The sequence below is a fragment of the Mesorhizobium sp. M0136 genome (genome assembly GCF_040322515.1).
Taxonomy (GTDB): Bacteria; Pseudomonadota; Alphaproteobacteria; order Rhizobiales; family Rhizobiaceae; genus Mesorhizobium.
In genome coordinates this window covers 55,001-108,297 of the sequence record NZ_JAMYTP010000021.1, presented here as the reverse complement: position 1 = coordinate 108,297, position 53,297 = coordinate 55,001, and the positions used below count along the sequence as shown (strand labels likewise).

Annotated in this window: 54 protein-coding genes, 2 tRNA genes and 1 pseudogene (1 of these 57 cut by a window edge); 30 read left to right on the top strand and 27 right to left on the bottom strand. The window is 62.8% G+C overall.

Annotation, left to right across the window (positions count from 1 at the left end):
* Window positions 1-261: 261 nt before the first annotated feature.
* Window positions 262-972: a glutathione S-transferase family protein gene (locus NKJ35_RS23670; protein WP_352649750.1), complete on the bottom strand. Its 711-nt coding sequence runs from the start codon at window positions 970-972 to the stop codon at window positions 262-264.
* 77 nt (window positions 973-1,049) lie between these two features.
* On the opposite strand from NKJ35_RS23670, the gene NKJ35_RS23665 reads away from it, so the two are divergent.
* From NKJ35_RS23665 to NKJ35_RS23655, 3 genes are all read left to right on the top strand, one after another.
* Window positions 1,050-1,559: a DinB family protein gene (locus NKJ35_RS23665; RefSeq protein ID WP_352649749.1), complete on the top strand. Its 510-nt coding sequence runs from the start codon at window positions 1,050-1,052 to the stop codon at window positions 1,557-1,559.
* Between the two features lie 14 nt (window positions 1,560-1,573).
* Window positions 1,574-1,873, top strand: coding sequence for a hypothetical protein (locus tag NKJ35_RS23660; protein ID WP_352452962.1), 300 nt, complete (start codon window positions 1,574-1,576; stop codon window positions 1,871-1,873).
* Window positions 1,874-2,003: 130 nt separating this feature from the next.
* Window positions 2,004-2,792, top strand: coding sequence for a GGDEF domain-containing protein (locus tag NKJ35_RS23655; protein ID WP_352649748.1), 789 nt, complete (start codon window positions 2,004-2,006; stop codon window positions 2,790-2,792).
* A 12-nt stretch (window positions 2,793-2,804) separates the two neighbouring features.
* Here the strand turns inward: NKJ35_RS23655 and NKJ35_RS23650 are convergent, their stop codons facing one another.
* From NKJ35_RS23650 to NKJ35_RS23640, 3 genes are all read right to left on the bottom strand, one after another.
* Complete coding sequence (locus tag NKJ35_RS23650) at window positions 2,805-3,107, bottom strand: DUF982 domain-containing protein (protein WP_023677662.1); 303 nt, start codon at window positions 3,105-3,107, stop codon at window positions 2,805-2,807.
* Window positions 3,108-3,271: 164 nt separating this feature from the next.
* Window positions 3,272-5,353 (bottom strand): ATP-dependent helicase, encoded by a 2,082-nt coding sequence (locus tag NKJ35_RS23645; RefSeq protein ID WP_352649747.1) that lies wholly within the window; start codon window positions 5,351-5,353, stop codon window positions 3,272-3,274.
* Window positions 5,354-5,444: 91 nt separating this feature from the next.
* Complete coding sequence (locus NKJ35_RS23640) at window positions 5,445-5,618, bottom strand: hypothetical protein (RefSeq protein ID WP_254820276.1); 174 nt, start codon at window positions 5,616-5,618, stop codon at window positions 5,445-5,447.
* A gap of 132 nt (window positions 5,619-5,750) precedes the next feature.
* Between NKJ35_RS23640 and NKJ35_RS23635 the strand changes: the two genes are divergently transcribed.
* From NKJ35_RS23635 to NKJ35_RS23605, 7 genes are all read left to right on the top strand, one after another.
* Window positions 5,751-5,930, top strand: a complete 180-nt coding sequence (locus NKJ35_RS23635; protein WP_254820275.1) for a hypothetical protein — start codon at window positions 5,751-5,753, stop codon at window positions 5,928-5,930.
* Window positions 5,931-6,384: 454 nt separating this feature from the next.
* A complete protein-coding gene (locus tag NKJ35_RS23630) occupies window positions 6,385-8,262 on the top strand; it encodes an ABC-F family ATP-binding cassette domain-containing protein (protein WP_352649746.1) in 1,878 nt (625 codons plus the stop codon).
* A gap of 4 nt (window positions 8,263-8,266) precedes the next feature.
* On the top strand, window positions 8,267-8,464 hold the full coding sequence (locus NKJ35_RS23625) for a hypothetical protein (RefSeq protein ID WP_254820273.1): 198 nt from the start codon (window positions 8,267-8,269) through the stop codon (window positions 8,462-8,464).
* A gap of 42 nt (window positions 8,465-8,506) precedes the next feature.
* Window positions 8,507-10,615, top strand: a complete 2,109-nt coding sequence (locus tag NKJ35_RS23620) for a molybdopterin-containing oxidoreductase family protein (RefSeq protein ID WP_352649745.1) — start codon at window positions 8,507-8,509, stop codon at window positions 10,613-10,615.
* A gap of 56 nt (window positions 10,616-10,671) precedes the next feature.
* Window positions 10,672-11,370 carry a DUF2270 domain-containing protein gene (locus NKJ35_RS23615; protein ID WP_352479270.1) on the top strand — a complete coding sequence of 233 codons (699 nt, stop codon included), beginning with the start codon at window positions 10,672-10,674 and terminating at the stop codon, window positions 11,368-11,370.
* A 171-nt stretch (window positions 11,371-11,541) separates the two neighbouring features.
* Window positions 11,542-13,764, top strand: coding sequence for a cation:proton antiporter domain-containing protein (locus NKJ35_RS23610; RefSeq protein WP_502904670.1), 2,223 nt, complete (start codon window positions 11,542-11,544; stop codon window positions 13,762-13,764).
* 288 nt (window positions 13,765-14,052) lie between these two features.
* Entirely contained in the window at window positions 14,053-14,286 is a 234-nt protein-coding gene (locus tag NKJ35_RS23605; protein WP_254820269.1) for a DUF680 domain-containing protein, read from the top strand.
* A gap of 109 nt (window positions 14,287-14,395) precedes the next feature.
* On the opposite strand, the gene NKJ35_RS23600 is transcribed toward NKJ35_RS23605, so the two are convergent.
* The 4 genes from NKJ35_RS23600 to purM are packed head-to-tail and all read right to left on the bottom strand — an operon-like array spanning window position 14,396 to window position 17,068.
* Complete coding sequence (locus NKJ35_RS23600) at window positions 14,396-14,911, bottom strand: SixA phosphatase family protein (protein WP_352649743.1); 516 nt, start codon at window positions 14,909-14,911, stop codon at window positions 14,396-14,398.
* Window positions 14,912-14,920: 9 nt separating this feature from the next.
* Complete coding sequence (locus NKJ35_RS23595) at window positions 14,921-15,250, bottom strand: hypothetical protein (RefSeq protein ID WP_352649742.1); 330 nt, start codon at window positions 15,248-15,250, stop codon at window positions 14,921-14,923.
* A 49-nt stretch (window positions 15,251-15,299) separates the two neighbouring features.
* A complete protein-coding gene (gene purN / locus NKJ35_RS23590; protein ID WP_254820266.1) occupies window positions 15,300-16,007 on the bottom strand; it encodes a phosphoribosylglycinamide formyltransferase in 708 nt (235 codons plus the stop codon).
* Complete coding sequence (purM, locus tag NKJ35_RS23585) at window positions 16,004-17,068, bottom strand: phosphoribosylformylglycinamidine cyclo-ligase (RefSeq protein ID WP_352649741.1); 1,065 nt, start codon at window positions 17,066-17,068, stop codon at window positions 16,004-16,006. The genes purN and purM overlap by 4 nt, the downstream gene beginning before the upstream one ends.
* 65 nt (window positions 17,069-17,133) lie before the next feature.
* Here purM and NKJ35_RS23580 point away from each other — a divergent pair, with 65 nt between their 5' ends.
* Entirely contained in the window at window positions 17,134-17,370 is a 237-nt protein-coding gene (locus NKJ35_RS23580; protein ID WP_352649740.1) for a hypothetical protein, read from the top strand.
* A 634-nt stretch (window positions 17,371-18,004) separates the two neighbouring features.
* Here the strand turns inward: NKJ35_RS23580 and NKJ35_RS23575 are convergent.
* Complete coding sequence (locus tag NKJ35_RS23575; protein WP_352649739.1) at window positions 18,005-18,664, bottom strand: glutathione S-transferase family protein; 660 nt, start codon at window positions 18,662-18,664, stop codon at window positions 18,005-18,007.
* Between the two features lie 237 nt (window positions 18,665-18,901).
* Here NKJ35_RS23575 and NKJ35_RS23570 point away from each other — a divergent pair, with 237 nt between their 5' ends.
* The 3 genes from NKJ35_RS23570 to hdaA are packed head-to-tail and all read left to right on the top strand — an operon-like array spanning window position 18,902 to window position 21,349.
* The gene (locus NKJ35_RS23570; RefSeq protein ID WP_352649755.1) at window positions 18,902-19,459 is read left to right on the top strand and encodes a CDP-alcohol phosphatidyltransferase family protein; all 558 of its coding nucleotides are present in this window, start codon (window positions 18,902-18,904) and stop codon (window positions 19,457-19,459) included.
* Complete coding sequence (locus tag NKJ35_RS23565; RefSeq protein WP_352649738.1) at window positions 19,431-20,642, top strand: AI-2E family transporter; 1,212 nt, start codon at window positions 19,431-19,433, stop codon at window positions 20,640-20,642. Before NKJ35_RS23570 ends, NKJ35_RS23565 begins: the two co-directional genes overlap by 29 nt.
* Window positions 20,643-20,647: 5 nt before the next feature.
* Window positions 20,648-21,349 carry a DnaA regulatory inactivator HdaA gene (hdaA, locus tag NKJ35_RS23560; protein ID WP_254820322.1) on the top strand — a complete coding sequence of 234 codons (702 nt, stop codon included), beginning with the start codon at window positions 20,648-20,650 and terminating at the stop codon, window positions 21,347-21,349.
* 198 nt (window positions 21,350-21,547) lie between these two features.
* Here hdaA and NKJ35_RS23555 read toward each other — a convergent pair whose 3' ends face one another.
* Entirely contained in the window at window positions 21,548-22,549 is a 1,002-nt protein-coding gene (locus tag NKJ35_RS23555; RefSeq protein ID WP_352649737.1) for a GlxA family transcriptional regulator, read from the bottom strand.
* A gap of 129 nt (window positions 22,550-22,678) precedes the next feature.
* On the opposite strand from NKJ35_RS23555, the gene NKJ35_RS23550 reads away from it, so the two are divergent.
* Window positions 22,679-23,506 carry an alpha/beta fold hydrolase gene (locus tag NKJ35_RS23550; RefSeq protein WP_352649736.1) on the top strand — a complete coding sequence of 276 codons (828 nt, stop codon included), beginning with the start codon at window positions 22,679-22,681 and terminating at the stop codon, window positions 23,504-23,506.
* Window positions 23,507-23,598: 92 nt separating this feature from the next.
* On the opposite strand, the gene NKJ35_RS23545 is transcribed toward NKJ35_RS23550, so the two are convergent.
* A tRNA-Pro gene (locus tag NKJ35_RS23545) sits at window positions 23,599-23,675 on the bottom strand.
* Between the two features lie 160 nt (window positions 23,676-23,835).
* Here NKJ35_RS23545 and NKJ35_RS23540 point away from each other — a divergent pair.
* From NKJ35_RS23540 to NKJ35_RS23530, 3 genes are all read left to right on the top strand, one after another.
* Window positions 23,836-24,141, top strand: coding sequence for an ETC complex I subunit (locus NKJ35_RS23540; protein ID WP_352649735.1), 306 nt, complete (start codon window positions 23,836-23,838; stop codon window positions 24,139-24,141).
* Between the two features lie 50 nt (window positions 24,142-24,191).
* A tRNA-Arg gene (locus NKJ35_RS23535) sits at window positions 24,192-24,268 on the top strand.
* 59 nt (window positions 24,269-24,327) lie between these two features.
* The gene (locus NKJ35_RS23530; protein ID WP_352649734.1) at window positions 24,328-25,548 is read left to right on the top strand and encodes an anion transporter; all 1,221 of its coding nucleotides are present in this window, start codon (window positions 24,328-24,330) and stop codon (window positions 25,546-25,548) included.
* A gap of 106 nt (window positions 25,549-25,654) precedes the next feature.
* Here the strand turns inward: NKJ35_RS23530 and NKJ35_RS23525 are convergent, their stop codons facing one another.
* The 4 genes from NKJ35_RS23525 to NKJ35_RS23510 form a co-directional block, all read right to left on the bottom strand.
* Window positions 25,655-25,966 carry a cupredoxin domain-containing protein gene (locus NKJ35_RS23525; protein ID WP_352649754.1) on the bottom strand — a complete coding sequence of 104 codons (312 nt, stop codon included), beginning with the start codon at window positions 25,964-25,966 and terminating at the stop codon, window positions 25,655-25,657.
* A 14-nt stretch (window positions 25,967-25,980) separates the two neighbouring features.
* Window positions 25,981-26,505 (bottom strand): DUF4142 domain-containing protein, encoded by a 525-nt coding sequence (locus NKJ35_RS23520; RefSeq protein ID WP_352649733.1) that lies wholly within the window; start codon window positions 26,503-26,505, stop codon window positions 25,981-25,983.
* A 104-nt stretch (window positions 26,506-26,609) separates the two neighbouring features.
* Complete coding sequence (locus tag NKJ35_RS23515) at window positions 26,610-27,281, bottom strand: RNA polymerase sigma factor (RefSeq protein WP_352649732.1); 672 nt, start codon at window positions 27,279-27,281, stop codon at window positions 26,610-26,612.
* Between the two features lie 245 nt (window positions 27,282-27,526).
* Window positions 27,527-28,696 carry a cystathionine beta-lyase gene (locus NKJ35_RS23510; RefSeq protein WP_352649731.1) on the bottom strand — a complete coding sequence of 390 codons (1,170 nt, stop codon included), beginning with the start codon at window positions 28,694-28,696 and terminating at the stop codon, window positions 27,527-27,529.
* Between the two features lie 427 nt (window positions 28,697-29,123).
* On the opposite strand from NKJ35_RS23510, the gene NKJ35_RS23505 reads away from it, so the two are divergent.
* The 5 genes from NKJ35_RS23505 to NKJ35_RS23485 all read left to right on the top strand — a co-directional run bounded on the left by NKJ35_RS23505 (window position 29,124) and on the right by NKJ35_RS23485 (window position 35,559).
* Window positions 29,124-30,152, top strand: coding sequence for an amino acid ABC transporter substrate-binding protein (locus tag NKJ35_RS23505; protein ID WP_352649730.1), 1,029 nt, complete (start codon window positions 29,124-29,126; stop codon window positions 30,150-30,152).
* 63 nt (window positions 30,153-30,215) lie between these two features.
* Window positions 30,216-31,403 (top strand): amino acid ABC transporter permease, encoded by a 1,188-nt coding sequence (locus NKJ35_RS23500; protein WP_352649729.1) that lies wholly within the window; start codon window positions 30,216-30,218, stop codon window positions 31,401-31,403.
* Window positions 31,404-31,407: 4 nt separating this feature from the next.
* A complete protein-coding gene (locus NKJ35_RS23495) occupies window positions 31,408-32,565 on the top strand; it encodes an amino acid ABC transporter permease (protein ID WP_352649728.1) in 1,158 nt (385 codons plus the stop codon).
* A 69-nt stretch (window positions 32,566-32,634) separates the two neighbouring features.
* Window positions 32,635-33,384, top strand: coding sequence for an amino acid ABC transporter ATP-binding protein (locus tag NKJ35_RS23490; RefSeq protein ID WP_031212005.1), 750 nt, complete (start codon window positions 32,635-32,637; stop codon window positions 33,382-33,384).
* 258 nt (window positions 33,385-33,642) lie between these two features.
* Window positions 33,643-35,559, top strand: coding sequence for a multicopper oxidase domain-containing protein (locus NKJ35_RS23485; RefSeq protein WP_352649727.1), 1,917 nt, complete (start codon window positions 33,643-33,645; stop codon window positions 35,557-35,559).
* A 94-nt stretch (window positions 35,560-35,653) separates the two neighbouring features.
* Here the strand turns inward: NKJ35_RS23485 and NKJ35_RS23480 are convergent.
* Window positions 35,654-36,607 (bottom strand): annotated as a pseudogene (locus tag NKJ35_RS23480) (cation diffusion facilitator family transporter); the annotation flags it as partial.
* 5 nt (window positions 36,608-36,612) lie between these two features.
* Window positions 36,613-36,876: a metal-sensing transcriptional repressor gene (locus NKJ35_RS23475; RefSeq protein ID WP_023719742.1), complete on the bottom strand. Its 264-nt coding sequence runs from the start codon at window positions 36,874-36,876 to the stop codon at window positions 36,613-36,615.
* A gap of 104 nt (window positions 36,877-36,980) precedes the next feature.
* Here NKJ35_RS23475 and NKJ35_RS23470 point away from each other — a divergent pair, with 104 nt between their 5' ends.
* Window positions 36,981-37,652 carry a TIGR02117 family protein gene (locus tag NKJ35_RS23470; RefSeq protein WP_352649726.1) on the top strand — a complete coding sequence of 224 codons (672 nt, stop codon included), beginning with the start codon at window positions 36,981-36,983 and terminating at the stop codon, window positions 37,650-37,652.
* Window positions 37,653-37,667: 15 nt separating this feature from the next.
* On the opposite strand, the gene NKJ35_RS23465 is transcribed toward NKJ35_RS23470, so the two are convergent.
* Together NKJ35_RS23465 and NKJ35_RS23460 are read right to left on the bottom strand one after the other, a co-directional pair.
* Window positions 37,668-38,900: an FAD-dependent monooxygenase gene (locus tag NKJ35_RS23465; protein ID WP_352649725.1), complete on the bottom strand. Its 1,233-nt coding sequence runs from the start codon at window positions 38,898-38,900 to the stop codon at window positions 37,668-37,670.
* A 19-nt stretch (window positions 38,901-38,919) separates the two neighbouring features.
* Window positions 38,920-39,165: a zinc-finger domain-containing protein gene (locus tag NKJ35_RS23460; protein ID WP_254820632.1), complete on the bottom strand. Its 246-nt coding sequence runs from the start codon at window positions 39,163-39,165 to the stop codon at window positions 38,920-38,922.
* Window positions 39,166-39,314: 149 nt separating this feature from the next.
* Here NKJ35_RS23460 and NKJ35_RS23455 point away from each other — a divergent pair, with 149 nt between their 5' ends.
* Window positions 39,315-41,516: an RNA degradosome polyphosphate kinase gene (locus tag NKJ35_RS23455; RefSeq protein WP_254820633.1), complete on the top strand. Its 2,202-nt coding sequence runs from the start codon at window positions 39,315-39,317 to the stop codon at window positions 41,514-41,516.
* Entirely contained in the window at window positions 41,516-43,048 is a 1,533-nt protein-coding gene (ppx, locus tag NKJ35_RS23450) for an exopolyphosphatase (RefSeq protein WP_352649724.1), read from the top strand. Before NKJ35_RS23455 ends, ppx begins: the two co-directional genes overlap by 1 nt.
* Window positions 43,049-43,219: 171 nt before the next feature.
* On the opposite strand, the gene NKJ35_RS23445 is transcribed toward ppx, so the two are convergent.
* The 6 genes from NKJ35_RS23445 to betI all read right to left on the bottom strand — a co-directional run bounded on the left by NKJ35_RS23445 (window position 43,220) and on the right by betI (window position 47,981).
* The gene (locus NKJ35_RS23445) at window positions 43,220-43,633 is read right to left on the bottom strand and encodes a DoxX family protein (protein WP_352508872.1); all 414 of its coding nucleotides are present in this window, start codon (window positions 43,631-43,633) and stop codon (window positions 43,220-43,222) included.
* Window positions 43,634-43,751: 118 nt separating this feature from the next.
* Window positions 43,752-44,186, bottom strand: coding sequence for a DoxX family protein (locus NKJ35_RS23440; protein WP_352649723.1), 435 nt, complete (start codon window positions 44,184-44,186; stop codon window positions 43,752-43,754).
* 357 nt (window positions 44,187-44,543) lie between these two features.
* Window positions 44,544-44,894 carry a hypothetical protein gene (locus tag NKJ35_RS23435; protein WP_352649722.1) on the bottom strand — a complete coding sequence of 117 codons (351 nt, stop codon included), beginning with the start codon at window positions 44,892-44,894 and terminating at the stop codon, window positions 44,544-44,546.
* A gap of 72 nt (window positions 44,895-44,966) precedes the next feature.
* Window positions 44,967-46,364: a class II fumarate hydratase gene (fumC, locus tag NKJ35_RS23430; protein WP_352479297.1), complete on the bottom strand. Its 1,398-nt coding sequence runs from the start codon at window positions 46,362-46,364 to the stop codon at window positions 44,967-44,969.
* A 142-nt stretch (window positions 46,365-46,506) separates the two neighbouring features.
* Window positions 46,507-47,265: an SDR family NAD(P)-dependent oxidoreductase gene (locus NKJ35_RS23425; protein WP_352649721.1), complete on the bottom strand. Its 759-nt coding sequence runs from the start codon at window positions 47,263-47,265 to the stop codon at window positions 46,507-46,509.
* Between the two features lie 113 nt (window positions 47,266-47,378).
* Window positions 47,379-47,981: a choline-binding transcriptional repressor BetI gene (betI, locus tag NKJ35_RS23420; RefSeq protein WP_254820639.1), complete on the bottom strand. Its 603-nt coding sequence runs from the start codon at window positions 47,979-47,981 to the stop codon at window positions 47,379-47,381.
* Window positions 47,982-48,104: 123 nt separating this feature from the next.
* On the opposite strand from betI, the gene choX reads away from it, so the two are divergent.
* From choX to NKJ35_RS23405, 3 genes are read left to right on the top strand one after another with little or no spacing between them, the layout of a single operon-like run.
* Entirely contained in the window at window positions 48,105-49,040 is a 936-nt protein-coding gene (gene choX / locus NKJ35_RS23415; RefSeq protein WP_352649720.1) for a choline ABC transporter substrate-binding protein, read from the top strand.
* Window positions 49,037-49,876: an alpha/beta fold hydrolase gene (locus NKJ35_RS23410; protein WP_352649719.1), complete on the top strand. Its 840-nt coding sequence runs from the start codon at window positions 49,037-49,039 to the stop codon at window positions 49,874-49,876. Before choX ends, NKJ35_RS23410 begins: the two co-directional genes overlap by 4 nt.
* Window positions 49,877-49,884: 8 nt before the next feature.
* Window positions 49,885-51,423 (top strand): amidase, encoded by a 1,539-nt coding sequence (locus tag NKJ35_RS23405; RefSeq protein WP_352649718.1) that lies wholly within the window; start codon window positions 49,885-49,887, stop codon window positions 51,421-51,423.
* Here NKJ35_RS23405 and NKJ35_RS23400 read toward each other — a convergent pair.
* Window positions 51,376-52,173, bottom strand: a complete 798-nt coding sequence (locus tag NKJ35_RS23400; protein ID WP_352649717.1) for an NIPSNAP family protein — start codon at window positions 52,171-52,173, stop codon at window positions 51,376-51,378. The two genes, NKJ35_RS23405 and NKJ35_RS23400, sit on opposite strands and share 48 nt — an antisense overlap.
* A 150-nt stretch (window positions 52,174-52,323) precedes the next feature.
* On the opposite strand from NKJ35_RS23400, the gene NKJ35_RS23395 reads away from it, so the two are divergent.
* Entirely contained in the window at window positions 52,324-52,935 is a 612-nt protein-coding gene (locus NKJ35_RS23395) for an LmrA/YxaF family transcription factor (protein ID WP_352649716.1), read from the top strand.
* A gap of 49 nt (window positions 52,936-52,984) precedes the next feature.
* Here NKJ35_RS23395 and NKJ35_RS23390 read toward each other — a convergent pair whose 3' ends face one another.
* A protein-coding gene (locus NKJ35_RS23390) for a hypothetical protein (RefSeq protein WP_352649715.1) crosses the window boundary here: on the bottom strand, window positions 52,985-53,297 show its 3' portion. 281 nt of this gene lie beyond the right edge of the window; only the last 313 of its 594 coding nucleotides appear in the window; its start codon lies beyond the right edge, outside the window — the gene reads right to left on this strand; the stop codon is at window positions 52,985-52,987.

Genomic DNA, 53,297 nt, shown 5'->3' with positions numbered 1-53,297 from the left:
AAAGCTCATCATCCTCGCAAACGCTCTCCTCAAGGCGCAGCGAAAATGGGCCCCTCAAACCCCTTGATCAAAACGGATACTTTAGCCGAGGCCGGGCGACGTTGCCGTCATCTACGCCGTTGAACCTTGATCGGCAAACAAAACCCGCCTCGGCAAGCCGGGCGGGTCGTCGGTACGAATCAGCACCATACCGAAATTAGTAGCATAGCTGCCGGCACAAAGCAAGAACAAAATGTGGCGTTGCCGATGAAGCTGCCGAGCTCAACTTGCGAGAGGTGCGATCGCTGCCGGCGCGACCGTGCGGCCGAGGCCGCCATGCAGATCGAGGCATCGTTCGAACCATTGAGCCACGACATCGCTGTCGTCGAGCAGCCGGTAGGGCGTGGCGATACGCGCCCATTGCAGCGCGCCGAAAACGATGTAATCGGCAAATAGCGGCGACGGGCCGCCAATGAAGGGCTGATAGCCGAGCATCGAGCGGAGCGGCTCCAGCGAGGCGCGGAAGCCGGCGAGCCCGGCGTCGCGGGTGGCGTAAACCGCCTCCAAGCGCTTGCCGAAGCGCTGTTCGCGGTTCTGCCGGAAATAGGCGGCATTCGCCTCGTCCTGCATGGCATGCAGGTCCAGTAGCGCCGCGGTGGTGACGTAGGGATGGATGGTCAGCTGCGACCAGCGTTCGATGAAGCGCGCCGTCGCCTTACCGCCGTCGCCGGAAAACAATGTCGGCCGCTCGGGATAGGTCTCCTCGAGATAGAGCGCGATGGCGAAGGAATCGGCGACCACCATCTCGCCGTCGCGGATCACCGGAACGAGCTTCGAGACACCGCCTTCCACCTTCGGCACTTCGAGGAAACGGGTCGGCACGCTGGCGATGTCGAGCCCTTTGTGGGCCAGCGCCATCGCCGCCTTCCAGCAATGTGGGCTGAATGGGCGGGCGGCGTCGCGTCCGACAAGGTCGTAGAGCAGAATGGTCATTGGCGGCAGCGTCCTTGCAGTCTAACTATGGCGGAAACAGACCCGCGCAAAACAGGGTCTCGCGGGTCGAGAGAAGAATGAAACAGCATTTCAGGATGTTTGCGGCCTACAATCAATGGGCCAACGGCCGCATCTACGATGCCGCCGCCGATCTCGACGAGGAAGAGTTCGACCGCAATGTCGGCGTCTTCTTCGGTTCGATGATGGGAACGCTCAACCACCTCCTGGCAGCCGACCGTATCTGGATGAAACGCTTCACCGGCGAGGGCGACGCGCCGGCAAGGCTCGACACGATCTTGCACCGCGCCTTGCCAGGCTTGCGGCTGGCGCGCGAGGCCGAGGACAAACGGATCATCGACTGGGTCGACGGCCTGAGCGACAAGGCGCTGTCGGGCCGCTTCTCCTACATGACCGTCTCGGATATGCGCACCGTCTCACAGCGGCTGGCGCCGGCCCTCGACCACTTCTTCAACCACCAGACCCACCACCGCGGCCAGGCGCATGCGATCCTGACAATTCTGGGCAAGCCAAGCCTCGGACTGGACCTGACGATGTTCCAGCGCAGCGAGGGCAGGGCTTTCGCCTGAACCTGGGGCGGCTGGTGAAGCGGACGGTGGATAGAGGACGATCTGCCGAGATTGCAAAACGCGCCAAAACATTTTATGGAGCGGACGGTCGTGAGGGCGGCCGCTTCAGCAGCATTCAGCAGCAACAGCGAGAATTGGCACGCATGCCCAATGAACCCTTGCGCCTTGTGGCGTTCTTCGCCGTGGTCTTGGCGCTTCTCAACTCCGGCTATTATTTCCACCAGGGCGACATCGTCGCGACCATCTATTTCATGATTGGCGCCATTCTTGTGACCGCGGTGACGCGGATGAGCATCAGAAGGCAGCTGATTTAGGACCGATCTTCTTATCTGGCCGCCATCTCGACGGCTGGTTCGCTTCGACTGCGATCGAATTGAAAGCAAAGTCTTAGGACTTCGTTTGTGCTGTTGCTTCAAGGTAGCCGGCTGAAGCAGGAGCAAAAGCATGCAGATCGATTTGTCCCCGACGAGCTGGGGCAGGGTCGTGGCGGTTACCGTCGCGGGCACGGCGGTCTGCATTGCAGCCGCATTCCTCGTCGATTCCTTCAATTTCCCATATTTGTCGCCGGAAGCGCTGTGGCGGGCGCAGCTGACCGACCTGCTGCTGCCGCTTATTTTGGCCAGCTCGTTCTTCTTTTTCCTGATGTGGAAAATGCGCCAGCTGGCGATCGCGCAGAAGGCACTGGCCGTCGTCGCGGCGACCGACAGCCTGACGGCGGTGTTCAACCGGGGTGCGTTTTCCATGCTCGTCGAGGCCTATCTCGAACAGGCCCGCAGCCATTCTGTCGTTAATGCCGGCGCCTTGCTGATCGTCGATGCCGATCATTTCAAATCCGTCAACGACCGCCTCGGCCACGACTGCGGAGACCAGGCGCTCAAGCTGATCGCCAAGACAATCCAGGGCCAGCTACGCGGCGCCGATATCGTCGGCCGGATCGGCGGCGAGGAATTTGCGGTTTTCCTTCCCGGCGCAGATCCTTCGCAGTCCTGGCTGGTGGCGGAGACAATTCGCCGACGCGTCCGTGAGGCGGAGTTCTCGCCTGACGGCCGGCCCTGTCCTCTCTCGGTCAGCATCGGCGGCGTCGCCTTCAGCGGGCCGACCACCTACGCCGAGATGTTCGTGGTGGCGGACAAGCACCTTTACAAGGCCAAATCGAACGGCCGCGATCAGGTCAGTTTCGAACCCGCAGCAGCGGGCGACCCGCCGGGCAGCGGCCCGATGACGGTCCATTGATGGTCGTTTCGGTCAGGCGGCGTAGCCGCCGAGGCCCCGGGCGACCGGCTTGACCGAGACCGCCGGCTGGGCGGCCGGCCAGAGGATGCCTGCCGTCACGGCGAAGGTGATCAGGGCGTCGCGTGCCGCTTCGGCCGAGATATCGCCGGCACGTGCCGCCTCGCAGGCCTTTACCGCGGCGCCATAGCTCAACCGCCGGCGCGAAGGTGGGAACTCGGTCAGGAATTCGTGCATCTCGGAGAACGAAGCGATCGTACGCTTGTAGCCGGCGCCAACGGTTAGGGCAACCGGAGTGGAAAACGTCCTGTCGTGCATTCTGGCCTCTCGAATGGGCGGAGGTCACGGCGGACGCCGTTCTCCGGTCTGGGGGTCGGGCAGAAACGCGGGTCACGGCGCGAGGTTCCATGTTGCCGGGATTGTTTTTTCGCTGGCTCCGGGAGCGGTCGCCGGGAGAGCAGCGCCAGCGGTGAGGCGGATGCCTATTTCCACATGCCACGCATGCGGGCGCCGAGGTCGACGCGCACCTGCGGCTGGCGGCGCGGATCGTCCGGGGCCTGGACGCTGGCCCAAGCCACCTGTTCGAAGGCGCCTAGGATCGAGCGCGGGATGAAGCGCGTGCGCGAGGCATAGACATGGCGGTCGCCGCGCGCCGCCTGGCCGTGGACGAAAAAGCGATGCGGCATGACCAGGTGCAGGCTGTCCTTGGCCCGCGTCATCGCCACGTAGAGCAGCCGCCGCTCCTCGTCGACGTCCTCCTTGCTGCCGACGCCGAGATCGATCGGGATGCAGCCGTCGACGGTATTGAGCACGAAGACATTTTTCCACTCCTGGCCCTTGGCCGAATGGATCGTCGACAGGATCAGATAATCCTCGTCGCGGTGCGGCGGGCCAGCCTCGTCGCTGGTCGCGTCAGGCGGATCGAGTGTCAGCTCGGTAAGGAAACGCTCGCGCGACGCATAGCCGGAAGCGATCTGCTCGAGCTGCAGGAGATCGGCCCGGCGCGTCGTTGCGTCCTCGTGGATGCGTTCCAGATGCGGTTCGTACCAGAGCCTGACCTGCTCGAGGTCGGCCGGCCATTTTTGCGCGCCCGCGCGCAGGCCGCAATAGAGCGTGACAAAGCCCGGCCAGTCGTCGGCGGCACGCTGCGGCGGCCGATAGCGGGCAAGCCCCATTGTCTCGTCGAGCGACGTCGCCATGGTCTCGACGATCGCATTGGCGGCCGAAGGGCCGATGCCCGGCAGAAGCTGCAGCACGCGAAAGCCGGCGACGCGGTCGCGCGGGTTTTCGGCAAAGCGCAGCACGGCCAGCAAGTCCTTGACGTGAGCTGCATCGAGAAATTTCAGCCCGCCGAACTTGACGAAGGGGATGTTGCGGCGCGTCAGCTCGATCTCCAGCGGGCCGCTATGGTGCGAGGCTCGAAACAGCACCGCCTGGGCTTTGAGAACGGTGCCGGCCTCGCGCTCGGTGAGTATCGCCTGGCAGACATAGCTCGCCTGCTCGGTCTCGTCGCGCACGCTCACCAGCTTCGGCTTTTCCGCCGATTTGCGCTCGGTCCAGAGATTTTTGGTGAAACGTTCCGACGCTTCGCCGATTACCGCATTCGCGGCCGCCAGGATCGTCTCGGTCGAGCGGTAGTTGCGCTCCAGCATGACGACTTCCGCCGGCTGTGCGAACTGCTTGGGAAAATCCAGGATATTGCGCACTTCCGCGGCGCGGAACGAATAGATCGACTGCGCGTCGTCGCCGACCACCGTCAGCCCCGATCCGTCGGGCTTGAGCGCCGTCAGGATCGATGCCTGCAGCCGGTTGGTGTCCTGGTATTCATCGACCAGCACATGATCGAAACGCGCACCCAGATGCGCGGCGATTTCCGGCTCGCCGGCCATCAGCGCCCAGTAGAGCAGCAGGTCGTCGTAATCGAGCACATTCTGCGCTTGTTTGGCCTCGACATATCTGGCGAATAATTGCTTCAGCTGTTCGGCCCAACCGGCGCACCACGGGAACACCGAACCCAGCACCTCGGCGAGCGGCGCCTGTGCGTTGACGGCGCGCGAATAGATCGCAAGGCAGGTGCCCTTGGTCGGGAAGCGGGCTTCGGTCTTCGAAAAACCCAACTCGTGGCGGGCGAGGTTCATCAGGTCGGCGGAATCCTCGCGGTCGTGGATGGTGAAGGCCGGATCCAGACCGATCTCCAGCGCGTAATCGCGCAGCAGCCTGGCGCCGATGCCGTGGAACGTGCCGGCCCAGCTCAGCGCATCGGTAATCACCGAGGCATCGCGCCCCAGCACCTCGCCGGCGATGCGCTCGACCCGCTTGGCCATTTCCGCTGCGGCACGGCGCGAAAATGTCATCAAGAGGATGCGGCGGGGGTCGGCACCCCTGACGATCAGATGCGCGACCCGGTGCGCCAGCGTGTTGGTCTTGCCGGAGCCGGCGCCGGCAATCACCAGCAACGGCCCGGCAATCTTGCCGTCGCCATGTTCGACGGCAAGCCGCTGCTCGGCGTTGAGCTTCTCCAGATAGGCCGGCTGGAAGGACGAATCACGGGCGGCGAGGTTCATCGCCCATCAAGCATCGTTTCTGCTTTGTTCGCAACGGTTTGCGGAGCCGGAACAGGGCCCGTGAACGAAGCCTTGTGGACAGGCCTGTCGACTAACGCTCGGGCTCGACGCCCATGCTTGCCGATTGCCGCCGCAGCGCCTCGCGATCGTCCTGTGGCGGCGGCAACAGCAGCGGATCGAAATCGTCGGGCACCTCGTCGATCACTTTCCTGGCGACGCGATAGGCAACATAGACGATTGCCCCGGCGATGAGCAGACGGATCATGCCTTCCTCCATTGATTGTGCAGCAACTGGAGACGCGGCATTTTGTTCCCCGGCTCCTCGGCGAATGCGGGAACGACACCGGCCGCGCAACCAAATCGCCGACGCCTCGTTGTCGGGCAAGAGGAGATTGCGATGAAAAAGCGCTCAATCCTGCTGCTTATGGCAGCTCTGACTGTTGCGGGTTGCGACAACAACATCCAGCCGACCAAGGCCCCTGGCGATACCGTCGAGCAGAACCCGCAGGTCGACAAGAATCCGGTGCCGAAATCGACGACCGGCGGCGATCAGCCCGGCACGCCGCCGAAACAATGACCGCCTCAAATGGAGTCGGCTCCGGTCAAGGAAGGTGGCCGGCGCCGCTTGGGAGGAAGCTGATGGCGCCGGCCAGGCGGAGATCAGGCCCGCCGCACATCCAAGGATAGCTGAGTCTTTCCGCAGCGTCATGGGCGATAGCGTACAGATGGCACGCCCCTGTGGACAAACCTGCCGGCCACAGCAGCGTTTGTTCATCACATAGTTCGTTCTTCCCATGGAACAAAGCGGGCTGCTGCGTGTTTGGATGTCGATCGGACGCTCCCAAGGCCGCCGTTCACGAAAGGGCCCGCTCTCCTTGTCCCCCCTCAGGATAGCGGGTTCTTTTTTGCGTTTTGCGGGACGTTGCGGCGCGCGGGGTCGACGTCACCTGCTTGCCGGTTTTCGCGCCTTATGCGGCGAACCAGGGCTCAAGGCCTTGCGAAGCATGGTTGTCCCGTGCAAAAGCCCGGCCATGCTGATCATCAACGACCTTTCGCTCCGCATGGCCGGACGCCTGCTTCTCGACCATGCCTCACTGACCTTGCCGGCCGGCAGCAAGGCTGGCCTTGTCGGCCGCAACGGCACCGGCAAGACGACCCTGTTCAAGGCGATCACCGGCGACGTCGCCTCCGAGACCGGCTCGGTCAGCCTGCCCAAAAACACGCGCATCGGCCAGGTCGCGCAGGAAGCGCCGGGCACCGAGGAGCCGCTGATCGAGATCGTGCTCAAGGCCGACCTCGAACGGAGTGCCCTGCTCGAAGAGGAAAAGACGGCGACCGACCCGCACCGCATCGCCGACATCCACATGCGGCTGGCCGATATCGATGCGCACTCGGCCGAGTCACGCGCGGCCACCATTCTCGCCGGCCTCGGCTTCGACGATGCCGCGCAGCGGCGCCCGGCCTCGTCCTTCTCCGGCGGCTGGCGCATGCGCGTCGCGCTGGCCGCGGTGCTGTTTGCCGAGCCCGATCTGCTGCTGCTCGACGAGCCGACCAATTATCTCGACCTCGAAGGCACGCTCTGGCTGGAAAACTATGTGTCGAAATACCCGCATACTGTGCTGCTGATTTCGCACGATCGCGACCTGCTCAACCGCGCCGTCAATTCGATCGTCCATCTCGACCAGAAGAAGCTGACCTTCTGGCGCGGCGGCTACGACCAGTTCGAGCGCCAATACACCGAGCAGCGCGAATTGCAGGAGAAGGGCCGCGTCAAGCAGGAAGCCGCGCGCAAGCACATGGAATCCTTCGTCGAGCGCTTCCGCGCCAAGGCGTCGAAGGCGAGGCAGGCGCAGTCGCGCATCAAGGCGCTGGAGAAGATGAAGCCAATCGCCGCGATCGTGAACGACACGGTGCGGCCGTTCTCCTTTCCGGAGCCGGTGAAGACGGTGGCTTCGCCGATCATTGCGCTCCACAACGTCAACGTCGGTTACACCGAGGGCGAGCCGATCCTGAAGAAGATGACGCTGCGCATCGATGCCGACGATCGCATCGCGCTGCTCGGCGCGAACGGCAACGGCAAGTCGACATTCGCCAAGCTTTTGGCCGGCCGGCTGAAGCCGGAGACCGGCAGCATGACGGTGGCGCCCGGGCTTAAGGTGGCAATCTTCGCCCAGCACCAGCTCGACGATCTCAGGCCCGACGAAAACGCCTATGAGCATGTCCGCCGGTTGATGCCGGATGCGCCGGAATCCACGGTGCGCGGCCGTGTCGCCCAGTTCGGCCTGACCACCGAAAAGATGAACACCGCCGCCAAGGATATGTCCGGCGGCGAAAAGGCGCGGCTCCTGATGGGCCTGTCGGCCTTCGAGGGGCCGAACCTTTTCATCCTCGACGAGCCCACCAACCATCTCGACATCGACAGCCGTGAATCACTGATCCATGCGCTGAACGATTTTCCCGGCGCCGTCATACTGATCTCGCATGACCGCCATCTGCTCGAAGCGACCGCCGACCGGCTGTGGCTGGTCAAGGACGGCGCGGTCAATCCATATGACGGCGATCTCGAGGATTACAAGACGCTGGTCACCGGCGTCTCCGGCGACCGCCGCGGCAAGCGCGAGGCGGACAAAGCGTCGAAGGCCGACCGCCGCCGCGATGCAGCCGCGCGCCGCGCCGCCTTCGAGCCGCTGGCCAAGGAAATCCGCGCCACCGAAGCGCTGATGGACCGCCTCCGCAAGCGCATCGACCTGATCGAGGATGAACTCGCCAACCCGGCCGTCTACGAAAAGGATCCCTCGACCGCGACAAGGCTGGCCAAGGAGCGCTCACAACTCGCGCAACAGCTGGCCGGCCATGAGGAAAAATGGCTGTCGATGTCGGCGGAGTACGAGGAAGGCACTGCGGAGTAGGAGAATGTCGGCAAAACTATGGATCGAAGCTGCCAAGGTTTTGGCCGTCAATTCCGAAGCTGTCGTAAAATGCCCTGAGTGTGGAGACGGCAATCTGCTGGTCATCGACGCCGGAGCCGGATCATCGCATGTCGAGCGCCACATACATTGTCCGAAATGCGGCGCCTACAACGCCTTGCTCAAGCGCATTGATGGCGTGTAACTGGCCCTACACGCCACTATCACAACCGGCTAGTTTGCGCCCATGAATCAGCACGCCAAGCTCAAAATCGGCCACTCGGCCTGTCCGCATGATTGCCCGTCGACCTGCGCGCTCGAGGTCGAGCTGCTCGACGCCAGGCGCATCGGCCGCGTCCATGGCGCTAAGGCCAACAGCTATACGGCCGGCGTCATCTGCGCCAAGGTCGCCCGTTACGCCGATCGCGTCCATCATCCCGACCGCCTGCTGAAGCCGCTGGTGCGGGCCGGCGCCAAGGGCGACGGCGCCTGGAAGGACGCGAGCTGGGAGGCAGCGCTCGACCTTGTCGCTGAGAAGTTCATTGCCGCCGAGGCGAAGTACGGCTCGGAGACGGTCTGGCCGTACTACTATGCCGGCACGATGGGGCTGGTGCAGCGCGACGGCATCGAACGGCTGCGCCATGCGAAAAAATATTCCGGCTTCTTCGGTTCGATCTGCACCAATCTGGCCTGGACCGGCTGGATGATGGGCGCCGGCGCGCTGCGCGGCCCCGACCCGCGCGAGATGGGCAAATCCGACTGCGTGGTGATCTGGGGCACCAACGCCGTGGTCACGCAGGTCAACGTCATGACCCACGCCATCAAGGCGCGCAAGGAACGCGCAGCCAAGATCGTCGTCATCGACGTCTACGAAAACGCAACGATGAAGCAGGCCGATCTCGGCCTGGTGCTGAAGCCCGGCACCGACGGCGCGCTGGCCTGCGCGGTGATGCACGTGCTGTTTCGTGACGGCATGGCCGACCGCGCCTATCTGGAAAAATACACCGACGATCCGCACGGTCTGGAAGCGCATCTTCAGACAAGGACGCCACAATGGGCCGCTGACATCACCGGGCTTTCGGTCGTCGAGATCGAAGCCTTCGCCCGTCTCGTCGGCACGACGAAGAAGACCTATTTCCGCCTCGGCTACGGTTTTTCGCGGCAGCGCAACGGTTCGGTCAACATGCATGCCGCGGCCTCGATCGCCGCGGTCACCGGCTGCTGGCAGTATGAGGGAGGCGGCGCCTTCCATTCCAATTCCGGTATCTTCAAGCTCAACCAGGAGCTGCTGGAAGGCACCAAGATGCGCGATCCCTCGATCCGCCATCTCGACCATTCGCGCATCGGCCCGGTGCTGACCGGCGCCAAGGATGCGCTCTATGGCGGTCCGCCGGTGACGGCGCTGCTGATCCAGAACACCAATCCGGTGAATGTCGCGCCCGAGCAGCGGCTGGTGAAGCAGGGCTTCCTGCGCGACGATCTGTTTTCCTGCGTGCACGAGCAGTTCATGACCGACACGGCAAAGCTCGCCGATGTGGTGCTGCCGGCGACGATGTTTCTCGAGCATGACGACGTCTACAAGGGTGGCGGCAACCAGCACATCACGCTCGGGCCGAAGCTGATCGACCCGCCGGAAGGTCCGCACACCAACCATTTCGTCATCGAGGAGCTCGGCAAAAGGCTCGGTGTCGCCGATCGCCCGGGCTTCGGCATGACCGAGCAGCAGCATATCGATATCATTCTGGGCAAGCGCGGGCTGGGCAGCTTTTCGAGCCTCAAGGACGAAAAATGGATCGACCTGCAGCCGGATTTCGCGGCCGCGCATTTCCTGGACGGCTTCGGCCATGCCGACAAGAAATTCCATTTTCGCGCCGACTGGACGGGGCAGGCGGCGCCCAACCGGCCGCCGAAAAGTATGGGCCTGTTCGGGCCTGTGGAGCAGTTGCCGGAATTTCCCGATCATGTCGACCTGATCGAGGTCGCCGACGAGGCGCATCCGTTCCGGCTGACGACCTCGCCGGCGCGCAATTTCCTCAATTCGACCTTTGCCGAAACGCCGGTGTCGCAGGCAAAAGAGCGCCGGCCGGAGTTGCTCCTGCATCCCGATGATGCGGCGGCACTCGGCCTCGCCGACGGCGGACGTGTCGAAGTCGGCAACCAGCGTGGCGAAGTGGTGCTGCACGCAAAACTGTTCGACGGGATCAAGCGCGGCGTGGTCGTTGCCGAAGGTATCTGGCCGAACAGCGCCCATGAGCGCGGCGAGGGCATCAACGTGCTGACCGGCGCCGATGCGCCGGCGCCCTATGGCGGCGCCGCCTTCCACGACAACAAGGTCTGGCTGCGCCCCGCGGATTGAGCGTCGGAACGATATCTCCATCCGGCCGTTTTCGCGTGGCGGGTGGAGGCATTGTCATGGCAGAAGTGTTGCGGGCGCCGGATCCCATCGGAAGGACATTGTCGTCCGGCGAACTCGTAACCACGATGTCCCACTTTCATCGCGCCGAGATTGCGCGCATGGCTGGGTGGCGCGACCGCCTGGACCGGACGAGCAACTGGGCGATAACCGTTGTCGCGGCGATGCTCTCCGTTTCGCTTTCGACGGCCAGCGCTCACCATGGCGTGCTGCTGTTTGCCATGCTGCTTGTCCTGCTGCTGCTGTGGATAGAGGCCCGCCGATATCGCTTTTTCGACTTCTATCGGGCTCGCGTGCGCCAGTTCGAACGGCACTATTTCGCGCAGATATTCTCGCCGCAGCCGGACTTCGCGTCCGATTGGCTGTTGATCGTCGGCGAGAGCCTGCGCGCGCCGAAATTCCTGATTTCGCAACGCGTGGCTTTGGCGCGCCGCCTGCGTCGCAATTACATCTACATGCTGCTGATTCTGCTGCTGGCCTGGATCCTCAAACTGTCGACCCCCAGTCTTCTGACCGAAGGCGTCCCCATCGGCTTCGTCGGGTCGATGCGTGAGGCCGTCGCCAGTGCTGCGCTGGGTCCAGTTCCTGGTGGCGCCATCGTCGTGCTGGTCGCCGTCCTCTATGCAGGCCTGCTGGTGACAGCCTTTCTGACAGAGAGCGACGACGGCGAACTCTCCTTCGGTGACGTTCACGTCTAGCAACGCAACGCCCTGTCGCGCGTTGTTGGACACGTGCATTTGGGCGATGGGGGTTTCATGGCTTGGCAGGCTCCGACACGTTCCAGCCTGGCGCTGCTGGTTTGCGCTTTCGTCCCCGCAGGCGCGGCCGGGGCAGCGGAGACGCTTGTTGCCGGGACCAAGGCCTCCGGCATGGGTGGCTCGGGCGAAGGCGCTTTCGTCGCCGAGATCGTGCTTCTGCTGCTTGTCGGGCGCGGCCTGGGCGAAGTGTTGCAGCGCTATGGCCAGCCGGCAATCATGGGCCAACTCATCGGCGGCATCCTGCTCGGTCCTTCGCTGTTCGGCTGGCTATGGCCGTCGGCCCAGCACCTGATCTTTCCCACCGATCCCGCGCAAAAGGGCATGATCGACGCCGTCTCGCAGCTCGGCATCCTGATGCTGCTTTTGCTGACCGGCATGGAGACGGACCTGCGGCTGGTACGCCGGGTTGGCGCGGCCTGTTTTTCCATTTCGGCTACCGGCGTCGTGGTGCCCTTCATCTGCGGTTTCGCGCTGGCGCAGTTCCTGCCGGACGCATTGCTGCCCAACCCGACGCAACGCACCGTTGCCGGGCTGTTCCTGGGCACCGCGCTGTCGATCTCGTCAGTCAAGATCGTCGCCATGGTGGTGCGCGAGATGAACTTCATGCGTCGCAACCTCGGACAGGTGATTATTTCCTCGGCGATCATCGAGGACACGATCGGCTGGCTGGTCATCGCCGTAACCTTCGGCATCGCCACCAATGGCAGGCTGCAGCTCGTACCGCTGGTGACCACCATCGCCGCCGTGGCACTTTTCATGGTGTTCTCCTTCACCATTGGCCGCCGTCTTGTCTTCACCTTGATCCGTTGGACCAACGATCAATTCCGCAGTGAGTTTGCGGTGATCACCACGATCCTTATCATCATGGGCGTCATGGCGCTGATCACCAACATGATAGGCGTCCATACGGTGCTGGGGGCGTTCGTCGCCGGCATCCTTGTCGGGGAATCGCCTATCCTCTCCAGCCATATCGAAGGCCAGCTGCGCGGCGTCATCACCGCGCTGTTCATGCCAATCTTCTTCGGCATGGCGGGGCTTTCCGCCGATCTCACAGTGCTCGCCGATCCGACGCTTGCCATGCTGACGGGCGCACTTGTGGTCATCGCCAGCATCGGCAAGTTTGGCGGCGCATTCATCGGCGCCAAGCTCGCCGCCATGTCGTTCAAGGAAGCAATCGCCGTCGGCAGTGCAATGAACGCGCGCGGCTCGACCGAGGTGATCGTCGCCAGCATCGGCCTGTCGATGAACATCCTGTCGCACAATCTCTTCACCATGATCGTCACCATGGCCGTGATCACCACCTTGGCCATGCCGCCGATGCTGCGCTGGGCGCTCGGCCGGCTGCCGGTTGGGCATGACGAGCAGCAGCGCGTCGAGCGCGAGGCGTTGGACGAATACGGCTTCATTTCCAGGCTGGAGCGGCTGCTGGTGTTGGTCGATGACAGCAGGATCGGCAAGTTCACTGCCTATCTCGCCGGACTGGTCGGTGGAGGCAGCGGCATGCCCACCACCTTGCTTCGCCTGCCCACCACCTTGCTTCAGCCGAAAGACGGCCGAGTTGACAGGCCGACCGACAGCAAGGGACAGGAGCGCGCCCTGCAGGAAATCAAGAAGGGCGCAAAAAAAAGCGCTCAGGCGGTCAAACGGATCGAAGATACGCTTGTCGACAAAGTCCACCTGACTGCCCGCACCGAATTGGAGGCCACGGGTGAGACGATCGCCGAAGAGGCCCGCAAGGGATACGGCCTGTTGCTGGTCGGCCTTGACAATGTGCTGACCGCCGATGGCGCCTTCGCGCCGGCCCTCAACGACATTGCCGCAGGATTTGACGGCCCGCTTTGCCTGGTCCTGAACGGCGGCAATGCTGCCGAAAAGATGCCGACGCTGAAGGCCGGAACCAGCATTCTCGTCCCCGTCAACGGTACCCAGGTGGCGCGTCGCGCCGCCGACTTGGCGTTGGCGCTGGCCCGGCCAAACCGGGCACGGATCAAAGTTCTCTACGTTTCGCAAAAGGCGGCCAAGGGCCGCAGGTCGACATCGGTGTCGCATAGCCGCGAAGAGGCCGTGCTGAAAGACATTGCCGATTTGGCGGGCCGCTACGGCCTGCATATCGACACAGCGTTCCATACCCGCGTCACACCCGACAAGGCGATCACCCGGGAGGCGGCCAAAGGCGCGGCCATCGTCGTGATGGGCGTCACCCAACGTCCGGGTGGGGACCTGTTCTTCGGCGAAACCGCCGGCGCTGTTTTGGCCGCCTGCAATTGCCCCGTCGTGCTTCTGGCCAGCGCGCGGCCCAAGCATGATGCCACCGGCGCTGAGCTGGCGGCGTGATTTTCATGGCGCGCACTGACCGTCGGCAGACATCTCGACTGAGGCTGAAGCGCTGATCAGCCAAACGTAGAAGAACTCGAACCGTAACCACTTGAAAATAAAGAAGAACAGTGTGGCGGAAGGAGCCGCATGTCGAATTTCAAGCGGCCAATTTGGCGCACCCGTACAAAATTTTCGTGATTGGAAACGACAGACTTGCCGACCCATCTCGGGGTGGTCCGAGCGACGCGAATTCCTCCCCAGGCACGCCACTTGACGGACAGAACAACGACTACCGGAGTACCCGAAATGACCAAGATCGCTCTTACCGCCGCCGCCATCCTTGTTGCCACAGGCACTGCTTTTGCCGGCAGCGATCACTATGGCTCGGACAACGTCAACCAGCCGGCCGCTCCTGCTGCCAACGTCGACAACACGTTTACCGGCTCCATCCGCAAGCCGGTTACTTCCGAGCATACCGGTGCCAAGACGACTTCCGAGTCGGTGGCGCCTGAATCCGGCCAAGGCATCTGGGGCCGCTGATTATCACGGCCCCGGAGCACAAAGAGCGGCGGGCTTGGCCCGCCGCTCTTGTTTGGTGCGAAGCGGGTTTGGCCGAAGGTCGGCGATCCCCCGGCCTGCCAGGCAATCCCTAGCGAAGATCCTTCGGCCAGATGCAGTGCGTCAGCCGGGCGCCGCCGAAGGTGAGACCGGCCCAATCGCCATCGACGTCAAACCGGGCCAGGGCCGCGGTCGGGAATTTATCCGCCAGTTTTTTCAGCGCCGCTTCATCCGATCCAGCTCCGGCAAGACCGCGCGCGAACTCCTCCAACCCGGGATTGTGGCCAAGCACCAGCAGCGTTCCGGTTCCCGCCTTTACCTGTCGCACCTTGGCGAGGATATCCGCCGCTGCTGCCTCGTAGAGCGCCTGGGCAAATTTGGCCTGCACCTTCGCCGGCAATTCCGCCGAGAGCAGCCGCCACGTGTCGCGGGTGCGCAGCGCCGGCGATACCAGCGCCAGCTCCGGCAGCCAGCCGCGCCGGGCCAGTTCGCGTCCCACCAGCGGCGCTGCCTTCAGCCCGCGCGCGGACAGCGGCCGGTCGAAGTCGATGAGGTCGGGATCGTCCCAACTCGACTTGGCGTGACGCAGCAGCAGCAGTTGCTTCATGGATTCAATTCAAGTCCAAGGGATGTCCGGCTGAAAGTCTTTCCCATATCCGCCGCCATGTCTTGCACCCGTGACGGTATCAAAACTCGCCCAAAGCGCACCAAAGATAAACAGGCCTACGCACCGTTCATCTTTATCCCATCTGACCGAAATGTCTGCTTCAGTAATGGCCCAATCGCCCGATCGAACGTGAATTGCACCGACGACAGGACCTACTCGCCCGTCCTCGATCCGACAGAGAAAATATGCCGTGGCACTTTTCGGATGGTCCGCCTCGTCGTACTCGAATACGCCGGCCAGATCACGCTTTGTCCGGATCGCGCTGTCGAAAACGTCCATTGGTCTATTTCTGCCGACCCGACGATTTATTGGCTTTTTCTACGGACCCTTACGGGGTGATCCGCGCCAGGTGCTCGAGATCGGTCTCTTCGCGCAGCGGGTCGGGCGCGATCACCACCGACGTGGCGTTGTCGGCATCGTCGGCGAAGCGCGAAAACACCGTGCGGCCGCCTTCCATCCGCGCCTTGCCTTCGGCGACCAGCCCCAGCGCCAGCGGATAGAGTTGGTGCTCGGCCTTGAGCACGCGCGCGGCCAGCGTATCCTCATTGTCGCCGACCATCACCGGCACCGCGGCCTGGGCGATGATCGGCCCATCATCCATGTCGAGCGTGACGAAATGCACTGTGCAGCCATGGATGCGCATGCCTGCGCGGAGCGCCCGCGCATGCGTATCCAGCCCCTTGAAGGCAGGCAGCAGGGCAGGGTGGATGTTGACCATGCGGCCCTGCCACTTCTCGACGAAACGCGCGCCGAGAATGCGCATATAGCCGGCCAGCGCGACGATCTCGGCGCCAAAAGAGACAAGGGCCGCGTCGATCGCCCCGTCATGCGCTTCCTTGCTGGCATGGTCCGAGCGCGAAATCACCCTGGTGGCGATGCCGCGCGCCGCGGCGATACCGAGGCCGGCGGCATTGGCGCGATCGGAGATGACGCCGACGATTTCGGCCGGATAGGCCGGGTTGCTTGCCGCCGCGATCAGCGCCGTCATGTTGGAGCCGCGCCCCGAAATAAGCACTACGGTGCGTTTTCTGGTCATAGGCCGATCGAGCCCCGATAGATGACGCCGGCATCGCGGCGCGGCACGATCTGGCCGATCGGCGTCACCGTCTCGCCGGCCTCCTGCAGAACGGCGGCGACCTGCGCCGCCTGGCCCGAGGCGACGACCAGGATCATGCCGATGCCGCAATTGAAGGTGCGCATCATCTCTTCCGGCGCGACGCCACCGGTCTTGGCCAGCCACGAAAACACCGGCGGCACCTCGATGGCGCCGAGATCGAGCTCGGCCGAAAAATCCTTGGGCAGAACGCGCGGGATGTTTTCGGGAAAGCCGCCACCGGTGATATGGGCCAGCGCCTTGATGCCATGCGTGTTGCGGATCGCCTTGAGGATCGACTTGACGTAGATGCGCGTCGGCTCGAGCAGCGCCTCGGCCAGCGTCGCCTCGTCACTGAACGGCGCCGGATCGCCCCAGCCAAGGCCGCTTACGGCGACGATGCGGCGGACCAGCGAAAAGCCGTTCGAATGCAGGCCCGATGAGGCAAGGCCGAGCAGCACGTCGCCCTCGACGATGTCGTCTGTCGGCAGCAACTGGCCGCGTTCCGCGGCACCGACGGCAAAGCCGGCGAGGTCGTAATCCTTGTCGTGATACATGCCGGGCATTTCCGCCGTCTCGCCGCCGATCAGCGCGCAGCCGGCCTGCCGGCAGCCGGCGGCAATGCCGCCGACGATCGAAGCGCCCTGGTCGGGATCGAGCTTGCCGGTGGCAAAATAGTCGAGGAAGAACAGCGGTTCGGCGCCCTGCACGACGATGTCGTTGACGCACATGGCGACGAGGTCGATACCGATCGTGTCATGCTTGCCGGCATCGATGGCAATCTTCAGCTTGGTGCCGACGCCGTCATTGGCGGCGACCAGCACCGGATCGGTAAAGCCGGCTGCCTTGAGATCGAACAGGCCGCCGAAGCCGCCGATCTCGCCATCGGCGCCCGGCCGGCGGGTGGCGCGCACCAGCGGCTTGATCTTCTCGACCATGAGATTGCCGGCGTCGATGTCGACGCCCGCTTCGGCATAGGTGAGCCCGTTCTTGCGCTTGCTCATTTCCGGCGCCTGCTCATCTGTTGCGCTTGCCTGTCGCTGGTTTCATTCGCTTGCGGGCTCTTCGCATGAACGGTCTTGCCCCGCAAGGCAAGCGCGCGATGATGGTGTTTTCAGTTGGATACCGGCGGAACTGGGCGCGATATACTCCAACAGTAAAAAGAAATCCCCGCCAGAATTGCGGCGAGGCCGCCGACGGTGGCAAGAGACCTGATTTCACCGTCGAAGGGCAGGATTCCATACGAGAAGCCGGCGGAGATCAAAGCCGCCGCGGCAGTCCACAGACCTGGATTTGCAGCGACTGACCTTGAGAAAACGAACGCGATGACAGCGGCGGTCAGCCAGAGGGGCCAAGAGACGACCACGCCCACGGCCAGCTCAAGAGCGAAGGCCCACAGGAGATCTTGCGTCGCTATGTTGCGGTGCGGGGTTCCGAAAGATGCGAAAGCCAGCAGACTTTCTGTCAGTCCGGCCAGGTAGCAAAGCGTTACTCGCCAAGCGATTGTGATTCTCAGCGCCATCATCGTTCGGCAGCAGGAAAATAAGCTATTGCTTTCAGTGGTTCTTCGCATGGGCAGCAGCGTCTTGCAAGGACGGCAGCGGAATACCGGGCTCTACGTCTCCTCCAGGAAAAGTACCGCTGTTCCGTCCAGAGGCGACGTCCCTTGGGAGGGTTTTGCTGCTGTCCTATAAACCGCTCATCGTGCCGCGTCCTCCCGGTGAACAAGGCATATTGAATATGGCTTGGGTTCCAACCCGCCACACTTCCGGGCCTTGGGCGAAGCCGACGACAGGTTCACGAGGTGGGCCTTTCTCCTCGGCCCCCAGTAGAATAGATGTTGATCGACATAGTGCCCCTCGAATACGGGAGACGTACCACCTTTCTTGACTGGCGTCGCCAAAGGATAGCGCGCTTCGGGCTCGCTTCCATTTGGTAGTTCAACGCTGGCTATCCTTCACGCCCTCTGCGTTGATCGCAAATTGCGCGGTGAAAGCCCGGATATAAGCCGGCCGTGCTTCCCCGCGCGCTACATAGGCAGCCAAGTTTTGATATTCGTCCAAAATGCCGGACATTCTTAGTCGCAGCAGCACTGACACCATCAATAAATCGCCCGCGCTGAACGTATCATCGAGCCAGTCGGCGACGCCTAAGTAGGCCGAGAGTTTGTCCAGACGAGCCCGAACACGGTCCTTTACCAACGGCAAGCGCTCCTCGCTCCAAGGCTTGTCACGTTCGAATATTCTTGCCGTCGTTAATTCGAGGATCGGCGGCTCGACGGTGTTAAGTGCGGCAAACATCCACGTGATCGCACGCGCGCGGGCATTGCGATCCTTCGGCAGCAATCCCGTATGCTGCTCAGCAAGATGAAAGACGATCGAGCCGGTTTCGAACAGCGAGAGAGAACCTTCCTCATAGGTGGGGATCTGGCCGAACGGATGGATGGCCAGATGGCCAGGCGCCTTCATTTCTGCGAAGGAAACAAGACGAACCTCATACGGCTGCCCCACTTCTTCGAGCGCCCAGCGAACGCGCGTATCGCGCGCCAGTCCCTTGCCGCCATCGGGCGATCGTTCAAAAGCTGTGATAGTGATTGTCATCGCGTCCGTTTTCCTTGCTCGCGGTCCAGGAAGGTCTGGGCGAATTCTTCGGCTTCCCATCGTGAGACGAATGAGCCTCCCCGAAATCGACATCTGTCTTGACCTATTTCATTTGTCTTGACCTATTTCATTGCTGGCGCCCTCGAGGGGTGATTGGCAGCTTCTATGTCGCTTCTCACTTGCCGTAACCCTCCTTCTCCATCATGTATCGACAAACAAGAGCGACGGGATATGCGTTTGACCATCCCCAACATGATCACGATCATGCGCTTCATGCTGGTGCCGGCCGTGGTGCTGGCCATGCTGCAGGAACGCTGGGACTGGGCGTTTGCCGGCTTCCTCATTGCCGGCATTTCCGACGGCGTCGACGGCTTCATCGCCCGCCACTTCAATCAGTTTTCCAGGCTCGGCGCCTATCTCGATCCGATGGCCGACAAGCTGCTGCTGGTCTCGGTTTTCGTGGTCCTGGGCTTCAGTGGCGAACTGCCGCTGTGGCTGGTCGTTACTATGGTATCGCGCGACGCACTGATCGTCTGCGCCGTGCTTTTATCCACCGTCATGGCGCATCCGGTTGAGATGAAGCCGCTCCTGGTGTCGAAGGCCAACACCGCGATCCAGATCGTACTGGCGGCAGTGGTGCTGGGTGAACTGGCCTTCGACATCCGTCTCGATCCGCTGAGGCCGGCCCTCATATTGCTGTCCGGGGTCTTGACCGTGGCTTCGGCCGCGGCCTATCTCGTGGCTTGGCTGAGGCATATGAGCGGCTATGGCGAAGGCTCCACACCCGGCACCTGAACATCGGGCACCTGACGAACGGTCCATCGACGTCGAGGCCGAAGCCGCGGCAGCGGAGGCTGCGGCATCGGCGTCGTTTCGCCGGCAGATCCGCTTCTGGCTAGTCAGCGCCATCATCCTCGCCGTCTTCCTTTACGTCTTCAGCGGCATCCTTCTGCCCTTCGTTGCCGGCATGGTGCTCGCCTATTTCCTCGACCCTGTCGCCGACCGGCTGGAGCGTCTCGGCCTGTCCAGGCTGATGGCGACGGTGGTCATCCTCGTCGCTTTTATCGTCGTCCTGGTGCTGGCCGTCGTCATCCTGGTTCCGGTGCTCGCCTCGCAGATGGCTGATTTCGCCAGCAAGCTGCCGGACTATCTGACCCGGCTGCAGAGCCTGATCACCAGTTTCGACCCGAAATGGCTGGAAGAGAAATTCGGCGTCGACGCCAATGGCCTGCGTGAAGGCTTGAACTCGCTGCTGACCTCCGGCTTCGGCCTCCTGACCACCGTCTTCACCTCGATCTGGAGCTCCGGCGTTGCGCTGGTCTCGGTCGTCAGCCTGTTCGTGGTGACGCCGGTCGTCGCCTTCTACATGCTGCTCGACTGGGACCGCATGGTGGCAATCGTCGACAGCTGGGTGCCACGCGACTATGTCAAGACCGTCAGGGCGATCGCCAGGGATATCAACACGGCAACCGCCGGCTTCGTGCGCGGACAGGGCACGCTGTGCCTGGTGTTGGGCGCCATGTATGCCACCGGCCTGACTTTGACGGGCCTGAATTTCGGCATCCTCATCGGCCTGTTTGCCGGGCTGATCTCGTTCATCCCCTATGTCGGCTCGCTGACCGGCCTGGTGCTGGCCGTCGGCGTCGCCTTCGTCCAATTCTGGCCGGACTGGACCATGATCGCGGCGGTGGCCGGCGTGTTCTTCGTCGGCCAGTTCATCGAGGGCAATATCCTGCAGCCGCGGTTGGTCGGCAAAAGCGTCGGTCTGCATCCGGTGTGGCTGATGTTCGCGCTGTTTGCCTTCGGCGCGCTGTTCGGCTTCGTCGGCCTGCTGATCGCCGTTCCGGCTTCCGCCGCCGTTGCCGTTCTGGTGCGCTTCGCCATCGCGCGCTATCTCGAATCGCCGCTCTACAAGGGCCACGCCGACGAGCCGGTGCCGCCGCTGCAGGTGCGCCGCCGCGGGGGCGCGCGCGGTTGAGCCAGATGCCGGACAAGATCGATCCGCCGCGCCAATTGCCGCTCGATCTAGGCCACGGCACCGGCTATTCGCGCGACGAGCTTGTCGTTTCCAGCACCAACAGCCAGGCGGCGGCGCTTGTCGACCGCTGGCCGGACTGGCCGTCGCCGGTTGTCGTGTTGGCCGGGCCGGCCGGCTCCGGAAAAACCCATCTGGCCTCGATCTGGCGGACCCGCGCCGACGCGGTGAAAGTGGAGGCCGGCCGCATCGGCGACTGCATCGAAAATCTCGGCGCGCATCCGGCCCTGATCGACGATGTCGATGCCGGCCCGGTCGACGAGCACGGTCTGTTCCACCTGATCAATGCGGTGCGCGGCGCCGGCTCGACCTTACTGTTGACGGCGCGCCGCTTTCCCTCTGCCTGGGGCGTCCGGCTGCCCGACCTGGCATCGCGGCTGAAGGCGGCGGCTACCGTCGAGATCCACGAGCCCGACGACCTCTTGCTGGCCGGCGTCATCACAAAGCTGTTCGCCGATCGACAGGTCGAGGTCGAGCCGCATGTCGTGCAATATCTGGTGCGCCGCATCGAACGCTCGCTGGCCACCGCAATGCGGGTGGTCGAACGGCTCGACCGCACCGCGCTCGAGCGCAAGACGCCGATCACCCGCGCCCTAGCAGCCGAGACCGTCAGCGCCATGGATGAAGGGCAGGGCGAGTTCGAGATTTAGAGGATTCCAGTTCAGCCGCCGTCCCATTTTGGGAAAAAAGGCTGGCATCTGTCTTGCAAGAAAGAGCTTGCCGGCTAATCCCGGTCCTGATTGCGTATCAAATCAGGTAGTAGGCTCGCCGGGATGGAGTGGTTGGGGTTCTCGCCCGGCGAGCTTGCCGTCAGATGCATCTGGTAGCGCCATTGCGGCGGCCAGGTCTCAACTTTCACCTCCTGCAATCGCGGCTCGTTCCACGCCAAAGCGCCGGCGATAATCGCCGGGCACCAGGCCGGTTATCCTGGCGAATACCTTGCGGAAGGAGCCGGGATCGTCATAGCCGACCTCCCAGGCGATCTGGTCGATCGATCGCATCGTGGTTTCCAGCATCTCGCGCGCCTTGCCGACCCGCAGGTGCTGACAATATTCGGTCGGCCTGAGGCCAGTGGCGTTGCGGAAGCGTCGCAGAAAGGTCCGCTCCTCCAGCCCCGCATGGTCGGCCATGGCGCCAAGCGTCACGTCGCGCGCGCCGTTCGCCTGCAGCCAGTGCTGCACCTTGAGGATCGCTTCGTCGTCATGGGTCAATCGCGGCGCAAACGGGCTGTAAAAACGTTGCTCGCGGCCCGGTGGATCGACCAGCATGAAACGCGCCGTGTCCATCATGACGGCTGACCCGAGCACTCTGTCCACCAGCTTCAGGCCGAGATCGGTCCAGGCCATGTAGCCGCCGGCGGTAATGATATCGCCATCGTCGATGACCAGCCTGTCGGCGTCGAGCAGGATGTCTGGGAAGCGTAGCGCCAGCGCGTCGCGATAAGCCCAGTGCGTCGTCGCGGCGCGACCGGACAACAGGCCGGTCTCGGCAAGCACGAAGGCGCCGGCGCAGACCGAACCGAGCGTCGCGCCTGCCGTGTGGCGATCCCTGAGCCAGGCGGCATAGGGCGCGGCTGCTTCCCGAGCGATCGGATCCCCCAACGTCGGCGGGAGGATAACCATGGCTGGTTCATTGTCGGCGCCGGGCTCGCTGTCGAAGCTGCGGGCTACGGTGTGGCCCGCGTCCTCCAATTGCCAATGACTGACGCGAAGCCTCGCCGCGTCCGGCGACCGCTCGACAGCCAGCCGGTTTGCCAGCATGAAAAGATCGGTCAGGCCGAGCACGGCTGCTTCCTGCACGCCGGGATACAAGACGAGGCCGATTTCGATCAGATCACGCGCAGCCGTCATTTGTCAGTTTTGCCATGTTGAATGTCCGTTTTGCCAATGCTCACCCTGACCGCACTGTTATAATTTTTCCAGCTGAGGGGGCTAAAAGCTTCCCTGTTACCCCCAACTTTTCCATCAAGGAGTAGGACGATGAGCACATTCACCACCCATGACGGCACCGAGATTTTCTACAAGGATTGGGGCAAGGGCCAGCCGATCGTGTTCCATCACGGCTGGCCGCTGACCTCAGACGACTGGGACAACCAGATGCTGTTCTTCCTCGAAAAGGGCTACCGCGTCATCGCACATGACCGCCGCGGCCACGGCCGCTCGTCGCAGACCGCGACCGGCAATGAGATGGACACCTACGCCGCCGATGTTGCGGCGCTGGCGGCGCATCTCGATCTCAGGGATGCGATCCACATCGGCCACTCGACCGGTGGCGGCGAGGTGGCGCGTTACGTCGCGCTTTATGGCGGCGGCGGCCGTGTTGCCAAGGCGGTGCTGATCGGCGCCGTGCCGCCGATTATGGTCAAGACCGACAGCAACCCCGGCGGCTTGCCGATCGAAGTCTTCGACGGCTTCCGCGCCGCCCTGGCCGCTAACCGCGCCCAGTTCTACAGGGATGTGCCGGCCGGCCCGTTTTATGGCTTCAACCGCGAGGGCGCCAAGGTCTCGCAAGGCGCCGTCGACAATTGGTGGCGCCAGGGCATGATGGGTGGGGCCAAGGCCCATTACGACTGCATCAAGGCCTTTTCCGAGACCGACTTCACCGACGATCTAAGGAAGCTCGACGTGCCCGTGCTGATCATGCACGGCGACGACGACCAGATCGTGCCGATCGCAGATTCCGCGCTGCTTGCGATCAAGCTGGTGAAGCATGGCACGCTCAAGGTCTACAAGGGCCTGCCGCACGGCATGTGCACTACACATCCGGAGATCATCAATCCGGATCTGCTGGCCTTCATCCAGGGCTGACGGCTTGGGTATCGGACGGGCAGCGCAGGCTCGTGCTGTCCGTCCGCTCGAGCGTGATCCGCTTGCGCTGCCGACGAGATTCGCTTGATGAATGGTCGGAGTGGAGAGATTCGAACTCCCGACCCTCTGGTCCCAAACCAGATGCGCTACCAGGCTGCGCTACACTCCGAACGGTCTGTTGCCTAGTGATTTCAGCCCACCAAAGCAAGCGTAAAAAGCCATCGGCCTTGCTGCCGGCGGCATTGCGCAGTAATGACGGGCAAGTGCATGGCCAGAGAACAGTAATCTGGTGTCGCGGTCGTGCGCTTGCAACCAGCAATGAGGTGGTCATGTCAGCCCGCATTTTCAGCCCAACCAAAACCGCGATGCAGTCCGGCAAGGCCAAGACCGGCCATTGGGTGCTGGAATTCGATCCGGAGCAGCGCAAGAAGATCGATCCGCTGATGGGCTACACCACGTCCGGCGACATGCGAAGCCAGATCAGGCTGACCTTCGACACAAGAGAAGAGGCGGTCGCCTATGCCGAGAAGGAAGGCCTGGCTTTCCGCGTCGAGGAGCCGAAGGAAATCAAGCGCCGCCAGATTTCCTATGCGGAGAATTTCCGCTATGACCGCAGGACGCCCTGGACGCATTGATCCCATACCGGCCCTGCCGGCACAATCCGCCGGTCATGCGGCCGGCCAGCGGTCCCGTAGCTCAGCTGGATAGAGCACCGGCCTTCTAAGCCGATGGTCACAGGTTCGAATCCTGTCGGGATCGCCAATATCTCACAGGTCCATTCGGGACAGGTTCACTCGCCAGTCGCATAGGATTTCCAACATATGACAGCGATGGGCGCGGCGGCGCTGCTGATCCTTGTCCTGACTTATGCCGGCGTTGCCGTCGGCAGGGTACCCGGGCTGCGCCTCGACCGGGCAGGTATCGCGCTGCTCGGCGGTGCGGCGATGATCGCCATCGGCGCGCTCGACATGGAAGACGCCTACCGCGCCATCAGCTTCGACACCATCACGCTTCTGCTCGGCATGATGATCGTCGTGGCGCATCTGAAAGTGTCCGGCGCCTTTCGCGCGCTCGGCGGGTTCGCCATCGAGCATGCGCATGCGCCGTTCATGCTGCTGGTGATGGTGACGCTGTTGACCGGCGTCCTGTCGGCATTCCTCGTCAACGACGCTATCTGCCTGGTCATGGCGCCGATCGTCGTCCATGTCACCCGCGTCATCAACCGCAACCCGGTTCCCTATCTGATCGCCACGGCGACCGCATCCAATTGCGGCAGTGTCGCGACCATCACCGGCAATCCGCAGAACATGGTCATCGGCGCCCTGTCGGGGATTTCCTATCCGGCCTTCTCGGCGGCGCTTGCGCCGGTGGCCCTGTTCGGCCTCGTCGCCGTCATCGTCATCGTCCGCATCGTTTACCATGCCGAATTTTCGCGCAAGGCCGAGCTCAGCCCCGAAGTCTACCGAGGCCGCATGCTGCCGGGACAGGTGCTGAAGGCGGTGGTCGTCTGTATCGGTTTGGCCATCGCCTTCTTTGCCGGCGTTCCGGTTGCCAAGGCGGCGCTGATCGGCGGCGCGATTCTGTTGCTGACCCGCGCCATCAAACCTGAGCGCATCTATCGCGAGATCGATGGGCCGCTGCTGTTCATGTTCGCCGGGCTGTTCATCGTCGTCGCCGGAGCCGAGAAGACGCTGCTTACGCCCGACATCGTCGCTTCGGCAAAAGACCTTGGGCTGAATGATGTGTGGCGGCTGTCCGGCTTCACCGCGGTGCTGTCCAACATCATGAGCAATGTCCCGGCCGTGCTGGCGCTGAAGCCGTTCGTGCCCGGACTGGAAAACCCCGAGCGGGCCTGGCTGGTCGTCGCCATGAGCTCGACGCTGGCCGGCAATTTCACGTTGCTCGGCTCGGTCGCCAATCTGATCGTTGCCGAGCACGCGCGGGTCTCCGGCAAACCGCTGGGCTTCATCGCCTTCTTCAAGGTCGGCCTGCCGTTGACGCTGGTCACCCTTCTTGCCGGGACGGCATGGCTGGCGGCCTAGAAGCGCGTCGCATTCGACCGACCTCATGCGGCGCGCATTAGGCTCTTTTTCATCATGTCGTTGTCGCAAAACCGCTGCACACTTTTGCGCGGCATGCATTAGCCGGTCAGGGCGATATCACCGTCAGATGGCCTTTCATGTTGGGATGGAAGCGGCAGAAATAATCGACCGATTCCGCCTTCTTTACCGTCAGGCTCGCCGCCTTCTTCGGCGGGATCATCACTTCCCAGGCGCCGTTGACGGTTGCCGTGTGGGAGAACACGTCCTTGTTTACCCACCTGATCGTGTCGCCGACCTTCGCCTCGATCATCGCCGGCGAAAACACAAGCTTCTCGATCGTCACCTCGATGGTTTCGGCCTTGGCCGGCGCGGCACCCATAGCCAATGCCAGAGCAACCCACAGATGCCGCCGCGACATCATTGGCTCGATCCTCACTTCAGCATGCCGGCGACGTGTTCGGCGTGCTGTTCGTGGCCCTGGAATATTTTCAGGCCGGTTTCCAGCAGGCTCTTCAGCTCGGCATTGCTGGCGGACGGGATCAGCAGAGTTTCGAGCGCGCCATTGACCTGTTTGTGGTAGGCCACCTCGCTCGCGACATAGGCCTTGTCGAACGCTGCGCCCTTGAGCTTGGCAAGCTTGGCACGTTCCTCGGCCGCCGCCTTGGTCAGCGCTTTGCTGGTCGGATTATCCTCAGGCGTGACCTTGAGCTTCTTGACCAGGTCGAGAGCCTGTTTGTTGACCGCCTCGTGATCTCGCACCATGTCCTTGGCGAAGTCCACGACCTCCTTGTTCTTCGATTTCTTCAGTGCCTGCTTGGCCGCCTCGACGTCGAGCACGCCCGCTGTGTAGGCGATATGTGCGATCTGCGGATCGGTCGGTTTGTCGGCAGCTTGCGACAAGGGCGCCGCGCCAAGCAGGAAAATTGCGGCCAGTGCCGTAGTCGATCGAATAAACATGATGCTCTCCTTCGCCCCGACGCGGAACTGCATCGGGCTTCGTTTTCAGTGATGCTCATTGGATGCAGGTCACGGGAAAACGTTCCCGCGAAAATCGGTGCGGCCTATCCGGAAAGACCAAGCCGCTGCATCACGGCATTGGTCAGCCGTTCGCAGCGCCGGCCCGCGAACGGAAAGGCGTCGAGCAGCACCGGGCCGATCTGGTCGTCCAGCGCCTTGCGCACCAGCGCGCGGGCGCGGTGCAGCCGGGTCTTGATGGTTTCTGGTCGCACGCCAAGCAGTTCGGCGGTTTCCTCGATGCTCAATCCCTCGATGACGCGCGCCACGAACACCATCCGGTAGACATCGGGAAGACTGTCGGTTGCCCGTTCGACAAGCTCAAGGATCTGCCGTTGCGCCATCGTCCGCTCCGGATCGTCGCTCGGATTGAAGGGAAACCGGATGATTTCGGCTTGCGGGTTTTCTGGCATCGCTACCATTCGCCGCCTTTTGCGCAAGCGGCCGAGGGCTTCGTTGATGACGATACGCGACAGCCATGTGGCGAGCGAGGCATCGCCGCGAAAGGACTCGAGATGGGCAAAGGCGCTGACATACGCCTCTTGGACGATGTCCTCGGCCTCGCTGTCGTTCCGCACAACACCGCGGGCGATGCGGTAGAGCCTTTGGTTGTGCGTCTTGATGATGGTGCGAAATGCATCGCCATCACGTGCCAGCGCGCGGCCGACAAGCTGCATATCGCCGGAAGCGGCGGGCGTTGCCGTCAACGCAGCAGGCATGGCCGATCTCCTGATAGGCTTCTCATCGCGACATTGGATGCATCGGCCGACAAAAGGTTCCCGACCGATCCCGCCGGCCAACCTCGATCCGTTTCAAGGACTGGCAGAGACTATTCTACCGCCTTCACCACACTGCCGCCCCTGTTTTGTAGAGTCGACCGATCGGTCGCCGTGATATCGCTCAGGATCGCAATTTTTCCAGGCTGTTACGCCGATTTTCTGACTCAGTCTGGAATGGTGCTGGCTCAGGCATCAGCGGCCGCCGCCAGCCCGCGCGCCAGGTCGGCCTTCAAATCCTCGACATCCTCGAGCCCGATCTGCAGGCGCACCAGCGGCCCGTCATACGGGCCCTTGGCGATTGTGCGGTCGCCAAGAAATACCGGCACGGCAAGGCTCTCATAGCCGCCCCAGGAATAGCCGAGGCCGAAAAACTTCAACGCGTCGAGGAAGGCGTGCTGCTGCTTCTGTCCGCCGCCCGCGAGAACGATCGAGAAGATGCCGCTCGATCCGCAAAAATCGCGCTTCCACATAGCGTGGTCGGGATGACTGGGCAGCCCCGGATGCAGCACCTGCGCTACGCCGGGCTGATCCTCCAGCCAGCCGGCGAGGGAAAGCGCGCTCTTTTGATGATGCTCCAGCCGCACGCCCATCGTGCGCAGGCCGCGCAGCACCTGGTAGACGTCGTCCGGTCCGGCGCAGCAGCCCATCGTGTTGAACGTCTCGCAAAGCTGATTCCAGCAAGCTGCATTGGCCGACACCGTGCCGAGCAGCACGTCGGAATGGCCGGCCGGGTATTTCGTCGCCGCGTGGATCGAGATGTCGACGCCGTGGTCGAGCGGGCGGAAGTAGAGCGGCGTCGCCCAGGTGTTGTCCATCATGACGATGGCGCCGGCGGCATGTGCTGCCTTGGCGATGGCCGGTATGTCCTGCACCTCGAAAGTGTTGGAGGCCGGCGATTCGGTGAACACCACCTTGGTGTTGGGCTTGATCAGCGCCGCGATGCCGGCGCCGATGCGCGGTTCGTAATACTCGACCTCGATGCCCAGCCGCTTCAGCATCGTGTCGGCGAAGTTGCGGGTCGGATGATAAACGGAATCGACGATCAGCAGATGATCGCCGGCCGACAGGAAGGCGAGCAGCGGCAGCGTCACCGCCGCCAGGCCGGACGGTACCGCGACCGTGCCTGCCGAACCTTCCAGCGCATCGATCGCGCTGTTCAGCGCATCGGTGGTCGGCGTGCCGCGCGTGCCGTAGGTGTATCTCTGGCTGCGTGAAGCCATCGCCGCCGCATTGGGATAGAGCACGGTCGAGGCATGCACCACCGGCGGATTGACGAAGCCGAAATAGTCATGCGGGTTGTTGCCGGAATGGGCGAGCCGCGTGTTGACGCCCATCTCGCTGCCGTCTTTTGCCATTGCTTTTCGTCCCATGGGTTGGTCGTTAGCCATAGTGCGGCGGCATTGGCCGCGCAACCGCACCGCACTCGCCAGGCCAAGGTCTTGAATATGCCAATTCAGCAATGCGCCGTAGATCCTCTGAACGGCTGCCAGGTGCGCTTGGCAGGTCACGGTCGGACTTTGCCGGCTTAATTGGCGCGCTGACCAATTTGCGAGCGCGTTTGTCTGCAATTCAGGCATTTCAGGCGGTTGGTTTTCAAAGTCTTTCGGATTTGGTCATTTCCCTTGACCTCACAGGAATAATCGCCTTCGATGTTGTTCGTGAATGGGAGGCAGCGCGTCGGTTACGATGCGCGATTCCGGTGATGGGCCGGGATTACATAGCTGCGTTCACACGGGAAAAAGTCAGGTTCGCCTGGAAAAAACAGAAAAGGGTCTGTGGGTCATGAAACACATTGCAATCGGCGTTTTGGGCGCCGCCGCGTTTGGATTCGCGGCTTCGGCTGCGTCGGCGAGCACGCTCGACGACGTCAAGGCGAAAGGCTTCATCCAGTGCGGCACCAATACGGGTCTTGCTGGCTTCGCGGCGCCTGACGACAAGGGTGAATGGAAAGGCATCGATGTGGATTTCTGCCGCGCCGTGGCGGCCGCCGTCTTCGGCGATGGCAGCAAAGTCAAGTTCACGCCGCTCAGTGCCAAGGAGCGGTTCACCGCGCTGCAGTCGGGCGAGGTCGACATCCTGTCGCGCAACACCACCTGGACCATCAACCGCGACACGGCGCTTGGCCTGAACTTCGTCGGCGTCACCTATTATGACGGTCAGGGCTTCATGATCAACGCCAAGAAGCTTCCGGGCGTGAATTCGGCACTGCAGCTTTCGGGCGCGGCGGTGTGTGTGCAGAGCGGCACCACGACCGAGCTCAACCTTGCCGACTATTTCAAGTCGAACAAGATGGAGTACAACCCCGTCGTCTTCGAAAAGCTGGATGAGGTTAACGCCGCCTATGACGCCGGCCGCTGCGACGTCTACACCACCGACCAGTCGGGTCTCTACGGCATTCGCCTGACGCTCAGCTCGCCGGCCGACCACGTCGTGCTGCCCGAGATCATCTCCAAGGAACCGCTTGGGCCGGCCGTGCGCCAGGGCGACGACCAGTGGTACCACATCGTCAAGTGGACCTATTTCGCGCTGCTCAACGCCGAGGAACTGGGCATCACCCAGGCCAATGTCGACGAGATGAAGAACTCGGACAATCCCGAGATCAAGCGCGTGCTCGGCCAGGAAGCCGACACCAAGATCGGCACCGATCTCGGCGTCTCCAATGACTGGGTCGTCAACATCGTCAAAGCCGTCGGCAATTACGGCGAGATGTTCGAACGCAATGTCGGCTCCGGCAGCCCGCTGAAGATCGCCCGCGGCATCAACGCGCTGTGGACCAAGGGTGGCCTGCAGTACGCTCCGCCGATCCGCTGATCGAAAATGGATCCGGAAGGCAGATCGTCTGCCTTCCGGTCTCTCTTTCCAGGGGACTGTCGAATGGCATCGCAGGAAGTTCTTCGCGAGGAGCCAAGCCGCGGTTCCTTCATCAATGATCCGCGCGTCCGCGGCATATTCTTTCAAGCGCTGGTCCTCGTCCTGCTGGTAGCGGGTGTCTGGTGGGTTACCCACAACGTCATCGCCAATTTGACGCGGCTGCACATCGCTTCCGGCTTCGGCTTTCTCAAGGGCCGCGCCGGTTTCGACATCAGCGAAAGCGCCATCGCTTATTCATCGGATTCGACCTATTTCCGTGCCATCCTGGTCGGCTTTATCAACACCGTGATCGTGGCCGTCGTCGGCATCATCACCGCCACCATCATCGGTTTCATCGTCGGCATCGGCCGGCTGTCGCATAACTGGCTGATCAGGAAGATCTGCACCGTTTATGTCGAGGTGTTCCGCAACATCCCCCCGCTGCTGGTCATCTTCTTCTGGTATTCCGGCGTGCTCGCCGTGCTGCCGCCGCCGCGCGAGAGCATCAATCTGCCGTTCGGCTCCTTCCTCAACCAGCGCGGCTTCTATTTTCCCCGCGCTATATGGGGCGAGGGCTCCTGGCTGATCCTGGTCGCACTGCTCCTCGGCATCGCCATGGCCTGGTTCGTGGCCCGCAAGGCGCGGCAGCGGCAGATGGCGACGGGACAGCCATTCCCGGTGTTCTGGACATCCATAGCGTTGATTGTCGGCCTGCCGCTGCTGGCCTACGCGCTGAGCGGCTTTCCGCTGAGCTTCGAATTTCCAAAGCAGTCGACCTTCAATCTCGTCGGTGGTTTTCAGGTCAGGCCCGAGTTCCTGTCCCTCTATCTGGCGTTGTCCTGCTATACGGCCGCCTTTATCGCCGAAATCGTGCGCGCCGGCATCAGGGGCGTCAGCGCAGGCCAGACCGAGGCGGCCGCGGCACTCGGGCTGCGCTCGGGATCGATCCTCAGGCTTGTCGTCGTGCCGCAGGCGATGCGCATCGTTATTCCGCCGCTGACTAGCCAGTATCTCAACCTGACCAAGAATTCCTCGCTCGCCATCGCCATCGGCTATCCGGACCTGACAGCGACTGCCGGCACGGTCTTGAACCAGACCGGGCAGGCGGTTGAAGGCGTGGTGATCATGATGGCTGTCTATCTCGCGCTCAGCCTGATCACGTCGGCGATTATGAACGTCGTGAACGCCAGGATGGCGCTGGTGGAGAGGTAGGGACATGCAGGAACACGACATGTCCTGGGTGCGGACGGAGATGGCGCTGGCCCAACCGGCGCCATCGAGCGAGCGTGGCCTCACCGCCTGGGTCCGCAAGAATCTGATCGCATCGACCGGCGACGCCATCCTGACCATCATCGGCATCGTGCTGGTTGCCATGATCCTGCCGCAGATCGTCAATTGGGCTTTCATCAACGCCCAGTGGACGGGACCGGACCGCACGGTCTGCGCCACCGTGGCGCAGGGCGGCATCCAGCCGGACGGCTGGACCGGGGCCTGCTGGGCCTTCGTCAACGCCAAGTTCGGCCAGTTCATGTTCGGCCGCTATCCTCTGGAAGAGCGTTGGCGCCCGATCCTGGTGGCCATCCTGTTCGTGGCGCTGCTGGTGCCGCTGCTCATTCCGCGCGTACCGCGCAAGGGGCTGAACGCCATTCTTCTCTTTTTCGTACTGCCGGTCGTCGCCTTCGTTCTGCTGGTCGGCGGCATGTTCGGCCTGCCCTATGTCGAAACCCCGCTCTGGGGTGGACTGCTGGTGACACTCAGCCTGTCCTTCGTCGGCATAGCCGTGTCGCTGCCGGTCGGCATCGTGCTGGCGCTCGGCCGGCGCTCGAACATGCCGATCGTCAAGCTGCTGTGCGTGATCTTCATCGAGACGGTACGCGGCATCCCACTGATTACGGTGCTGTTCTTTGCCAGCGTGATGCTGCCGCTGTTCCTGCCGGCCGGCGTCAGCTTCGACAAGTTCCTGCGCGCGCTGATCGGCGTGTCGCTGTTTGCCGCCGCCTACATGGCCGAAGTGGTGCGCGGCGGCCTGCAGGCGATCCCCAAAGGCCAGTATGAGGGCGCCGATTCGCTCGGCCTCAGCTACTGGCAGAAGATAGGTCTGGTCGTCATGCCGCAGGCGCTGAAGCTGGTCATTCCCGGCATCGTCAACACCTTCATCGGCATGTTCAAGGACACCAGCCTGGTCATCGTCATCTCGATGTTCGACCTCCTCGGCATCGTCAAGCAGAACTTCTCCGACGCCAGTTGGGCGACGCCGCAGACGGCCAGATCCGGCCTGGTGTTCGCGGCTTTCATCTTCTGGCTGTTCTGCTTCGGCATGTCGCGCTATTCAATGTACACGGAACGCCGTCTCGACACCGGCCACAAACGCTAAAAAGGGGACCTTGTCATGGCCATAGAAAACGCCGTCAGCGCGGAAGAGATCAAGGTCAATGCCGCCAAGATGCACATTTCCACCACCGATGTCGCCATCGACATCATCGCCATGCACAAATGGTACGGCGAATTCCATGTGCTGAAGGACATCAATCTAAAGGTGATGCGCGGCGAGCGCATCGTCATCTGCGGCCCGTCGGGCTCCGGCAAATCGACGATGATCCGCTGCATCAACCGGCTGGAGGAACACCAGAAGGGCAAGATCATCGTCGACGGCAAGGAACTGACCAACGATCTGAAGAAGATCGACGAGGTGCGCCGCGAGGTCGGCATGGTGTTCCAGCACTTCAACCTGTTCCCGCATCTGACCATTCTGGAGAATTGCACGCTGGCGCCGATCTGGGTGCGCAAGATGCCGCGCAAACAGGCCGAGGAAATCGCCATGCATTTCCTCAAGCGCGTCAAGATCCCCGAACAGGCCAACAAATATCCCGGCCAGCTTTCCGGCGGCCAGCAACAGCGCGTGGCGATCGCCCGCTCGCTGTGCATGAACCCGCGGATCATGCTGTTCGACGAGCCGACCTCGGCTCTCGATCCGGAAATGATCAAGGAAGTGCTGGAGACGATGGTCGGGCTGGCGGAGGAAGGCATGACCATGCTCTGCGTCACCCACGAGATGGGCTTTGCGCGCAAAGTCGCCAACCGGGTGATCTTCATGGACCAAGGCCAGATCGTCGAGCAGAACACGCCGGCCGAGTTCTTCGACCACCCGCGCCACGAGCGCACGAAACTGTTCCTGTCGCAGATCCTGCATTGATCCTGTACGCCGGGTTCGGGACAAGAGCGGCGGATCAAGCCTCTCTGTCTTGCTCGGCTCCGAGCATATTCGACGAGCGCTGACCTTGCGTTGCGCGAGAAGATAGCAAGCGTGCTTCAGGTCGTTCGAGTGGTCACGTTGCAACCTGGTAACTAAGGCCGGCGCGGATCATAAGCGCGCCGGCTGCGTTCATTGCCATTGGGAGTTGTATAGCGAGCCGCGTGGGCGCGTGCGGCGGCAGGTCACGGGTTCATCCTGATGCTCATCCAACCGATCGATTATTTCCTCGTCGTCTGGTTCGCGCTGGCGCTGGCTTCGACGCTTTATGTCGGCTTCGACCAATATCGCAACAATCCCGAGCCGGTGGTGATGAAATGGGGCTTCATTCTGGTCACCCTCTATATGGGGCCGCTCGGCTTGCTGCTCTACGTGCTCGCCGACAAGGAGCCCCAGCCGGGCGAGCATGAACTCTTCACCCGGCCGCTCTGGAAGCAGGGCGTCGGCTCCACTATCCACTGCGTCGCCGGCGATGCCACCGGCATCATTCTTGCCGCCGCCGTCACGGCGGCGCTCGGCCTGCCGATGTGGATCGACCTGATCGTCGAATATCTGGCCGGCTTTGCCTTCGGCCTGTTCATCTTCCAATCGCTGTTCATGAAATCGATGATGGGCGGCACCTATTGGGAGAACGTGCGCAAGAGCTTCCTGCCCGAGTTCATCTCCATGAACTTCATGATGGCCGGCATGGCACCGGTCATGAGCTTCCTGATGATGGGCCGCGACATGCGCGCGATGGAACCGACGGAGCTGTTGTTCTGGGGCGTGATGTCGATCGGCGTCATCGCCGGCTTTGCGCTTGCCTACCCGGCCAATGTCTGGCTGGTCGCGCGGGGGCTGAAGCATGGGCTGATGACGCAGCGCGCGCAGGCAGCCGACATCGATGGTCGGGAGCAGCCTGCAACGAGACAATATGCGCAGATGCAAATGCAGCAGGCCGACGCCAGCGGCCATCGCGGGCAGCGCCACGATATGGCTTCCCACAAAGGCAAAGGCGGCGGCCACCACATGGAGACGGATGCCACGATGCCGCAGGTCGCTGCCCTGGGTGCCGTCTCCCTGCTGGCGCTCGGCATCGGCATGATCGCGCCGGCGAACTGGCTGAACCTGACGCTGTCGGCACGCGACGTCGGCGGGGTGATCATGCCGCGAGGCATGATCATGGATCGCGACACGCCGGCCGATACGATGCGCGACATGGCCGCCACCGATCCGCGCCTCGTGGCCGCCTCTTATGGCCTGACGGTAAGGGGTGACCAGGACCTGCCGTTTCGAATTGAGAACGGTGTGAAGGTGTTCGAACTCAGGCCATCGGTGATCCGCTGGCAAATCCTGCCGAACATTGCGGTCGATGCCTACGCCTATAACGGCCAGATTCCTGGTCCGCGTATCCACATCCGCCAGGGCGATCGGGTCAGGATCAACGTCACCAACGGCCTGCCTGAGGAAACAACCATCCATTGGCACGGGATGATCTTGCCGAACCAGATGGATGGACCGGCTGAGATTACCCAACCGCCGATCGAGCCTGGACAATCGTATTCCTATGAATTCACGGCGACCCAGCACGGAACCTATTTCTACCACCCCCATGCCAAGCCGGACCGGACCCAGGCGCTCGGCCTCTACGGTGCGCTGATCATCGATCCCGCCAATCCCGCCGACGAGGTCGCGGCCGACCATGATCACGTCATCGAGCTTCAGGAATGGCTGGTGCGGGAAGGGCTGACCTACCCGTCGATGCCGATGGACGGCGGCATGCCGAATTTCTTCACCATCAATGGCAAGGCCTATCCCTCGACCGAGACGATCAAAATGAAGGTCGGCGAGACGCTCAAGGTGCGGCTCATCGGCACCAACAACGGCTTCATCCATCCGATGCATATCCATGGCGGGCCGTTCGAGGTCGTTGCCCGCGACGGCGAGACGATCCCTGCCTCGGGTCGCTTCCTTGCCGATACGGTCAATGTCGGGCCGGGTCAGCGCTACGACGTGATCTGGAAGGCGCAGCGTCCGGGCAAATGGCTGATCCATTGCCATATCCCGCATCACACCACGAACAACAATGTCGAGGAGAAGGGCGGCGGCGGGCTGATGGTCGTCATCGATGTCACCTGACCGTAGCCGTCTAAAAGGGAGCGTCAGTGCTCGTGGCCGTGGTTTTCGTCATGCACGTCTCGTGAGGGTGAGGATGGTCGTTCTCTCCACGTTCGGTTGAAAACCGCACATTCGCCGTAGCCAAGGCCGGCATATGCTGGGACAGTTCGTCCTTCAGCGCTGCCGCGATGTTGTTCGCTTCCGAGAGCGGCAGGGTTTCGTCTGCGGCAATTGCGATGTCGGCGTGCAATCTATGACCGATCCAGCGCGCCTTGGCATCGACAATGCGTGCGCCCGGAACGTGCTCGGCGGCATGTCGGATTTCATCCATCACACCGGGTTCGATTCCATCCAGCATGCGGGTCAGCACCGAGCGGGCCGATTGCCAGACGATACCGAAGATCGCAATCGTGATCAGCAGGCCGACAATCGGGTCGGCCAAGGAAAAGCCGAGCCAGACGCCGATGGCTCCGATGACCACGGCAAGGCTGGTAAGTCCGTCGGTGCGGGCGTGATAGCCGTCGGCAATCAGTGCCGCGCTGTTGATTTCGCGGCCGACACGGATACGGAACACGGCAACCGCCTCGTTGCCGAGGAAGCCGACAATGCCCGCCGCCGCCAGCCAGCCCAGGTGCGTCACCGCTTGTGGATTGATCAGCCTGTCGATGGCTTGGTAGGCGGCGACTACAGCGCTGAACAGGATGATGAGCACGATGATGATGCCGGCCAGATCCTCGACCCGGCCCAAGCCATAGGTGAAGGTCCGCGACGGCTTGCGCCGCGCCAGCACGAACGCAATCCATAGCGGGATCGCCGTGGTCGCATCGCCGATGTTATGGATCGTATCGGCCAGCAATGCCACGCTCCCCGACAGCACAACCACGACCATCTGCAATGCTGCGGTGATCGCCAGGATCACGAACGACCATTTGATTGCCCAGATGCCCCGATCGGTGGTGGCAATTGTCGCATCGATGACGCCATGGCTGTGGCCGTGCGGACCGTGATCGCCGTGATGATGTGCGGCGTGCGGGCCGAACCCGAGCCATTCCAGAATGCGGGCTACGATGGCATTCATAGATATTTCGCCAGCTGCTTGAGTTCCGCCAGCGAGTTGCCGCCGGTTTCGACGCTGTCCGTCAGGCAATGCTCGATGTGATCGTTGATCAGCTCGCGCTTGGCGCTGCTGATGGCCCGTTCGACGGCATGAAGCTGCTGCGCCAGATCAACGCAAGGGCGATGCGCCTCGATCATCGCCAGCACCGCCGCGAGGTGGCCTTGCGCGCGCTTCAGGCGCTTTATGATGGAAGGATGCGAAGCGTGGAGGTGATCTGACATGCCTCTGCATATCCTCCCCAGGAGGATACGCGTCAAGCTCTAAGTCAGCTGTGCAATTTCCGGAGAGGCTTCACCTTGAACATTGCTTGGCTTATGCCTTCCCCATGAAGAAGCTTGCTCGTTTTCTCGGCCTGCTGGTCGTTGCAGCAGCCCTTGCGGTGGCGCTGGGCACGCTGCTGCCGCGCCCGCTCTGGCCGGCGGCCGCTGCCGATCGGATCGGCGCAAGCCACCGCATCCTGGTGCTGAAAAACCCGATCCACACCGACATCGCCATCCCGCTCGACGACGATGTGCGCCGGCGCTTCCAGTTCCTGGTCGATGCCGGCATTCCGGCCGACATGGCGGAGGTCCGCTACATCGTCTTCGGCTGGGGCGGCCGCGCCTTCTATCTCGAGACGCCGACCTGGTCGGAACTGAAGGCAGTGCCGGTGATGAAGGCGCTGACCGTCGATGCCTCGGTGATGCATGTCGACATTTCAGGCGACATCGCCGAGCCGCATCCCGACGTCGCCGGTTTCGACGTAAGTGAGGAACGCTTTGCGGCGCTGCTCGATTTCATTGCAGCGAGTTTTCAGCAGGGACCGAACGGGGCCATGCCGATCGAGAATGCGGCCTATTCCCGTTTCGATCGTTTCTTCGAAGCCAATGGCCATTTCAACGCGCTGGTCGGCTGCAACACCTGGGCGGCGGTGGCACTGCGCACCGCAGGCCTGCGCACCGGCTGGTGGAACCCGCTGCCGGCCTCGCTGAGCCTGTCGATGCGGCTTTACAATTGACAAGCCTCCGATGACTTAGGACCGCCGAGCGTCCGCCTGCCAGCCATAGAGCCAGTCGAGATCAGCGGCGAGTTTTTCGGGTGAGCGCATCGCCAGGAACAGGTTGCGGGCCATCGCCACCGGCCCGGCCGCATGCCAGGCGAGGCGGTTGAGGGCGCCGCGGCGGGCGACCTGGGCTACGCGCGGCCGCCGCGCCTGTTCCCAGGCGACAAGCGCGCTGCTGAGGTCGGCAGGCGAGGTGGCAACGAAACCGGCAAGGGTTACCGCGTCCTCGATCGCCATCGCCGCTCCCTGTGCGGCAAACGGCGTCATCGCATGCGCCGCGTCGCCGATCAGCGCTATGCCCTGCGGCGTCGTCCACCGCCGCTGCTCGACGGTATGGATCGGCCATGCCGTCCATGGCGCGGCCTCGCTCGCCAGACGGACCAGCGCCGGCGCGGTACCGCGCATGGCGCTGGCGAGGATGGCGGGGTCGGCATGCCCCGACCAGCTCTCGGCGATGCGCTCGCCCTTGGTGAAGGCCGCGAGGTTGAAGACCGCGCCACGGCCGACCGGATAGGCGACCATATGGAAGCCTGGATAGAGGAATGCGGTAACGCAATCGGGCGCACCGATCACCCTGAAGGCTTGTCCGGCGAGGCTGTCCGCGGCCACCGTTGCGCGCCAGGCCAGCTCGCCCGAGAAGCTGCTTCTCCGGAAATCGGCCCCCTCGCGGGCGAGCGTTTCTCGCACCGACGACCAGATGCCATCGGCTCCGACCAGCAACGATGCTTCGGTTTCGATGGTCGTGCCGGCAATCTCGACTGTTGCGGTGATGCCATTCGGTCCGGTTGCGACGCCGCCGACGCGGGCACCAGTGACAAGCTCGACCTCGGACCGCTCGGCTATCCCCGCCATCAGCGCTGACTGCAAATCGGCGCGGTGGGCGACGAGATAGGGTGCTCCCCAGCGCGTTTCAGCCACCTGGCCAAGCGGTACGCGCGCCAGCTCGCGAAGCGTGACGGCATCCTTGAGCACGACCGCCTCCGGCCGCACCGCCGTCGGCAGCAGCCGATCGAGTATGCCGAATTGTCGAAGGATGCGTGTCGCGTTGGGTGAAAGCTGGATGCCGGCGCCGGCAGCCTCGAGGTGCTGCGCCTGTTCGAACAGTTTTACCCGATAGCCGCGCTCGGCAAAGGCCAGTGCCACGGTCAGCCCGGCGACGCCCGCCCCGGCGATGACCACCTGCCGGGACTGCGTTTCTCGCATCAGGCTTGTCGCGGAAGAATCAGGCGGCCTGGTCGATATAGAGGCAGCCCGGCGGCTGCGTTTCCAATGCCTTCAGCTTGGGCGAATAGCGATAGAGCGTCGAGCAATAGGGGCAGACTTTTTCATTGTCGTCGCCCATATCGAGAAATACATGCGGATGGTCGAAAGGCGGATTGGCGCCGGTGCACATGAATTCCTTGACGCCGATGTCGATTGCCGGATAGCCCGCATCGTTCTGGAAATGGGGAATGGAACCGCCTGCCATCGTCGTCTCCTGATCTTGTCGATTGCATCTGGATCATAACCCATCTCTTTGCAAGATCGATGAAATGAAACTGTCGCAAAAGCCTGTCAGAGGATAAGTTAAGCCGGTTAAGGCTGTGGTCGTCGAACGGTGTGGGAAGAGCGGAAACCATGAACGAACTGAAGCCGGTGCAGAGCGAATTCATCACCGTCGAGGCCGCGAGCCGCGAAGGCGGCAATCCCGACCGCTTCGTCAATCGCGAGTTTTCCTGGCTGCAATTCAACCGGCGCGTGCTCGAGGAATCGCTGAACGCCAATCATCCGCTGCTCGAGCGCGTGCGCTTCCTGTCGATATCGGCAGCCAACCTCGACGAGTTCTTCATGGTCCGCGTCGCCGGTCTTGCCGGCCAGGTGCGCGAAGGCATCGTGCTGAAGAGCCCGGATGGTCGCACACCCGAGCAGCAGCTCGAACAATTGCTGCGCGAGGTCGAGCGCCTGCAGGAGGACCAGCAGAACAGCCTTTCGGCGCTGATGCTGCTGCTCGACAAACAAGGCATCGAAAGCATCACTCGCGATGCGCTGACCAAGGACGAGAAGACCTGGCTCGAGGACCATTTCCAGGAGCAGGTATTTCCGGTCCTGACCCCGCTGTCGATCGACCCGGCGCATCCATTTCCGTTCATTCCCAATCTCGGTTTCTCGATGGCGCTGCAATTGCGCCATCGCAAGAACGGCGAGGAAATGAGCGCGCTTCTGCGCCTGCCGGTGGCGCTGAGGCGCTTCATCCGTTTGCCGGATCGCAAGCATCATGTCCGCTTCATTCCACTCGAAGAGGCGGTCAGTCTCTATATCGGCAAGCTGTTTCCCGGCTATGAGGTCAAGGGCTCCGGCACGTTCCGCATCATCCGCGACAGCGATATCGAGGTCGAGGAAGAATCAGAGGATCTGGTGCGGCTGTTCGAGACGGCGCTGAAGCGGCGACGCCGCGGCTCGGTCATCCGCATCGAGTTCGACAGGTCGATGCCGGCCGAATTGCGCGATTTCGTCGCCGGCGAGCTCGGCGTCTCGGCCAGCCGGATCAGCGTGCTCACCGGTCCGCTGGCGCTCAGCCAGATCTCGGAGATCGTCGCCGTCGCCCGCGACGATCTGAAATTCACCCCCTACAATCCCCGCTTTCCCGAGCGCATCCGCGAGCATGGCGGCGATTGCTTTGCCGCGATCCGCGAGAAGGACATCATCGTCCACCACCCTTACGAATCCTTCGACGTGGTGGTGCAGTTTCTGCGCCAGGCAATGGCCGACCCGGAAGTGGTGGCGATCAAGCAGACGCTCTACCGCACCTCCAACGACAGCCCGATCGTACGGGCGTTGGTCGATGCGGCGGAAGCCGGCAAGTCGGTGACGGCGCTGGTCGAGCTCAAGGCGCGCTTCGACGAGGAGGCCAACATCCGCTGGGCGCGCGACCTCGAGCGCGCCGGCGTCCAGGTCGTCTTCGGCTTTCTCGAACTGAAGACCCACGCAAAGATGTCGCTGGTCGTGCGGCGCGAGGACGGCAGGCTGCGCAATTACGTGCATCTCGGCACCGGCAACTACCACCCGGTCACCGCCCGCATCTACACCGATCTGTCCTTCTTCACCACCGACCCGACAATCGCGCGCGATGTCGCCCAGTTGTTCAACTTTATCACCGGCTATGCCGAGCCGGCCGAGCAGATGCGGCTGGCCATCTCGCCGTTCACGCTGCGCGACCGCATCCTCCAGCACATTTCGGATGAGATCAGTCACGCGCTGGAGGGCAGACCGGCCCGCATCTGGATGAAGATGAACGCCTTGGTCGACCCGATCGTCATCGACGCGCTCTACGATGCCAGCCGCGCCGGCGTCGAGATCGATCTCGTCGTGCGCGGCATCTGCTGCCTGAGACCGCAGGTGCCCGGCCTATCGGAGAACATCAGGGTGAAGTCGATCGTCGGCCGCTTCCTCGAGCACAGCCGCATCTATTGCTTCGGCAACGGCCACGGCCTGCCCTCGGACGGGGCGATCGTCTATATCTCCTCGGCCGATTTGATGCCGCGCAATCTCGACCGCCGCGTCGAGACCATGGTGCCGATCACCAATCCAACTGTGCATGAGCAGGTGCTCGGCCAGATCATGCTCGGCAACATCATGGACAACCAGCAAAGTTTCGACGTATTGGCTGATGGAACCTCCCGGCGCGTCGTGCTGGAAGAGGGCGAGGAACCGTTCAACGCGCAGGAATATTTCATGACCAATCCGAGCCTGTCCGGACGGGGCGATGCGTTGAAGTCGCATGCGCCCAAGCGCATCGCGCAGTTCAAACGCCGCAAGAAACAGAACGCAGCGACGGGCTGATGATTTCAGCGTCCCAGGGCCGGCTCCAGGACCGCCGACCGCTGTCCATCATCGATATCGGGTCGAACTCGATCCGTCTTGTGATCTATGAGGGGCTGGCGCGCTCGCCGACCTTGCTGTTCAACGAAAAGATGCTGGCCGGCCTCGGCCGCGGCATCGTTTCGACCGGAAAGCTCGATCCCGAGGCGGTGACGCGTTCGATGGAAGAGTTCCGCCGCTTCCGCGCGCTCTCCGACCAGGCCGGCGCCGAGCGCATGTATGTGCTGGCGACCGCCGCCGCTCGCGAGGCGGTCAACGGCCCCGACTTCATCCACCGCGCCGGGGATGTGCTCAGGACCGAGATCCAGGTGCTCAGCGGCCGCGAGGAAGCCCATTATTCGGCACTCGGCGTCATCTCCGGTTTCCACCCGGCCAACGGTATCGCCGGCGACCTTGGCGGCGGCAGCCTCGAACTGATCGATATCGACGGTGAGACGATCGGTGACGGCATCACGCTGCCGTTGGGCGGCTTGCGCCTGCAGGACATGGCGAAGAACTCGCTGGCCCAGGCGGCAAGGATCACGCGCGAGCAACTGGCGCGGGCGAAATTGCTGAAGGGCGGGCAGGGCAGGGCCTTCTACACGGTCGGCGGCACCTGGCGAAACCTCGCCCGGCTGCACATGGAAATGACCAACTACCCGCTCGGCGTCATGCACCACTACGAGATCGGCATCGAAAGCGCCGCGAACTTCCTCCGGCAGGTCGCCAAAGCCGAGATCGACAAGATCAAAGGCATCGAGGGCATCTCCAAGAACCGCCGCTCGCTGCTGCCCTATGGCGCCATCGTGCTGCAGGAGATCATGGCGGCGATGCAGCCGTCGAAGATCATCGTGTCGGCGCTGGGCGTGCGCGAGGGCTTTCTCTATTCGCTGCTCGACAAGGCCGAGCAGAAGGCCGATCCGCTGATCTCGGCGGCGGAAGAGCTTGCCCGCCTGCGCTCGCGCTCGGTCGACCACGCGCATGAGCTTGTCGAATGGACCGGCAAGGCATTCGCCGCCTTCGGCATCGACGAAACCAGGGATGAGGCGCGCTACCGCCACGCCGCCTGCCTGCTCGCCGATATCGGCTGGCGTGCCCATCCCGAATATCGCGGCAAGCAATCGCTCAACATCATCGCTCACGCCTCGTTTATTGGCGTCGACCATCCCGGCCGCGCTTTCCTGGCGCTTGTCAGCCTGTTTCGCCACGAGGGCGTGTTCAATGAAGCCGCTCCGGAAATCCGCGGGCTGGCGACACCGCGCTATCTCGAGCGCGCCCGCGTGCTGGCCGCGCTGCTGCGCGTCGTCTATTTGCTGAGCGCGGCAATGCCCGGCGTCATGCCACGACTGAAATGGGAAAACCGCGGCAATGGCGTACTGGCGCTGGTGCTGCCGGCAGCGCTGGCCGATCTTTACGGCGAGCGGCCGGCCGGCCGGCTGGCACAGCTGGCAAGGGTCACCAACCGCCGGCTGGTGCTGGCGGTCGAGGGCGGGCCTAGCATGTCTGTCAAATAGACGCCCGCGCTGTCGCGTCGCGACCGTTGAGGAAAGAAGGAAAACGCCGTGAAATCCAGGCAGGTTCTGCAGCTGTTGGTTGCCGGGATCTTCGTCCTCTTCGCGGGCCCGTCAATGTGAGCCGTCTGGCAAAGTTCGTTTTTCTGAACACCGAATAAACCGGGCGGCAGCTTAGGCGCTCGCTGCAACCAGCCGCCCGTCGGCCGACCAGGCGCCCGCACCAGCCATTGCCAGCGCCAGGAAACCGCCTGCTATGGCGATGTCCTTCATCAGCATCTGTGAATGCATGAAGGTCAGCGTCGGATCGTCGCCGCCCTGGCCATAATGACCGAGGAAGCCCGCCGCGATGCAGAAGGCAGCGAGCAGCAGCGCCACGACCGGCGTCTTGAAGCCGACGAGGATGAGCAGCCCGGCGATCAACTCGAACAGGCCTGTCGCCCAAGCCACCAGCGTCGGCAGCGGCAGGCCGAGGCCGGCGAAATAGCCTGATGTGCCCGCGATGTCGGCAAGCGCATGGAAGCCGGACGGCACGAACAGCGCGGCGAGCAGCAGCCGGGAAAGCAAGAGCAGCGCATTGCGAGGCATGGTCTCCTCCGATATCGGCGACCGATCCTAGCAGAGTTCCAGCCAGCGGATATGAACCGACAACGAAAAAGGGGCGCGGAAAATTCCGCGCCCCTTTGTTCAGGAACGCTGGACTGCTTCAGCCGCGCTTGGCGTCGATCGAATACGCGCCTGGGCCCGAGGAGGCGAGCACGAGGAAGCCGCCGGCAATGCCGAGGTTCTTCATGAAATTGATCATCTGCATTTGATCGGCCCAGCCGGTGTGGGCGACCAGCGCGGTGGCGACGGTGAAGATCGCCATTACCCAGCCGACGATCCTGGTCTGGAAGCCGACGAGGATGGCCAGGCCGCCAAGCAGTTCGATAAGGCCGACGACAATGGCGGTCACCATCGGCAGCGGCAGGCCAAGGCTGCCGAAATAGCCGGCGGTGCCGGCAATCGCCGTCAGCTTGCCGAAACCGGAAAGCAGGAAGATGACAGAAAGCAGGATGCGGCCGAGCAGGATCGTGCCCGAGGCGCCGGCGGCGGCGCCGGAACCGGCAAACGAATTGTTGGTGGACGTGTTGGTGGACATGCGTAACTCTCCAGAAGGGTTTGGCCAAACGGCTTGGGATACCCGCCTAGTTAGCGCAGGTCGACTGTTCACCAAAGACGTCAGATTGGTTACGGATTGTTCACCCAGGTAACGTTTTCGCGATGAACATGGGTGTTGTGATCCAGGCATCTCAACACCCTAGGCGGCATGGACAAATTTAGCCGGTATCTGGCGGTGGCGGTATGGACCATTGATCGGCAGCAATCCTTTCAGAATTCGCCATTCCGCCTCTGTCAGATCGCCTCTGCTCAAGCCCGCCTCCAAAAGCAGCCTTGAATCAATACAGTGAGACGTCGTCAATAGCCGCTGCGCAAGGCTTGGCAGTGCGTGTCGACCTTACGACAGCAGGCGGCCGGAGATGAGTTGCTGGATCAAACGTGCGTCGTGCTCAGGGCCGGGCGATTGGTACCACTCTTTATCCCCGCTGACCCATGCATCAGTCGCACGAATACCATTCGGCGAACCCTCGAGACGGACGCCATAGATGCAGGCTCCTGTCCACGAACGATGAAAATAGAGCCAGCCATTCTCAAAAAATATGAACCACTTATCGTCCATATCCCGCGGAACGTGCCCAAGCCTGATCTTCTCGCCTTCGGCGTCCGAATACAGCAGTGCAAGATCTATCCGATCTTGCTGCGCTGGGAGGGGGAGCGTTTTCCAAGAGGAGCGTGTGGCTGCTTGCATGCCTCATCTAACCAAAGCGATGAAAATCACACAACGAGCGATTTGCAGGCCGCTCAAATTTGTCCACGCCGCCTAGCCCGGATGCGTCATGTCCTCCGGCCGCACCAGCCGCTCATAGTCGGCTTCACTGACCAGCCCGGTGGCCAGCGCTTCCTCGCGCAGCGTGGTGCCGTTCTTATGTGCCGCCTTGGCGATCTTGGCGGCGTTGTCGTAGCCGATCGTCGGCGCAAGCGCCGTCACCAGCATCAGCGAACGGTCGAGCGCCGCCTTGATGTTGTCTTCGCGGGCCTCGATGCCGACGACGCAATTGTCGGTAAAGGACACCGAAGCGTCGGCCAGCAGTTGTACCGATTGCAGAAAACAATAGGCCATCAGCGGATTGTAGACGTTGAGTTCGAAATGGCCCTGACTGCCGGCGAAGCTGATCGCCGCATTGTTGCCGAACACCTGGACGCAAACCTGTGTCATCGCCTCGCATTGGGTCGGATTGACCTTGCCAGGCATGATCGACGAGCCCGGTTCGTTTTCCGGCAGCGACAATTCGCCGAGGCCCGAACGCGGGCCGGAGCCGAGCAGGCGGATGTCGTTGGCGATCTTGAACAGCGCCGCCGCGCAGGCATTGATGGCGCCGTGAGAGAACACCATGGAATCATGGGCGGCCAGCGCCTCGAACTTGTTCGGCGCAGTGACGAAATCGATGCCGGTGATCGCGGCGATGCGCGCCGCCACCTTTTCGGCAAAACCGACCGGAGCGTTGAGACCGGTGCCGACCGCGGTGCCGCCTTGCGCCAATTCCTGCAGGCCGGGCAGGGTCATTTCGATGCGCTTGATCGACGAGGCGACCTGCGCCGCATAACCGGAGAACTCCTGGCCGAGCGTCAGCGGCGTCGCGTCCTGCGTGTGGGTGCGGCCGATCTTGACGATGTGGGCGAAAGCCCTGGTCTTGGCGTCGAGTGCCGCGTGCAAATGTCTCAGCGCCGGCAGCAGGTCGTGAATGATGCGCTCGGCGCAAGCGATGTGCATGGCCGTCGGATAGGTGTCGTTCGATGACTGGCTCATGTTGACGTGGTCATTGGGATGCACCGGCTTCTTCGACCCCATGACGCCGCCCAAAAGCTCGATCGCGCGGTTGGAAATCACCTCATTGGCGTTCATGTTGGACTGCGTGCCTGAGCCGGTTTGCCAGACGACCAGCGGGAAATGGTCGTTCAGCTTGCCGTCGATGACCTCCTGAGAGGCCTCGATAATGGCCTTGCCGATCGCCGGATCGAGTCGCTTCAGCTCCATGTTGGCTTCGGCGGCCGCCCGCTTGACGATGCCCAGCGCCCGCACGATCGAGGCCGGCTGTTTCTCCCAGCCGATCTTGAAGTTGGCCAGCGAACGCTGCGCCTGCGCGCCCCAATAGCGGTCCGCAGCGACCTCGATGGGACCGAACGTGTCGGTTTCGGTTCTGGTCTCTGGCGCGCTCACGAAATCTCTCCGGTTTGCAATTTGCAAACGGCGTATCGCGTTGCACAAACGCCTTCAAGCGGAGATTGCGGGCGATGGAGATGCAAATCGGTTGAAGCCGCGCCTTTTCCTTCTCCCACAAGCGAGGAGGAGGGCGCGCTCCTCACCCCGCCGTATACCCGCCGTCGATCGCAAAGATACCGCCGCTGGTCCATGCCGCCTCGTCGCTGGCGAGATAGACCGCGATGCCGGCAAGGTCGCTGGTCCGGCCGATGCGGCCGAGCGGATAGCTGCGCTCGACATAGGCCTTGAGCTCGGCTTGCGCGGCTTCCGGCAGGTTTTCGATCGACCTGCGCCGCATCGCTGTGTCGACCGTGCCGGGCGCGATGGCGTTGACCCTTATGCCGCGCGGCCCGAGCTCGAAGGCGAGCGATTTGGTCAGCGAATTGAGCGCGCCCTTCGACAGCGAATAGAGGCTGGACGGCCGCTTCGGGATCATCTTGTGCGCAAAATAGGACGAGATGTTGATCACGGAAGCCGCGCCCGGCGCGAGATGCGGCAACAGCCGTTGCGTGAGGAAGAATACCGCCGTGACGTTGAGCGCGAACGATTGCTGGAACTGGTCCTCGCTGACGGTCTCGAACGGTACCAGGAATGCCACGCCGGCGTTGTTGACGAGGATATCGAGAGGTGGGCCGCGCCTGGCATGCTCGACCACGGCGTCGATGCCGGCGCTGGCCGACAGGTCGGCCGACAGCGTTTCGACATTATTCCCGAGCTGCTCGCGGGCGGCGTCGAGTTTTTTGCCGTCGCGGCCGACGATCAGCACGCCAGCGCCTTCGCGCAAGAAGGCATCGGCGATTGCCAGCCCAATCCCGTCCGAGCCGCCGGTGACCAGTGCCCGTTTGCCGCCCAGTCTCATTCAACACTCCCGCGCATTGCCGTCTTGTCTGATTAAGGAGAACAGCGCCGTTGCCAATTGTGGTCAAGCCGCCGGGCTATCCTACAATATGAACTTTCGGCTGATGCGCCTGTCTATTCGGCAGCGGCTGCACCGCGCCGAACAGCCAGGCGGGTAGCGACGAAATCCTTGACCTGATGAATGGCCTGTTCACGCGTAACGCTGCCGGGCTGCAGGCCAAGCCGCAACCACAGCCCGTCGATCAGGGCGGTGACGCCGAACGCGATCTCGTCAGCATCGCGCGCCGGCGCCAGAACGCGCAGGCCGGACAGCAGGTTGGAGCGCATGCGCGCATGGATCACCTTCTGGATGCGGGCAAGCTTTTCGTCGCGCGGCACCTCCGCGCAAAGCGAAAGCCAAGCGTGGCAGAGGGACGGCTGGAAGAGATGCGGCTCGAAATTGCCTTCGATGATGGCATCTATCCGTTGCATTGGCGTACGCGCCTGCCTCAATCGCTCCACCACCGCATGACGCAGCACCAGGTTCGATTCGCGCATGGCATGCTCGAAAAGCTCCCGCTTGCTGTTGAAATAGTGCAGCACGATGCCCTTCGATGCGCCGGCCTGTGCCGCCACTTTTTCTATGGTGGCGCCAGCTATGCCTTCGCGCTGAAGCACGGCAAAGGCGGCTTGCCGCAGCTCCTTGCGGCGTATGTCGCTGAGACGCTTGAGTTTCACGGGCCGGGATCCATGCATCGAAAACCGACGTTGACATTTTTGTCCGCCGAGATCAATGATTGACCGTTGGGACAATTTAAAAACCGAATGGTCAACATCGTTGGTGAAATGAGGAGAACCGAAATGCTTCGTTGCCTTGGAATAGGCGCCTCGCTCTGCGTCCTGCTGGCGATCCAGCCGGCCATTGCGGCTGAACCCGAGCAGTGCAAGGTCGTGCGCATGGCCGAGCCTGGATGGAACGACCTTGCCTTCACCACCGGCGTCACCAGCGTCTTGCTCGATGCGCTCGGCTACAAGCCGGCAAGTTCGCTTCTGGGCATCAACGTCATCTATGAATCCTTGAAGAACAATGATTTAGACGTGTTCCTTGGCTATTGGGATCCGGCGATGATCACCTACTACGAGCCCTATAAGAAGGACGGCTCGGTGGACGATGTGCGCGTCAATCTCGTCGGCGCCAAATACACCTTTGCCATGCCGACTTACGTCTGGGAGGCCGGCGTCAAGGATTTTGCCGACCTGCAAAAGTTCGCCGACAAGTTCGGCAGGAAGATGTACGGCATCGAGCCGGGCTCGAACCAGCTGATGATGGACGCCATCGCCGATAAGTCGCTGGGCCTCGATGGCTGGCAGGTCGTCGAATCGAGTGAAGCCGGCATGCTTTCCGAGGTCGGCTACGAGATCAAGGAAAAGCGCTTCATCGTCTTCCAGGGTTGGGCGCCGCATCCAATGAACACGATGTACAACTTCAAATATCTGAGCGGCGGCGACAAGTTCTATGGCCCGAACTTCGGCGCCGCGACGGTGACGACGCAGGTGCGCAAGGGCTATCTGCAGCAATGCCCGAATGTCGGGCAGTTGCTGAAGAATCTCGCCTTCGACATCGATTTCGAAAATCTCGGCATGGGCTATCTCATCAATGACGGCATGAAGCCGGAGGAAGCCGGCCTGAAGGCGGTCAAGGAGAATCCGGATAGGCTCGGCGCCTGGCTTGCCGGTGTCACCACATTCGATGGCAAGCCCGCGCTCGACGCAGTCAAGCAGCAGCTCGGCCTGTGATATCGGCCGATCAGGCGGGCTGGAACGGCCGCAAGCGCAAGGTCGGTGCTGAAACGGCCTGCGTCGAAATCGCCGGGCAGGAGCCCGCGCTGGTGCTGGTGCACGGCTTCTCCGACACGAGCCGCAGCTTCTCCTTGCTGGCGCCGCATCTCGCCGGGCGCCGGCGTATCATTCCAGACCTGCGCGGGCATGGCGCCTCGCCGGCCGGGACACGCGGCTTCGCCCCGGCGGATTTCGCGGAAGATGTGGCGAGTTTGATCGAGCGATTGCGGCTCGAGCGGCCGGTTCTGGTCGGGCATTCCCTGGGCAGCATGGTGGCGATCGAGGCAGCCGCGCGCTACCCCGAGATGATCGGTGGCCTGGTGCTGATGGCCGGAACGCTGCGGCCGCAGATCGGTGAGGATCACCCGATGACCATTGGTGTGCGGGCACTTCGAGACCCGATATCGCCGGCCGATCCGTTCTATGAATATTGGCATGCCTGCGAGGCCGAGGTTCCAGCGGACTTCCTGACCATTGCTGCAAAGGAAGCGTCAGCCATGCCGGCGGCACTTTGGTGCGCAATCCTGGAGCAGGTTCGGCGCGTCGATCTGACCGACAAGGCGCGCACGCTGCGCCTGCCGGTGCTTGTCATTGCGGGCGGGCGCGACCTGCTCTTCGACGAAACGCACCAACGGCGGCTCCTCGAAGAAATCCCCGCCGCCGCGTTTGTTAGCGCGGTGCGATGCGGACACAACCCGCACTGGGAGGATCCGGCATTGGTTGCGGCAGCCATCGCCCGGTATTTCAAGGTCTGGAATGAAGCCGACCTCGAAGCGACCGGCAATCTGGGCTGAGAGCAGTCATGAACCTTTCCGAATACGTGGCGTTGGATGCCGTCGCCCTGGCCCGGCATGTTCGCTCCGGTGAACTGTCGGCTGTCGAGGTCGTTGAGGCGGCTATCGAAGCGATCGAACGCATCAATCCCGCCATCAATGCCGTGACACTGATCGATGCGGACCGGGCGCTTTCCGCGGCGGCAAGCTGCAACCGGCAGGCCGCACTCGCCGGCATTCCCTTCTTGGTCAAGGACACCGGCGTCAATGTACGGGAGTGGCCGACAACGCACTCGTCGCTCTACTTCAAGGATGTCGCGCCGAAGCCCGACAGCGAGATCGTCCGGCGCTGGCGGGCCGCCGGTCTGATCTTGCTGGGAAAGACAAACACGCCTGAATTTGCCAACGACTTCGTCACCGAACCCAGCTTTCGCGGCCCCACCTTGAACCCCTGGGATCCTTCGCTGACGGCGGGCGGCTCAAGCGGCGGAGCTGCCGCCGCGGTGGCAAGCGGCATGGTGCCGGCCGCCCACGGTTCCGACATCGGCGGCTCGATCCGGGTGCCGGCTGCCTGTTGCGGCGTGTTCGGCATGAAGCCGTCGCGCGGGCTCACGCCTGTCGGCCCCTATCGAGGTCAGGTCGGCGCCGGGCTCTACGCCGACAGTGTCCTATCCCGCACCGTTCGGGACAGCGCCGCCATGCTGGACATGACTGCCGGTCCAGAACAAGGAGCGCCTTACTCCGTGCTGAAATCGGTGCCATCCTACCTGGACTGGCTGTTTTCGCCCGGCGAGCGTCTGCGCATCGCGTGCCTGGCGCACCGGCCGGATGGCACGCCGGTCGCGTCCGAGATCGGGGAAAAATTCCAGAAAGCCATAAGCCTCCTCGAGGACATGGGGCACGAGGTCACAGAGGCGCGTTTCCCGCGGGAAGCCAGTGCCGAAGCGGACTGGAGCATCTTCTGGATGTCGGAGGTCGCGCGGCTGGTTGACGAGCGCGCCGATGAGATCGGGCGGATGCCGGGGGCCGGCGAAATCGAAAGCCTGACTCGTCACGCTCTCGACAGTTTTCGGCGATCCTCGGCCGCCGATTATCTCAGGGCGCAGGACCATGTGCACAGCGCTTCGCTGGCGATGGCGATGGCGTTCGATGGGTTCGACCTGATCATGACGCCGACGACGGCCGAGCTTACGCCCCGGCTTGGCGCCATCCATGGCGATGGTGCTCTCTTCGATTACGAGGCTTGGGCGAGCCGGGCCTACGGCTTTGCGCCCTTCACCGAAATCTTCAATGTCACCGGGCAACCGGCCGCCAGCCTGCCGCTTTTTCAGTCGAAGGGCGGCCTGCCGATTGGCATTCAGCTTATTGGCCGCAAGAACGAGGACCACCGGCTGCTTCGCGTTTCCCTTGACCTGGAGCAGGCAACCGCATGGACGGCGCGTTACCAGGCGATCCTGCCAGACACTTTCAGGCATGAACCAGGAGGCTCCGGCGACCTAGGGGGCGTCAACGATGTTGGTTCATACCGAAATTGGGTGCTGCCCGAGCAGCGATCGCGCCGTCGGTAACAGACGCAAAACCCCCGCGGGCCTGGCGAATTCCCCTTGTACGGTCTGCTGAAGCGCCTGCCAGTCCGGGGAGGCGGCCAAGGCCGCTTCGTGCCGGGCATACGCTTCGGCGCTGGCGAAACCCGTGACGCTGATGAAGACGTTTTCGCTGGCCCGCACCGGCAGCCGCGGAAAGCTGTTTTCGGCATGTTCGGTGACGAAGGCGGCCAGCGGGTGTGCGCCAAATGCGGCAAGCACCGGAAGAGCCGCGGTCTGGAAGTCCCTGGCGAAGCCGGCTTCCAGGCCTGGTCGCAAATGATGAATCTTGATGACAACAATTGTCTGCAAAGCACTGCTTGCGCTTGGTTCTTCGAGATCCGTCTGGATTGCTCGTTGCGATCCCGAGAGGTCGAAGCCGGCGCCGGGCCAGGCCGGCCTCAGCAGCAGCACGTCGTCGGAATCGATCATCGTGGCGTTGGCGGCATCGCGCCAGGCAGCCCAGACCGGCCCGTCATAGAAGGCGGTCAGAGCGTTTTTCCGCGCTTCCATGCCGTCGAAGCCGCGCAGCCAGACGAACATGTCCGGCCGGTCGAGATCGCGGAACTGGCCGATGATGGTCATTCCCGCGGTTTCCTGCCCCTCGATCAGGTGATTGTCGAAGATGCCGATCAGCGTCTCGCGCCGGCCGGGTTTCAGCGTGTATTGCCTGAGTTCGACGACGGGCGAGGCGAGCAGATCGGGATTAGGTATGGCGTTCAAAGGCAGGTTCATCGCGCGAGCTCCAAAACAGGACAGTCATCCTGTTTTGCAAAACAGACCGGTTGTCCTGTTTTGTCAATCTGCTATCGTGTGAAGATGTCAGCAGAGATATCCGCTCGCCCAAGGTCGCGGGCTCAAAAACGCACCAACGACCCCGAACGCATGCGCAAGAAAGTGCTCGACGTCGCCGAGGAGGCGTTTCAGGCACGCGGCTATCATGCATCCAGCATGGGCGACCTGATGGCGACGGCGGGCGTCACCGGTGGTGCGCTGCACCACCATTTCGCGACCAAGAAGGCGCTGGCGCTTGCAGTGATCGAGGAGCGGGTCGCCGCCGCAGTCGAAGAGACATGGATCGCACCGGTGCGGATGGCTCCCTCAGCGCGCGAGGGCGTGCGCTCCGTGTTCGCGGCCGTCGCGGCGGAGCTGGAGCGGCAAGGTTTCGTGCGCGGTTGCCCGCTCAACAACCTGGCGCATGAGCTGTCGCTTGCCGATCCGGATTTCCGCATTGCCCTTGCCGGCATTTTTTCGGCCTGGCGCCAGGCGATCGCCGATAAGATCAGCGCCGACCAGCGGGCGGGACGGGAGCTGGGCACTGATCCGCAGCGCTTCGCAGCGCTTGCTGTCGCCAGCTATTCGGGCGCCATGTCGATGGCCAAGACCGCACAGGACGCAAGCGTGCTGCGCGACTGCCTGATGGGGTTGGAGCAGGGAGTTATGTCGTCCAAAGCAGGAACGAGGCGACGTAGCAGGATACTGCACAGAGCCCTTTGACGCCGGCAGGACAGTCGCTCACTATGACCGAGGCGGGGAGGCCGAGCTCTTAATTCGGCAGCGGCTTTATCAGCTCGTAGCCGACCACGCTTTCAGCGCTGGTGCCCTCGTCATAGCGCCTGGCCACAACTGCCTGCAGATCGGGTGCGTAAAGCGCGGTGAACTCGTCCCGCGTCTCGCCGGCCTCGCTCCTGATCGTCTGCTTGACCGCGAGCACGGCGTATTTGCAATCACCCAGGCTGAACGTCTCCTTGCCCTTGACGTTGATCTCCAGCGTCTCGGTGGCCTTCGGCGGCTTGTTCGGTGCAAGACGGGCAAACACGATCTTGCTCTTGGCCCCCGCCTTCAGTGGGAACACCTTC

What these genes read in the sequence shown, in the direction of transcription:
- NKJ35_RS23670 (WP_352649750.1), bottom strand. Translation starts at nt 972, where the DNA reads ATGACCATTCTGCTCTACGACCTTGTCGGACGCGACGCCGCCCGCCCA.
- NKJ35_RS23665 (WP_352649749.1), top strand. Translation starts at nt 1,050, where the DNA reads ATGAAACAGCATTTCAGGATGTTTGCGGCCTACAATCAATGGGCCAAC.
- NKJ35_RS23655 (WP_352649748.1), top strand. Translation starts at nt 2,004, where the DNA reads ATGCAGATCGATTTGTCCCCGACGAGCTGGGGCAGGGTCGTGGCGGTT.
- NKJ35_RS23650 (WP_023677662.1), bottom strand. Translation starts at nt 3,107, where the DNA reads ATGCACGACAGGACGTTTTCCACTCCGGTTGCCCTAACCGTTGGCGCC.
- NKJ35_RS23645 (WP_352649747.1), bottom strand. Translation starts at nt 5,353, where the DNA reads ATGAACCTCGCCGCCCGTGATTCGTCCTTCCAGCCGGCCTATCTGGAG.
- NKJ35_RS23640 (WP_254820276.1), bottom strand. Translation starts at nt 5,618, where the DNA reads ATGATCCGTCTGCTCATCGCCGGGGCAATCGTCTATGTTGCCTATCGC.
- NKJ35_RS23635 (WP_254820275.1), top strand. Translation starts at nt 5,751, where the DNA reads ATGAAAAAGCGCTCAATCCTGCTGCTTATGGCAGCTCTGACTGTTGCG.
- NKJ35_RS23630 (WP_352649746.1), top strand. Translation starts at nt 6,385, where the DNA reads ATGCTGATCATCAACGACCTTTCGCTCCGCATGGCCGGACGCCTGCTT.
- NKJ35_RS23625 (WP_254820273.1), top strand. Translation starts at nt 8,267, where the DNA reads ATGTCGGCAAAACTATGGATCGAAGCTGCCAAGGTTTTGGCCGTCAAT.
- NKJ35_RS23620 (WP_352649745.1), top strand. Translation starts at nt 8,507, where the DNA reads ATGAATCAGCACGCCAAGCTCAAAATCGGCCACTCGGCCTGTCCGCAT.
- NKJ35_RS23615 (WP_352479270.1), top strand. Translation starts at nt 10,672, where the DNA reads ATGGCAGAAGTGTTGCGGGCGCCGGATCCCATCGGAAGGACATTGTCG.
- NKJ35_RS23610 (WP_502904670.1), top strand. Translation starts at nt 11,542, where the DNA reads ATGGGTGGCTCGGGCGAAGGCGCTTTCGTCGCCGAGATCGTGCTTCTG.
- NKJ35_RS23605 (WP_254820269.1), top strand. Translation starts at nt 14,053, where the DNA reads ATGACCAAGATCGCTCTTACCGCCGCCGCCATCCTTGTTGCCACAGGC.
- NKJ35_RS23600 (WP_352649743.1), bottom strand. Translation starts at nt 14,911, where the DNA reads ATGAAGCAACTGCTGCTGCTGCGTCACGCCAAGTCGAGTTGGGACGAT.
- NKJ35_RS23595 (WP_352649742.1), bottom strand. Translation starts at nt 15,250, where the DNA reads ATGGACGTTTTCGACAGCGCGATCCGGACAAAGCGTGATCTGGCCGGC.
- purN (WP_254820266.1), bottom strand. Translation starts at nt 16,007, where the DNA reads ATGACCAGAAAACGCACCGTAGTGCTTATTTCGGGGCGCGGCTCCAAC.
- purM (WP_352649741.1), bottom strand. Translation starts at nt 17,068, where the DNA reads ATGAGCAAGCGCAAGAACGGGCTCACCTATGCCGAAGCGGGCGTCGAC.
- NKJ35_RS23580 (WP_352649740.1), top strand. Translation starts at nt 17,134, where the DNA reads ATGAACGGTCTTGCCCCGCAAGGCAAGCGCGCGATGATGGTGTTTTCA.
- NKJ35_RS23575 (WP_352649739.1), bottom strand. Translation starts at nt 18,664, where the DNA reads ATGACAATCACTATCACAGCTTTTGAACGATCGCCCGATGGCGGCAAG.
- NKJ35_RS23565 (WP_352649738.1), top strand. Translation starts at nt 19,431, where the DNA reads ATGGCGAAGGCTCCACACCCGGCACCTGAACATCGGGCACCTGACGAA.
- hdaA (WP_254820322.1), top strand. Translation starts at nt 20,648, where the DNA reads ATGCCGGACAAGATCGATCCGCCGCGCCAATTGCCGCTCGATCTAGGC.
- NKJ35_RS23555 (WP_352649737.1), bottom strand. Translation starts at nt 22,549, where the DNA reads ATGACGGCTGCGCGTGATCTGATCGAAATCGGCCTCGTCTTGTATCCC.
- NKJ35_RS23550 (WP_352649736.1), top strand. Translation starts at nt 22,679, where the DNA reads ATGAGCACATTCACCACCCATGACGGCACCGAGATTTTCTACAAGGAT.
- NKJ35_RS23540 (WP_352649735.1), top strand. Translation starts at nt 23,836, where the DNA reads ATGTCAGCCCGCATTTTCAGCCCAACCAAAACCGCGATGCAGTCCGGC.
- NKJ35_RS23530 (WP_352649734.1), top strand. Translation starts at nt 24,328, where the DNA reads ATGACAGCGATGGGCGCGGCGGCGCTGCTGATCCTTGTCCTGACTTAT.
- NKJ35_RS23525 (WP_352649754.1), bottom strand. Translation starts at nt 25,966, where the DNA reads ATGTCGCGGCGGCATCTGTGGGTTGCTCTGGCATTGGCTATGGGTGCC.
- NKJ35_RS23520 (WP_352649733.1), bottom strand. Translation starts at nt 26,505, where the DNA reads ATGTTTATTCGATCGACTACGGCACTGGCCGCAATTTTCCTGCTTGGC.
- NKJ35_RS23515 (WP_352649732.1), bottom strand. Translation starts at nt 27,281, where the DNA reads ATGCCTGCTGCGTTGACGGCAACGCCCGCCGCTTCCGGCGATATGCAG.
- NKJ35_RS23510 (WP_352649731.1), bottom strand. Translation starts at nt 28,696, where the DNA reads ATGGCAAAAGACGGCAGCGAGATGGGCGTCAACACGCGGCTCGCCCAT.
- NKJ35_RS23505 (WP_352649730.1), top strand. Translation starts at nt 29,124, where the DNA reads ATGAAACACATTGCAATCGGCGTTTTGGGCGCCGCCGCGTTTGGATTC.
- NKJ35_RS23500 (WP_352649729.1), top strand. Translation starts at nt 30,216, where the DNA reads ATGGCATCGCAGGAAGTTCTTCGCGAGGAGCCAAGCCGCGGTTCCTTC.
- NKJ35_RS23495 (WP_352649728.1), top strand. Translation starts at nt 31,408, where the DNA reads ATGCAGGAACACGACATGTCCTGGGTGCGGACGGAGATGGCGCTGGCC.
- NKJ35_RS23490 (WP_031212005.1), top strand. Translation starts at nt 32,635, where the DNA reads ATGCACATTTCCACCACCGATGTCGCCATCGACATCATCGCCATGCAC.
- NKJ35_RS23485 (WP_352649727.1), top strand. Translation starts at nt 33,643, where the DNA reads ATGCTCATCCAACCGATCGATTATTTCCTCGTCGTCTGGTTCGCGCTG.
- NKJ35_RS23475 (WP_023719742.1), bottom strand. Translation starts at nt 36,876, where the DNA reads ATGTCAGATCACCTCCACGCTTCGCATCCTTCCATCATAAAGCGCCTG.
- NKJ35_RS23470 (WP_352649726.1), top strand. Translation starts at nt 36,981, where the DNA reads ATGAAGAAGCTTGCTCGTTTTCTCGGCCTGCTGGTCGTTGCAGCAGCC.
- NKJ35_RS23465 (WP_352649725.1), bottom strand. Translation starts at nt 38,900, where the DNA reads ATGCGAGAAACGCAGTCCCGGCAGGTGGTCATCGCCGGGGCGGGCGTC.
- NKJ35_RS23460 (WP_254820632.1), bottom strand. Translation starts at nt 39,165, where the DNA reads ATGGCAGGCGGTTCCATTCCCCATTTCCAGAACGATGCGGGCTATCCG.
- NKJ35_RS23455 (WP_254820633.1), top strand. Translation starts at nt 39,315, where the DNA reads ATGAACGAACTGAAGCCGGTGCAGAGCGAATTCATCACCGTCGAGGCC.
- ppx (WP_352649724.1), top strand. Translation starts at nt 41,516, where the DNA reads ATGATTTCAGCGTCCCAGGGCCGGCTCCAGGACCGCCGACCGCTGTCC.
- NKJ35_RS23445 (WP_352508872.1), bottom strand. Translation starts at nt 43,633, where the DNA reads ATGCCTCGCAATGCGCTGCTCTTGCTTTCCCGGCTGCTGCTCGCCGCG.
- NKJ35_RS23440 (WP_352649723.1), bottom strand. Translation starts at nt 44,186, where the DNA reads ATGTCCACCAACACGTCCACCAACAATTCGTTTGCCGGTTCCGGCGCC.
- NKJ35_RS23435 (WP_352649722.1), bottom strand. Translation starts at nt 44,894, where the DNA reads ATGCAAGCAGCCACACGCTCCTCTTGGAAAACGCTCCCCCTCCCAGCG.
- NKJ35_RS23425 (WP_352649721.1), bottom strand. Translation starts at nt 47,265, where the DNA reads ATGAGACTGGGCGGCAAACGGGCACTGGTCACCGGCGGCTCGGACGGG.
- choX (WP_352649720.1), top strand. Translation starts at nt 48,105, where the DNA reads ATGCTTCGTTGCCTTGGAATAGGCGCCTCGCTCTGCGTCCTGCTGGCG.
- NKJ35_RS23405 (WP_352649718.1), top strand. Translation starts at nt 49,885, where the DNA reads ATGAACCTTTCCGAATACGTGGCGTTGGATGCCGTCGCCCTGGCCCGG.
- NKJ35_RS23400 (WP_352649717.1), bottom strand. Translation starts at nt 52,173, where the DNA reads ATGAACCTGCCTTTGAACGCCATACCTAATCCCGATCTGCTCGCCTCG.
- NKJ35_RS23395 (WP_352649716.1), top strand. Translation starts at nt 52,324, where the DNA reads ATGCGCAAGAAAGTGCTCGACGTCGCCGAGGAGGCGTTTCAGGCACGC.